This is a genomic window from Streptomyces sp. NPDC058579 (assembly GCF_042718575.1).
GTDB lineage: Bacteria > Actinomycetota > Actinomycetes > Streptomycetales > Streptomycetaceae > Streptomyces.
The window spans coordinates 1-48,471 of record NZ_JBHXPI010000046.1; the positions used below are offsets into that span (position 1 = coordinate 1).

Here is a 48,471-nt window from a genome sequence, read left to right on the forward strand (position 1 = left end):
CACCGAGAAGGAGCAGTCCGGGCCGCCGCGCCGTGCCGCCCTGGCCCGGCTCACCGACGACTGGCTGACCGGCCTCTTCACCGCCGCCAGGCCGCCACGAGGGGTGGCGCTCGTCGCCGTCGGCGGCTACGGGCGCGGCGAACTCTCCCCGCGCAGCGACCTCGACCTGCTCCTGCTGCACGACGGCAGCGCCGACGCGGGCGCCGTCGCCACGCTCGCCGACCGGATCTGGTACCCGGTCTGGGACCTGGGCCTCTCCCTGGACCACTCCGTCCGCACCCCCGCCGAGGCCCTGAAGACGGCCGGGGACGACCTCAAGGTCCACCTCGGCCTCCTCGACGCCCGGCCCGTCGCCGGCGACCTCGGACTCGTCGCCGCGCTGCGGACCGCTGTCCTCGCCGACTGGCGCAACCAGGCCCCCAAGCGCCTCCCCGAACTCGACGCCCTCTGCCGCGAGCGCGCCGAGCGGATGGGGGAGCTCCAGTTCCTCCTCGAACCCGACCTGAAGGAGGCCAGGGGAGGGCTCCGTGACGCCCAGGTGCTGCGCGCCGTGGCCGCCTCCTGGATCGCCGACGCGCCCCGCGAGGGCCTGGACGGCGCCCGCCGCCGCCTCCTCGACACCCGCGACGCGCTGCACCTCGCCACCGGCCGGGCAACCGACCGGCTCGCCCTCCAGGAGCAGGACGCCGTCGCCGAGGAGCTGGGCCTCCTCGACGCCGACACCCTGCTGCGCGAGGTCTACGAAGCGGCGCGGATCATCGCGTACGCCGGTGACGTCACCTGGCGCGAGGTCAACCGGGTCCTGAAGGCCCGCTCCGCCCGCCCCCGCTTCCGCGGCCTCCTCGGCGGCCGCTCCGGCCGTACGGGCGGAGCGAAGCCGCCGATCGAGCGCACCCCGCTCGCCGAGGGCGTCGTGGAGATGGACGGCGAGGCCGTCCTCGCCCTCAGCGCCAAACCCGACCGCGACCCGGTGCTCCCGCTGCGCGCCGCCGCCGCGGCCGCCCAGTCCGGCCTTCCGCTCTCCCTGCACGCCGTACGCCGCCTGGCCGCCGGCGCCGCCCCGCTCCCCGTGCCCTGGCCCGCCGAGGCGCGCGAGGAGCTGGTCACCCTGCTCGGCGCGGGGGAGTCCACCGTGCCCGTCTGGGAGGCCCTGGAGGCCGAAGGCCTCGTCTCCCGGCTGCTGCCCGACTGGGAGCGGGTCCGCTGCCGGCCCCAGCGCAACCCCGTCCACACCTGGACCGTCGACCGGCACCTCGTGGAGACCGCCGTCCGCGCCTCCTCGCTGACCCGCCGGGTCGGCCGGCCCGACCTGCTGCTCGTCGCCGCCCTGCTGCACGACATCGGCAAGGGCTGGCCCGGCGACCACTCCGTGGCCGGGGAGACCATCGCCCGCGACGTCGCCGCCCGGATCGGCTTCGACCCCGCCGACGTGACCGTCCTCGCCACCGTCGTACGCCACCACCTGCTGCTCGTCGAGACCGCCACCCGGCGCGACCTGGACGACCCCGCGACCGTACGGTCCGTGGCCGCCGCCGTCCGGACACCGGGCGCGCTCGAACTGCTCCACGCCCTCACCGAGGCCGACGCGCTCGCCACCGGACCCGCCGCCTGGTCCACCTGGCGCGCCTCCCTCGTCGCCGACCTCGTCAAACGCGTCGGGGCCGTCCTCGCGGGCGAGCCCGCCCCTGAGCCCGAACCGGCCGCGCCCAGCGCCGAACAGGAACGCCTCGCCATCGAGGCGCTGCGCACCGGGGAGCCGGTCCTCGCCCTGCACACCCAGCCGGAGGCCGCCCCCGAGGACGGCGCGCCGGAGCCGGTCGGTGTCGAGCTACTCATGGCCCTGCCCGACCAGCCCGGCGTCCTGCCCGCCGCGGCCGGCGTCCTCGCCCTGCACCGCCTGACCGTGCGCGCCGCCGACCTGCGCGCCGTCGAGCTCCCCACCGAGCTCGGCCCCGGCGCCGTCCTGGTCCTGAACTGGCGGGTCGCCGCCGCGTACGGCTCCCTGCCGCAGGCCACCCGGCTCCGCGCCGACCTCGTCCGCGCCCTCGACGGCAGCCTCGACATCCCCGCCCGCCTCGCCGAACGTGACGCCGCACACCCGAGGCGGCGCGGGGTCACGGCCCCGCCGCCCCGGGTCACCGTCGCGGCGGCCGGCTCCCGGCTCGCGACCGTCATCGAGGTCCGCGCCCAGGACGCCCCAGGCCTGCTGCACCGGATCGGCCGGGCCCTGGAGGGCGCCGACGTCCGGGTCAGGAGCGCGCACGTCTCGACGCTGGGCGCGAACGCCGTGGACACGCTGTACGTGACCCGTCCCGACGGCTCCCTCCTCTCCGACGAGGAGGCCGCCGACCTGGCGAAGGCCCTGGAGGGGGCGCTGCGGTGATCCGTGACGCAAGGGCGCCCCGGTCGTTGAGCACTGTGTGCTCCCCGCGCGAGCGGGGGTGACCCACAGGTCAGGGACCGGGCCGCCGGTGCCGATGCCTTCTCCCCGTACGCGCGGGGGTGTGCCCCCGCCCGCCGGATCTGAAGGGCGGGGGCACTTACTTCGGCCGGGCAGATACCCTTGAGGGCAATCCGTCCGCCTGCCCCCGACACCGAGGATCCGCGACCGCCGTGTTCGATACCCTCTCCGACCGCCTCGCAGCGACATTCAAGAACCTCCGGGGCAAGGGCCGCCTGTCCGAGGCGGACATCGACGCCACCGCGCGCGAGATCCGTATCGCCCTGCTCGAGGCGGACGTCGCCCTGCCCGTCGTCCGGGCGTTCATCCGACAGGTCAAGGAGCGGGCCACCGGCGCCGAGGTCTCCCAGGCGCTGAACCCCGCCCAGCAGGTCATCAAGATCGTCAACGAGGAGCTCATCGGCATCCTCGGCGGCGAGACCCGGCGGCTGCGCTTCGCCAAGACCGCGCCGACCGTGATCATGCTCGCCGGTCTCCAGGGTGCCGGTAAGACCACCCTCGCCGGAAAGCTCGGTCTCTGGCTCAAGAGCCAGGGTCACTCCCCGCTGCTCGTCGCCTGTGACCTCCAGCGCCCCAACGCCGTCACCCAGCTCGGCGTCGTCGCCGAGCGCGCGGGCGTGGCGTTCTACGGCCCGCAGCCGGGCAACGGCGTCGGCGACCCGGTCCAGGTCGCGAAGGACTCGATCGAGTACGCGCGGACCAAGATGTACGACGTCGTGATCGTCGACACCGCCGGCCGCCTCGGCATCGACCAGGAGCTGATGCAGCAGGCCGCGGACATCCGCGACGCCGTCAGCCCCGACGAGGTCCTCTTCGTCGTCGACGCCATGATCGGTCAGGACGCGGTCAACACCGCCGAGGCCTTCCGGGACGGCGTCGGCTTCGACGGCGTCGTGCTCTCCAAGCTCGACGGCGACGCCCGAGGCGGTGCCGCGCTCTCCATCGCGCACGTCACCGGCCGCCAGATCATGTTCGCCTCCAACGGCGAGAAGCTGGACGAGTTCGACGCGTTCCACCCGGACCGCATGGCGTCCCGCATCCTCGGCATGGGCGACATGCTCTCCCTGATCGAGAAGGCCGAGCAGACCTTCAGCCAGGAAGAGGCCGCCAAGATGGCCTCCAAGCTGGCGTCCAAGAAGGGCCAGGACTTCACGCTCGACGACTTCCTGGCCCAGATGGAACAGGTCCGCAAGATGGGCTCCATCTCCAAGCTGCTCGGGATGCTCCCCGGCATGGCGCAGATGAAGGAGCAGATCAACAACATCGACGAGCGGGACGTCGACCGCACGGCCGCGATCATCAAGTCGATGACCCCGGGCGAGCGCCAGGACCCGACCCTCATCAACGGCTCCCGCCGCGCCCGTATCGCCAAGGGCTCCGGCGTCGAGGTCAGCGCGGTGAAGGGGCTCGTCGAGCGGTTCTTCGAGGCCCGCAAGATGATGTCCCGCATGGCCCAGGGCGGCGGCATGCCGGGCATGCCCGGGATGCCTGGCATGGGCGGCGGCCCCGGTCGGCAGAAGAAGCAGGTCAAGCAGGCCAAGGGCAAGCGCAAGAGCGGCAACCCGATGAAGCGCAAGGCCGAGGAGGAGGCCGCCCAGGCCCGCCGCGACGAGGCGCAGCAGGGCGGCGCGTTCGGCCTCCCGGCGGCCGGCCAGGGCGCGGGCGACTTCGAGCTGCCGGACGAGTTCAAGAAGTTCATGGGCTGACGCTCTTCGAGCCGATGCTTTTCGACTCGTATGTGATTCGAGTCGTACGTGAAGGGGCCCGGGCGGTGCGAAACCGCCCCGGGCCCCTTTTCACTCCTCCACGCCGCCCGAAATGCCGGGATTGGCGGCCCTCTCGATACTGAAGGCCGGGCCTGACGTCGGTATGAGGAGAGCAGCGTGCCCAACTCCGTACCCCCGCGCGACCGGACCGACCAGCCCTGGCGCTCGGAAGGGGCGCCGCCACCCCCGCCGGCGAAGAAGAAGATGCCCGGCGGCTGGGGCGGCCTCATCCTCACCGCCCTCGTCGTCTATCTGCTCGCCAACCTCGTGCTGTCGTTCTTCAACCGGGGCGACGAGCCGACGATCTCGTACACCGAGTTCAGCAAGCAGGTGAACGCCGGCAACGTCACCAAGATCTACTCCAAGGGCGACGCCATCCAGGGCGAGCTGAAGAACAAACAGGCGCTGCCCAACGGGGACAAGGGTGACTACAGCAAGTTCGTCACCCAGCGGCCCGCGTTCGCCGACGACAACCTCTGGGGCGAACTGACTTCGAAGGGCGTCACCGTCACCGCCGAGCCGGTCGTCCAGGAGCGCAGCTTCCTCGCCAACCTGCTGATCTCGCTCGCGCCGATGCTGCTCCTCGTCGTCCTGTGGATCTTCATCGCCCGCCGGATGAGTTCCGGGATGGGCGGCGCGGGCGGCATGCTCGGCCGCAAGGCGCCGCCCAAGCCGGTGGAGCTGGTGGCGGGGGAGCAGCGCACCACCTTCGAGGACGTGGCCGGCATCGACGAGGTCGAGGGCGAGCTCAACGATGTCGTCGACTTTCTGAAGAACCCCTCCGCCTACCGCGACATGGGCGCCAGGATGCCGCGCGGCGTGCTCCTCGCCGGTCCGCCCGGCACCGGCAAGACCCTGCTCGCGCGGGCGGTCGCGGGCGAGGCGGGGGTGCCGTTCTTCTCCGCCTCGGCATCGGAGTTCATCGAGATGATCGTCGGCGTCGGCGCCTCGCGGGTACGGGAACTCTTCGCCGAGGCCCGCAAGGTGGCCCCGGCGATCATCTTCATCGACGAGATCGACACCATCGGCCGGGCGCGCGGCGGCGGCTCGGGCATGGGCGGCCACGACGAGCGCGAGCAGACGCTCAACCAGATCCTGACCGAGATGGACGGCTTCACCGGCTCCGAGGGCGTCATCGTGCTCGCCGCCACCAACCGCGCCGACGTCCTCGACCCGGCGCTGACCCGGCCAGGCCGCTTCGACCGGATCGTGCACGTCAACCCGCCCGACCGCGGGGGCCGCGAGGCGATCCTCCGGATCCACACCCGGGACATCCCGCTCTCCCCGGACGTCGACCTGGTCCAGGTCGCCCGGACGACCCCGGGGATGACCGGCGCCGAACTGGCCAACCTCGCCAACGAGGCCGCCCTCCTCGCCGTCAAGCGGCGCCAGAAGGAGGTGACCCGGTCCGACCTGTCCGACGCCCTGGAGAAGGTCCAGCTCGGCGCTGAACGGCCGCTGGTGATGCCGGAGGAGGAGCGGCGCCGGACCGCGTACCACGAGAGCGGCCACGCCCTGCTCGGCATGCTCCAGCCGGGCGCCGACCCGGTCCGCAAGATCACCATCGTCCCGCGCGGCCGGGCCCTCGGCGTCACGCTCTCGACGCCGGACGCCGACAAGTACGCGTACACGGAGGAGTACCTGCGGGGCCGGATCATCGGCGCGCTCGGCGGGATGGCCGCCGAACAGGTCGTCTACGGGGTCGTGACCACCGGCTCCGAGAGCGACCTGGAGCAGGTCACCAACATCGCGCGCGGCATGGCAGGCCGCTGGGGCATGAGCGAACGCGTCGGCCGCCTCACCGCCATCCCCGGCGACGTCCAGCAGGCGTACGGCCTCTCCGCGGCCCCCGCGACCCTCGACATGGTCGCGGAGGAGATGCGCCGCATCGTCGACGAGTGCTACGAGAGCGCGATCCGCCAACTCCGCGAGAACCGCGACAAACTCGACGCCCTCGCGACCGCCCTCCTGGCCGAGGAGACCCTGGAGGAGGAAGCCGCGTACCGCGCGGCGGGCATCACGCGCCTGACGAAGGAGGGCTAGGGGGTGTCCCCCTAGGGCCTCTCGGCGCCTACGGCACCCTGGCGATCTGGTACCGGAAGACGTTCGGCATCCAGACCGTGCCGTCGCGGCGGACGTACGGGTGCAGGGCCTCCGCGATCTCCTTCTCGACCTGGGACGGGTCCGTCGCGCGGACCGCCGCGTCGAAGTCGCCCGTCGACATCAGGCCCCGTACCGCGCTGTCCTGGTCCGCGTAGCCGAACGGGCACGACACCCGCCCCGAGCCGTCGGGCTTCAGACCGGCGCGCGCCACCACGTCCTCCAGGTCCTCGCCGAAGCCCGGCCTGTTCCCCGCGAGCCGCGCGGCGACCCGCAGGACGGACGAGGTCGCGCACCGCTCCGGCGGCCCCCAGCCCGCCAGCACGACCGCCGCGCCGGGTTGGGCCAAAGGGGTGACGGCTGCGAGCGTCCGCCCCAGACCGGTCGAGGTGTGGAACGCCGTCACGAGGTCGTACGGAGTACGGGACGGGTCGCCCGCGTCCGCCGGCTCGCCCTCCACCAGAGCGTGCCCCGCACCCTCCGGCATCCGCTCCCGGGCCAGCTCCACGCGCGCGTGGTCCCGGTCCACGCCGGTCACCCGCGCCCCGCGCGAGGCGGCCATCAGCAGCGCGAGTCCCGAGCCGCAGCCGAGCCCCAGGACCCGGCAGCCGGGGCCCACGTCGAGCCGGTCGTACACCGCCTCGTAGAGCGGTACGAGCATGCGTTCCTGGATCTCGGCCCAGTCACGCGCGGGGTGGTGCGGGACGAGCGTAGGTGTCATGGAAAGCGCCCCAATCAGTTGCCTGGTCGACAGCCCCCGTGTACGTGCGCCCGCATCCCCCCGTATGTCAGGGAACTGCCGATCCGTGCCCGCGTCCAGTGCTCGCGCCGGACCACTTCCGCCGTCCGGGTGGGGCCGGTGCGCCGACTTGACCCACGACCCGGTACTGTCCCTGCGTCGACCCCAGGGGCGCGCAGGAGGTCTCTCCGCGCGCCGGGGCGTATGCGCCGCTACGCACCAGCTTGCAGCGGGCTGTCGCGACTTCTCCGCAGATCTGCGCACTGACCCTCGTCCGGACGCATCAATGCCAACTGACGGGTACGTGCAAAATATTTGGGATGCCCCGGAATGGAACCCGGGGGCGAGTCGGCTCGTTGTACGCGACGTGAGCACGACACCACCTGTTCTCGCCGCAGAGCTGGCACAGGCGTGGGCCGACATTCAGCGGCACCACCCCGAACTGCCGGATCTTGCCGCGCCCGAGTCCCTGATCGGAGAGTCCTCGTCCGCCTGCGGCGCCGAACTCTCCTTCGAACGACTGCTCCACGAGGCAGTCCACGGCATCGCCGCCGCCCGAGGAGTCCGCGACACCTCACGCGCCGGCCGCTACCACAACCGCAGATTCCTCGCGATCGCCGAGGAGATGGGCCTGGACCACCCCGAGGAACCGCACGCCAGCAGCGGCTTCTCACTGGTCACGCTCAACCCCGAGGCGAAGCGGCGGTACCGGCCCACGATCGAGCGGCTCCAGCGCGCCCTCAAGGCCCACACCGTCGCGACGGCCGCGGACACCAAGCGCTCCTTCCGCGGCCCCGCCGCCCGTCACGGCTCCTCCGGCGGCGGCGTGCGCGTGAAGGCCGTCTGCGACTGCGGACGGAACGTGCGCGTGGTCCCCTCGGTGCTCGCCCAGGCGCCCATCGTCTGCGGCGGCTGCGGCAAGCCCTTCCGCATCCCGGAAACAGCGGGCGTGGCGGGCTGACCCCCGACCCGGCCGGGTCGGGGGCGCCACGGTCGTGTGGCACAATGGCTAGCTGTACTCGACAGTCGCATAGGACCCCTCTCTCCTCCGGCTGACGCGTCCATCGGGCACCCGAGTACCGCAACCCCACGTGGCATCTCATGTGCCCAACCACGTCAAGACCAGGAGACACCACTCCAGTGGCAGTCAAGATCAAGCTCAAGCGCCTCGGCAAGATTCGCCAGCCGCACTACCGCATCGTCGTCGCCGACTCCCGCACCCGCCGGGACGGTCGTGCGATCGAGGAGATCGGTCTGTACCACCCGACGTACAACCCGTCGAAGATCGAGGTTGACGCGGACCGCGCGCAGTACTGGCTGTCCGTCGGCGCCCAGCCGACCGAGGCCGTCCTCGCCATCCTGAAGCTCACCGGCGACTGGCAGAAGCACAAGGGCCTGCCGGCCCCGGCGCCGCTGCTGCAGCCGGCGACCAAGGAGGACAAGCGCGCGTCCTTCGACGTGTTCGCCAAGACCCTCGAGGGTGACGACGCCAAGGGTGAGGCCATCACCCCGAAGGCGAAGAAGGCCGACAAGAAGGCGGACGAGGCCGACGCGGCCGCGTCCACCGAGTCGACCGAGGCCTGAGCATGCTCGAGGAGGCTCTCGAGCACCTCGTGAAGGGCATCGTCGACAACCCCGACGACGTGCAGGTCGCCTCGCGCAACCTGCGTCGCGGGCGCGTGCTGGAGGTCCGGGTGCACCCCGACGACCTCGGCAAGGTGATCGGCCGTAACGGCCGCACCGCGCGTGCCCTGCGTACCGTCGTGGGCGCGATCGGCGGCCGTGGCATCCGGGTCGACCTCGTCGACGTGGACCAGGTCCGCTGAGCAAGTTGGACACACCGGCACGGGCCGGGGAGGGCCTTCGGGTCCGCCCCGGCCCGTCGTCGTCGGATCAGGAGAGAATGAAGACGTGCAGCTGGTAGTCGCGCGGGTCGGCCGCGCCCACGGCATCAAGGGCGAGGTCACCGTCGAGGTACGGACCGACGAGCCCGAGCTGAGGCTCAGTCCCGGAGCGGTCCTGTTCACCGATCCGGCCACCGCGGGCCCCCTGACCATCGAGACCGGGCGCGTGCACAGCGGTCGCCTGCTGCTCCGCTTCGAGGGCGTACGCGACCGCACCGGGGCCGAGGCGCTCCGTAACACCCTGCTCATCGCCGAGGTCGACCCCGACGAGCTCCCGGCGGAGGAGGACGAGTACTACGACCACCAGCTCATGGACCTGGACGTCGTGCTCACCGACGGCACCGAGATCGGCCGGATCACGGAGATCTCGCACCTGCCGTCCCAGGACCTCTTCATCGTCGAGCGGCCCGACGGCACCGAGCTGATGATCCCGTTCGTCGAGAACATCGTCACCGAGATCGACCTGGAGCAGCAGCGCGCCGTCATCGACCCGCCGCCCGGGCTCATCGACGACCGCGCCGAGATCGTCTCCTCCCGCGAGGACGAGGACGAGGACGCGTCCTGATGCGGCTCGACGTCGTCACGATCTTCCCCGAGTACCTGGAGCCGCTGAACGTCTCCCTGGTCGGCAAGGCACGCGCGCGTGGACAGCTCGACGTCCACGTCCACGACCTGCGGGAGTGGACCTACGACCGGCACAACACGGTCGACGACACCCCCTACGGCGGCGGCCCCGGCATGGTCATGAAGACCGAGCCCTGGGGCGAGGCCCTCGACCAGACCCTCGCCGACGGCTTCGAGGCGGGCGCCCACGGCCCCGTCCTCGTCGTCCCCACCCCCAGCGGACGCCCCTTCACCCAGGAACTCGCCGTCGAGCTCTCCGAGCGTCCATGGCTGATTTTCACGCCCGCCCGCTACGAGGGCATCGACCGCCGGGTCATGGACGAGTACGCCACCCGGATGCCGGTCTACGAGGTCTCCATCGGCGACTACGTGCTGGCCGGCGGGGAGGCCGCCGTCCTGGTGGTCACCGAGGCCGTGGCGCGGCTGCTGCCCGGCGTCCTCGGCAACGCCGAGTCCCACCGCGACGACTCCTTCGCCCCCGGCGCCATGGCCAACCTCCTCGAGGGCCCCGTCTACACCAAGCCCCCCGAGTGGCGCGGCCGCGGCATCCCCGACGTGCTCGTCAGCGGGCACCACGGGAAGATCGCGCGCTGGCGCCGCGACGAGGCCTTCCGGCGTACGGCGCTCAACCGGCCCGACCTGATCGAGCGCTGCGACCCCGCCGCCTTCGACAAGAAGGACCGCGAGATCCTCTCCATGATGGGCTGGGCCCCCGAGCCCGGCGGCCGATTTTGGCGCAGGCCCGAGGCCGTGGAAGAATAGGCCGCTGTTGTGTGCCCGACGAGCGCCCCTGCCACAGGGGGACGACGCCCGCCCGGTGCGCACGACGCTCCATCTCCTCTTCGAACGTTCCGCTGATGACCTGTGGCATCAGCGAGGAAAGAGACCACCATGGCCTCCCTGCTCGACTCGGTCAACGCGGCTTCGCTCCGCACCGACCTCCCCGCCTTCCGCCCCGGCGACACCGTGAACGTCCACGTGCGCGTCATCGAAGGCAACCGCTCGCGTATCCAGCAGTTCAAGGGTGTCGTCATCCGCCGTCAGGGCTCTGGCGTCAGCGAGTCCTTCACGGTCCGCAAGGTCTCGTTCTCCGTCGGCGTCGAGCGCACCTTCCCGGTGAACAGCCCGATCTTCGAGAAGATCGAGCTCGTCTCCCGCGGTGACGTCCGTCGCGCCAAGCTCTACTACCTGCGTGAGCTGCGCGGCAAGGCTGCCAAGATCAAGGAGAAGCGCGACCGCTGAGCTCCGGCTCACCGATCGCGCGGGGCTTCGGAACACTGACTCTCAGGGCGGCCGGATAGGCTCTGCCCCCGATGGACACCGAAGCACAGCACACGGAGCGCGACCGCTCCTCCGGCATGGAGGAGCGGTCGCGCTCCGCGCGTATGTCCGGGCCGGACGGGCAACCGGTGGAGCCCGTGGCGCCTGTCGACGGGCCCGCCGAGCCTGACGAGCGGCCTGGGGTCGCCGAGCGTTTCGGCGTGTCCTGGCGGCGCACAGGGGTCATCGGCGCCCTCTGCGTCGTCTTCGTGCTGCTCCTGAGCCACTTCGTGCTGCAGCCCTTCCTGATCCCCAGCCGCTCGATGGAGCCGACGCTCCAGGTCGGGGACCGGATCCTGGTGAACAAGCTGGCGTACCGTTTCGGCGACCAGCCCCGCCGGGGCGACGTGGTCGTCTTCGACGGCACCGGCTCCTTCGTCCAGCAGGCCCCCGAGGAGAACCCGGTCACCGGGCTCCTGCGCGGCGCGGCGGCGGCCCTCGGGCTCGCCGAACCCGCCGAGACGGACTTCGTGAAGCGGGTCGTGGGCGTTGGCGGCGACCGCGTCGTCTGCTGCGACAAGAACGGCCGGCTGACCGTCAACGGCGTGCCCGTCGAGGAGTGGTACGTCCAGCTGGGTGACGCGCCCTCCAAGGTTCCTTTCGACATCGTGGTGCCACAGGGCACCCTGTGGGTGATGGGCGACCACCGCAGCCAGTCGAGCGACTCCCGCGACCACCTCGGTCAGCCGGGCGGCGGCATGGTGCCCGTCGAGCGGGTGATCGGGCGCGCGGACTGGATCGGCTGGCCCTTCGGCCGCTGGTCTGGGGTGCCCGAGACCGGTGCCTTCGACTCCGTACCGGCCCCCGCGGCGGGCGGCCATGGGTAACCGCGGCAGGGCGGCCGGCGGGCACCGCGCCGACACACGGCTGCCCACCGGCACACGGCCCACGGAAGGCGGCCGTCCGATGCCCGGGCGCGCGGAGCGGCGCAGGCTCGCCCGCAAGGTCAAGCGGCGGCGGCAGCGTTCGGCGATCAAGGAGATCCCGCTCCTGATCACTGTCGCCGTGCTGATCGCGCTCGTCCTGAAGACCTTCCTCGTCCAGGCCTTCGTCATCCCGTCCGGCTCGATGGAACAGACGATCCGGATCGACGACCGGGTCGTGGTCGACAAGCTCACGCCCTGGTTCGGCGCCACGCCCGCGCGCGGCGACGTCGTCGTCTTCAAGGACCCCGGCAACTGGCTCCAGGACGCCCCGCCGCCCGCCGACGACCCCGTCGGCGTCAAGCAGGTCAAGCAGGCCCTGACGTTCATCGGGCTGCTGCCGTCGGCCGACGACCAGGACCTGATCAAGCGGGTGGTGGCGGTCGGCGGCGACACCGTCGCCTGCTGTGGCGCGGACGGGAAGGTCACGGTCAACGGCGTGCCGTTGGAGGAACCGTATCTGCATCCGGGGAACGCGCCTTCGAAGATCAAGTTCCAGGTGAAGGTGCCCGAGGGCCGGATCTTCGTCCTGGGCGACCACCGCTCGGACTCCGCCGACTCGCGCTACCACCTGGACGAGAAGGACCGGGGGACGATCTCCGTGGACGACGTCGTCGGCCGGGCGGTCGGCATCGTCTGGCCGGTGGGCCACTGGCGCCGCCTGGAGGAGCCGGACACGTTCGCGGCCGTACCGGACGGTCGTTCGGGCGCTGTGTCCGCGAGCGGCGTGTCGCATAGTGTGTCCTCGCGGAATCTGAACGGATTGCCCTGGCTCCCGACTCCTGCGGAACTCCCGCTCGTTATGGGAGTGGTGGGCCTGTCCCTGTTCTGGGGCAGGCATATGCACGGACTGAGGAGTGGATGTGGGGGATGTGGCCGTCGGCGCACGATCCGGACACGACGAGCCCGAGGAGAGGCCCGAGCAGCTCGCCGAGTCGTCGGTGGCCATGAGGGATGACTCCAGCGGCGGGCGCGACGCCGACCCCGCCGACCGCTCCGGCGACTCGGACGGTACGGGTGACGGCGGGCAGGACGACGAGGGAGCCGTCGCTCAACGGAAGCCGCGATCCTTCTGGAAGGAACTGCCGCTGCTGATCGGCATCGCCCTGGTGCTCGCCCTGCTGATCAAGACGTTCCTGGTGCAGGCGTTCTCGATCCCCTCCGACTCGATGATGAACACGCTGCAGCGCGGCGACCGGGTCCTGGTCGACAAGCTGACCCCGTGGTTCGGCTCGGAGCCGGAGCGCGGCGAGGTCGTCGTCTTCCACGACCCGGGCGGCTGGCTCGAGGGCGAGCCCACGCCGGACCCGAACGTGCTCCAGGAGTTCCTCTCCTTCATCGGCCTGATGCCCTCGGCCGAGGAGAAGGACCTGATCAAGCGGGTCATCGCGGTGGGTGGCGACACGGTCTCCTGCAAGGAGGGCGGCAAGGTCATCCTCAACGGCAAGACCCTGGACGAGACCTCGTACATCTACCCCGGTTCCTCGCCCTGCGGCGACAAGCCCTTCGGGCCGCTCACCGTCCCCAAGGGCAGCATCTGGGTCATGGGCGACAACCGGCAGAACTCGCTGGACTCCCGCTACCACCAGAACCTGGCGGGCGGCGGCACCGTCCCGAACGACCAGGTCGTCGGCCGCGCGGTCTTCGTGGCCTGGCCGGTCACCCGCTGGGCGACGCTGCCCGTGCCGGAGACCTTCGACCAGCCGGGGCTCAACAAGGCGCTGGCGGTGGCCCCGGGTGCGGCCGGTCTGGCGGGCGTCGGCCTGGTGGGCGCGCTGCCGCTGGTCCTGTGGCGAAGGAAGAGGCTCGCCACTCGGCATACCGCCGAGTAGTGACGCGCGGGTAGGGTGCCGTCCCGGATCGTCGTACCGACCTTCGAGGCGGGGAGCGCTGGGATGAGCGGAACCATACGTACGGAAGGCGGCCGCGGCCGCCTCGGCAGTGTTCTGTCGGGGCTGGTCGTGGCCGTCGGCTGTGTGCTCTTCCTCGGTGGGTTCGTCTGGGGGGCCGTGCTCTACCAGCCGTACAGCGTGCCCACCGACTCGATGACCCCGGCGCTCGCCGTCGGCTCCAAGGTCCTCGCCGAGCGGATCGACGGGGACGAGGTACGGCGCGGCGACATCGTGATCTTCGACGACCCGCTCTGGGGCGGCTCGACCATGGTGAAGCGGGTCGTCGGCGTCGGCGGTGACACGGTCGCCTGCTGCGACAAGGACGGCCGGCTCACGATCGACGGCAAGCCGGTCGTGGAGCCGTACACGCGGCCCGGCGCCCCCGCCTCGGGGCAGGAGTTCTCGGCGACCGTGCCCGAGGGGAAGCTCTTCCTCCTCGGCGACGAGCGGCACAACTCCCTGGACTCCCGGACGCACCTGGAGGAGGCCGGCCAGGGCTCCGTACCGCGCTCGGCGGTCACCGCCCGGGTCGACGCCGTCGCCTGGCCCGACGCGGCCCTCGTGGAGCGCCCCGCGGGCTTCGCGGCGCTGCCGGGCGGGGTCTCCGTCCCCGGGCCCGTGGAGCCGCTCTTCTACGCGATCGTCGGCGGGTGTGTACTGATCCTGGGCGGGGCGGCGTACGGGCCGGTCGCGCGGCTCGCGGGCCGCCGCCAGGGTGGCCGGGCGAAGGGCAGAGAGACGGTGGACGCGTGACGGGTGCGACGGGCGGCGGGGGCGCGGTGGGCTCGGCGGGCTCGGGCGCGGGCGCGGGCGAGGCCGTCGGGCCGGAGCTGCGGCGGGTGGCTCGGGTGGTGCTGCTCGATCCCGACGACCGCATCCTCCTCCTGCACGGCTACGAGCCCGACGAACCGGACCTGACCTGGTGGTTCACGCCCGGTGGCGGCCTGGAGGGCGACGAGACCCGCGAGCAGGCGGCCCTGCGCGAGCTGGCCGAGGAGACCGGGATCACGGACGTCGAACTCGGACCGGTCCTGTGGCAGCGGATCTGCTCCTTCCCGTTCGACGGGCGGCGCTGGGACCAGGACGAGTGGTACTACCTGGCGCGAACGAGCCAGACCGTGACCGCCCCCGGCGGCCTCACCGAGCTGGAGGAACGCAGTGTCGCGGGGCTGAGGTGGTGGACCTCCGCCGAACTGTCGGCGGCGCGTGAGACGGTGTACCCGACCAGACTCGCCGAGCTACTGAACCGGCTGCTCGACGAGGGACCGCCGAGTGCGCCGCTGGTGCTCGCCACGGAAATCGCTTAACGGTGCGAGCGGCTGGCGCACAATAGGTGGACGCACGGCTGAAGGGGAACATGCCATGAGCGCCGAGGACCTCGAGAAGTACGAGACCGAGATGGAGCTGAAGCTCTACCGGGAGTACCGCGATGTCGTCGGGCTGTTCAAATACGTGATCGAGACCGAGCGTCGGTTCTACCTCACCAATGACTACGAGATGCAGGTGCACTCGGTCCAGGGCGAGGTGTTCTTCGAGGTGTCCATGGCCGATGCCTGGGTCTGGGACATGTATCGGCCGGCCAGGTTCGTCAAGCAGGTCCGGGTGCTCACGTTCAAGGACGTGAACATCGAGGAGCTCAACAAGAGCGACCTGGAGCTTCCCGGCAGCTGAAACCACCCGCAGGGGTGACGGGGTTCTCCACAGGCCGGTGGTTGTCCACCGGCCCGCACACGGAACGTCGCGAAGCGTCACAGTCGGTGCCGGAGGTGGTACCGAATGAACGCAACGAGCGCTCTTGGCCAGTACGGAGAACAGCTGGCGGTCCGCAGGCTCACGGCGGCCGGGATGGTCATCCTCGCGCGGAACTGGCGCTGCGGACGGACCGGAGAGATCGACATCGTCGCCCGCGACGGGGACGCCGTCGTCGTGTGCGAGGTGAAGACCCGGCGGGCCGGTGCCTTCGAGCACCCCATGGCCGCCGTCACGCCGGTCAAGGCCGACCGGCTCAAACGGCTCGCTGCCTGCTGGCTCGACCGCCACGGCGGATCACCGCCCGACGGCGGCATCCGCATCGACCTCGTCGGCGTCGTCCTGCCCCGCAGGGGCGCCCCGGTCGTCACCCACGCCCAGGGGGTGGCCTGAGATGGGATTCGCCCGCACCTGCTCCGTCGCCCTCGTCGGCGTCGAGGGCGTCGTCGTCGAGGTCCAGGCCGACCTGGAGGCCGGCGTCGCCGCCTTCACCCTGGTCGGACTCCCGGACAAGAGCCTCACCGAGAGCCGCGACCGCGTCCGCGCCGCCATCGTCAATTCGGGCGCCGAGTGGCCCCAGAAGAAACTGACCGTCGGCCTCAGCCCCGCGTCCGTCCCCAAGGGCGGCTCGGGCTTCGACTTGGCCGTCGCTGCTGCCGTGCTCGGTGCCGCCGAGCGGATCGATCCCCGGGGGATCGCCGACCTCGTCCTGATCGGCGAACTCGGGCTCGACGGGCGCGTCCGGCCCGTGCGGGGCGTCCTGCCCGCCGTCCTCGCCGCCGCCGAAGCCGGCTACAGCCAGGTCGTCGTCCCCGAGCAGACGGCGGGCGAGGCCTCCCTCGTCCCCGGGGTCTCCGTCCTCGGCGTCCGTAGCCTGCGCCAGCTCATCGCCGTGCTCTCCGACGAACCGGTCCCCGAGGAGGAGCCCGCCGAGGCGGGCCGCCCGGACGCCATGCTCGCCGGGCTCCTCGTCCCCGGCGCGGGCGTCGGCACCGGCCTCACCGCCGACCTCCTCGACGGACCGGACCTCGCCGACGTCGCCGGTCAGCACGGGGCGCGCCGCGCCCTGGAGGTCGCCGCCGCCGGCAGCCACCACCTGCTGCTCTCCGGGCCACCCGGAGCCGGAAAAACCATGCTTGCCGAAAGGCTCCCCGGCATCCTGCCCCCGCTCACCCGTCAGGAGTCCCTCGAAGTCACCGCCATCCACTCTGTGGCCGGCATCCTCCCGCCCGGCGAACCCCTCGTCCGCCGCGCCCCCTACTGCGCGCCCCACCACTCCGCGACCATGCAGTCCCTCGTCGGCGGCGGCAACGGACTCCCGCGCCCGGGTGCCGTGTCCCTGGCTCATCGAGGCATTCTCTTTCTGGACGAAGCGCCCGAATTCTCCGGAAAGGCGCTCGATGCCCTGCGTCAGCCGCTGGAGTCCGGGCACGTGGTCATCGCCCGGGCCGCCGGGGTCGTCCGGCTCCCCGCGCGGTTCCTCCTGGCGCTCGCCGCCAACCCCTGCCCGTGCGGGCGGCACACCCTGCACGGCGCGGGGTGCGAGTGTCCCGCCTCGCTCATCCGCCGCTACCAGGCGCGGCTCTCCGGCCCGCTCCTCGACCGCGTCGACCTGCGCGTCGAGGTCGAGCCCGTCACCCGCTCCGACCTCCTCGGGCAGGGCGGGCGCGGGGAGTCCACGGCGGCCGTCGCCGACCGCGTCCGTGAGGCACGGGCCCGCGCGGCCGCCCGCCTGACCGGCACCCCCTGGACCGTCAACAGCGAAGTCCCCGGCCATGAACTGCGGACGCGCTTCGCCGTCGCCCCTGGGGCCCTTGCCGCGGCGGAGCGGGACATCGAGCGCGGCATGCTGACCGCGCGCGGCCTCGACCGGGTTCTCCGCGTCGCCTGGACCGTCGCCGATCTCGCGGGCCACGACCGCCCGGACGCCCAGGACGTCGACCTCGCCCTCGAACTGCGGACCGGCATCGCCCGGGGCGTACCGGTGGGAGCGGGGGAGCGCGCATGATCACGTACGAGGAACGGCTGGCCCGGGCCGCGCTCACCCAGGTCGTCGAGCCCGGTGACGTCCACGCCGGCCGGTGGCTCCGGCAGTACGGAGCCGAGGGCTTCCTCCAGCGGCTGAGGGACCAGGCCGACGACCCGGACGCGTTCGCCGGCACCGGGGCGAAACGGGTCGCAGGGTGGCGGCGGAGGGCCGCGAGCGCCGAGCCGCAGCGGGATCTCGACACCATCGGCCGGCAGGGCGGCCGGCTCGTCGTCCCCGGCGACATCGAATGGCCCCGGCAGCTCGACGACCTCGGCGACACCCGTCCCGTCGGCCTCTGGGCCCGGGGCCCCGCCGACCTGCGGACCTGGGCGCTGCGCTCCGTCGCCGTCGTCGGCGCCCGGGCCTGCACCCCGTACGGCGCGCACATGGCCACCACGCTCGCCTCCGGGCTCGCCGAGGAGGGCTGGGTCGTCGTTTCGGGCGCCGCGTTCGGGATCGACGGCGCCGCTCACAGAGGTGCCCTCGCCGCCCGTGGCGCCACCGTCGCCGTGCTGGCCTGCGGCGTCGACATCCCCTATCCGCGCGGCCACGCCGAACTCATCGGGCGCGTCGCGGAACAGGGGCTCGTCATCGGGGAGTTGCCGCCCGGCAGCCACCCGACGCCCAGCAGGTTCATCCTCCGGAACCGTGTCATCGCCGCCCTGACCCGAGGCACGGTCGTCGTGGAGGCCGAGTACCGCAGCGGCTCCCTCGTCACCGCCCGCGCCGCCGCCCGCCTAGGCCGGCACACCATGGGCGTGCCCGGCCCCGTCACCAGCGGGCTCTCCGCCGGTGTCCACGAACTCCTGCGCGGCGAGGCGACCCTCGTCACCGAGGCCGCCGAAGTGATCGAACTCGTCGGAGACATGGGCCAACTCGCCCCCGCCCGGCGGGGCCCGGTCCTGGCGAGAGACCTCCTGGCCCAGGACGCCTCCCGCGTCCTCGAAGCGATGCCCGCGGGCCGCGCCACCTGTGTGAGTGAGATCGCGGACCGGTCAGGCGCCACCCCCGACGACACCCTCGTCAGACTGTACGAACTGCACTCCCTGGGGTTCGTCGAACGGCAAGGCGACGACTGGCGGTTGACGAACACCCCCACGGAAGGGGCGAATGCGCGGCGAGGCGGTACTTGACCTGGAGCATTCGGGTGAAATGGTGAGGGTGATGAACAACCCAGCTGTCTCGGCCGCACCCGAGGGGCCGACACGCGCCACGGCCCGGGTTCGAAGATGTGGCCGAGGACGTCCACCCGGAGCGGTGCGATCCGCAGAGGTTCGCAGACCGCGACCGTCCAGTCACGCTACGCTCGCAAGGGTTCCCCGACGGACATCCGTCCCGACAAACCCGCCAGCAGAACGGCTCAAGGCAACGCATGCCCCAGCACACCTCCGGGTCTGACCGCGCTGCGGTGCCCCCAGCAGCCCGGGGCACCGTGCGACCGCCCGCGCCGACATCGCTCGACGAACTGTGGCGGTCCTACAAGGACACGGGCGACGAGCGACTGCGCGAGCAGCTGATCCTGCACTACTCCCCGCTCGTGAAGTACGTCGCCGGCCGCGTCAGCGTGGGCCTGCCGTCCAATGTGGAACAGGCCGACTTCGTCTCCTCCGGCGTCTTCGGGCTGATCGACGCCATCGAGAAGTTCGACGTCGAGCGGTCGATCAAGTTCGAGACCTACGCGATCACCCGGATCCGGGGCGCGATGATCGACGAACTCCGCGCCCTCGACTGGATCCCCCGCTCGGTGCGGCAGAAGGCGCGCAATGTCGAGCGCGCGTACGCCACGCTGGAGGCCAAGTTCCGGCGCACCCCGAGCGAGGGTGAGGTCGCGGCGGAGATGGGCATCGGCCTGGAGGAACTGCACGCGGTTTTCAGCCAGTTGTCCCTGGCGAACGTGGTCGCCCTCGAGGAGCTGCTGCACGTCGGCGGCGAGGGCGGCGACCGGCTGTCGCTGATGGACACCCTGGAGGACACCGCCGCCGACAACCCGGTCGAGGTCGCCGAGGACCGCGAGCTGCGGAGGCTGCTCGCCCGCGCCATCAACACCCTCCCCGAGCGGGAGAAGACCGTCGTCACGCTCTACTACTACGAGGGCCTCACCCTCGCCGAGATCGGCAATGTCCTCGGGGTCACCGAGAGCCGCGTCAGCCAGATCCACACCAAGTCGGTCCTGCAGCTGCGCGCCAAGCTGGCCGATGTGGGGCGCTGACCGAGAGCGCCCAGTCGTATGGTGGAGCCGTGCCAAGGATTCGAGCGGCCTCGGTGGCCGAGCACCGGACGATGCAGCGCGGCGCCCTGCTGGACGCCGCGCGTTCCCTGCTGTCCGAGGGCGGTACGGAGGCGCTGACCTTCCCCGCCCTCGCCGAGCGCACGGGCCTGGCCCGTTCCTCGGTGTACGAGTACTTCCGGTCGCGCGCGGCCGTGGTCGAGGAGCTGTGCGCCGTCGACTTCCCCGTCTGGGCGGCCGAGGTCGAGACGGCGATGGCCCGCGCCGACACGCCTGAGGGCAAGGTCGAGGCGTATGTGCGCAAGCAGCTGGAGCTCGTGGGGGACCGGCGCCACCGGGCGGTCGTCGCGATCTCCGCGAGCGAGCTCGACCAGGGCGCCCGCGAGAAGATCCGCGCGGCCCACGGCGGCCTCGTCACCATGATCGTCGAGGCCCTCGACGACCTGGGTCAGCCCCAGCCCCGCCTCGGCGCCATGCTCCTCCAGGGCGTCGTGGACGCCGCCGTCCGCCGTATCGAACTGGGCGCGGCCGAAGACCCGGACACCGTCGCCGAGGCCGCCGTCTCCATGGCCCTGCGCGGCGTCAGCGGCTGACCCCCGCCACCGGCAGCAGCCTCGACGGACCCTGGCGCAGCAGGAGCAAGGGGTTCAGGTACGTGTCGCCCCGCAGCAGGCCCCAGTGCAGGCAGGACTCCGGGCAGTGGGCCGCCCCGGCCGCCCCTGCCGCTCCGGGGGACCCGGCCCCGCCGGCCGGTCGGGGCGCGAGGGTGGCCACCGGGTCACCCCGGGTGACCGTCGTGCCCGCCGTGACCAGGGGCTCAACCGGTTCGTAGGTGGTGCGCAGGGGCGGGTCTCCGGTGCCCGGCAGCGTGATGGTGAGGACGCCCCGGCCGGCCACGCGGCCCGCGAACGTGACCACGCCCGACGCCGCCGCGCGGACCGGGGCGCCCACCGGGGCCGCCAGGTCGAGACCGCGGTGACCGGCCGCGTACGGACCGGCCGGAGGCTCCCAGCCGCGCACGACCTCCGGGCGCGGCGGGCCGAGCGGCCAGGTCAGGGCCACGGGCGGCACGCTCGGGGACCCCATCGGCACGTTCGGGGGCCACAGCAGGGCCAGAGCGAGAAGCAGTGTCGTCAGATGCATGGCGACACCGTCCCGCACCCGCCCCATTTCCTGCCGATCATGGTCGGTAGCTGTGGACAACCGGCTGGTTGTGGACAGCGCCGTCACCCGGCACCCCCGAGGTCCCGTACACTTCCTATGGCGATCCGGGTCACCGGGTCGACTTCGCACGCCCCGCCACACAGCCCTCACCGGCCGTGGCAGCGCCTTTTCGGTCCCTCGTGGCACGGCGCGTCGGGGCGTCAGGACATAACCGAGAAACACAAGGAGATACGGCCATGGCCGTCGTCACGATGCGGGAGCTGCTGGAAAGCGGCGTCCACTTCGGTCACCAGACCCGTCGTTGGAACCCGAAGATGAAGCGCTTCATCTTCACGGAGCGCAACGGCATCTACATCATCGACCTGCTCCAGTCGCTGTCGTACATCGACCGCGCCTACGAGTTCGTCAAGGAGACCGTCGCCCACGGCGGCTCCATCATGTTCGTCGGTACGAAGAAGCAGGCCCAGGAGGCCATCGCCGAGCAGGCGACGCGCGTCGGCATGCCGTACGTCAACCAGCGTTGGCTCGGTGGCATGCTCACCAACTTCTCCACCGTCTACAAGCGTCTGCAGCGCCTCAAGGAGCTCGAGCAGATCGACTTCGAGGATGTGGCCGCGTCCGGCCTCACCAAGAAGGAGCTCCTGGTCCTCTCCCGCGAGAAGGCCAAGCTGGAGAAGACCCTCGGTGGTATCCGCGAGATGTCCAAGGTGCCCAGCGCCGTCTGGATCGTGGACACCAAGAAGGAGCACATCGCCGTCGGTGAGGCGCGCAAGCTCCGCATCCCGGTCGTCGCGATCCTCGACACCAACTGCGACCCCGACGAGGTCGACTACAAGATCCCGGGCAACGACGACGCGATCCGCTCCGTCACCCTGCTCACCCGCGTGATCGCCGACGCCGTCGCCGAGGGCCTCATCGCCCGCTCCGGCGCTGCGACCGGCGACTCGAAGCCGGGCGAGAAGGCCGCTGCCGAGCCGCTCGCCGAGTGGGAGCGCGACCTGCTCGAGGGTGAGAAGAAGGCTGACGAGGCCGAGGTCCAGACCTCCGCCGAGACCGAGAAGGTCGCCGACGCCGAGGCCACCGAGGTTGTCGAGGCCGTCGAGGCCGCTGAGACCCCGGCCGCCGAGGCCCCGGCCGCCGAGGCCGAGCAGGCCTGACCCACGGCCTGACCGCACAGGTCAGGTCCGGTTGGTTGTTTCGGATGTCGACGGCGGGGGCCCACAAAGCCCCCGCCGTCCACCCGTAGATCTTTCAGACTTCGAGAGAGAACTCAGACTCATGGCGAACTACACCGCCGCTGACGTCAAGAAGCTCCGTGAGCTCACCGGCGCCGGCATGATGGACTGCAAGAAGGCCCTGGACGAGGCCGACGGCAACGTCGACAAGGCCGTCGAGGCCCTGCGCATCAAGGGCCAGAAGGGCGTCGCCAAGCGCGAGGGCCGCTCTGCCGAGAACGGCGCCGTCGTCTCCCTCATCGCCGACGACAACACCTCCGGTGTCCTCGTCGAGCTGAAGTGCGAGACGGACTTCGTCGCCAAGGGTGAGAAGTTCCAGGCCGTCGCCGCCCAGCTGGCCGCGCACGTCGCCGCCTCCTCCCCGGCCGACCTGGAGGCGCTGCTCGCCTCCGAGATCGAGGCCGGCAAGACCGTCCAGGCGTTCGTGGACGAGGCCAACGCCAACCTCGGCGAGAAGATCGTCCTCGACCGCTTCGCGCAGTACGCCGACGGCTCCGTCTACGCGTACATGCACCGCACGATGCCCGACCTGCCCCCGCAGATCGGTGTCCTCGTCGAGCTCGACAAGCCGAACGCCGAGATCGCCAAGGGCGTCGCGCAGCACATCGCCGCCTTCGCGCCGAAGTACCTCACCCGTGAGGACGTCCCGGCCGAGGTCGTCGAGACCGAGCGTCGCGTCGCCGAGCAGACCACCCGCGAGGAGGGCAAGCCCGAGGCTGCCATCCCGAAGATCGTCGAGGGTCGCGTCAACGGCTTCTTCAAGGACGCCACGCTGCTCGGCCAGGCGTACGCGCTCGACAACAAGAAGTCCGTCGAGCAGATCCTGAAGGAAGCCGGCGTCACCCTGAAGCGCTTCACGCGCATCAAGGTCGGCATCTGAGTCCGTACGCGACGGACACCGGACCCCGGTAGGGTCTGAAGCAGTCGTCCGCGCTCGCGCAGGACGACCGCAGATCTGACGAGGAGGCCATTGCCGTACGGGAAACCGCAAGGACCCACCGGCAATGGCCTTCGTCGTATGTGCACGAGGAGATCTCCATGAACCAGTCCGCCGCACAGGGCGACGACATCCACGGCAAAAAGGCCGGCCGCTTCATGCTGAAGCTGTCCGGCGAGGCATTCGCCGGAGGCGGCGCGCTCGGCGTCGACCCCGACGTCGTGCACAAAATCGCACGCGAGATCGCCGCAGTCGTCCGCGACGGAGCGGAGATCGCGATCGTGATCGGCGGCGGCAACTTCTTCCGCGGCGCCGAACTGCAGGTACGCGGCATGGACCGGGCCCGCTCCGACTACATGGGCATGCTCGGCACCGTCATGAACTGCCTCGCCCTCCAGGACTTCCTGGAGAAGGAGGGCATCGACTCCCGCGTCCAGACCGCCATCACCATGGGTCAGGTCGCGGAGCCGTACATCCCGCTGCGGGCCGTGCGCCACCTGGAGAAGGGCCGCGTGGTCATCTTCGGCGCCGGCATGGGCATGCCGTACTTCTCCACCGACACCACGGCCGCCCAGCGCGCCCTGGAGATCGACGCCGAGGCCCTGCTCATGGGCAAGAACGGCGTGGACGGGGTCTACGACTCCGACCCGAAGACCAACCCCGACGCGGTCAAGTTCGACGCGCTGGAGTACGGCGAGGTGCTCTCCCGCGACCTCAAGGTCGCCGACGCCACCGCCATCACCCTGTGCCGGGACAACAATCTCCCCATCCTCGTCTTCGAACTGCTCGCCGAGGGCAATATCGCGCGCGCGGTGAAGGGTGAGAAGATCGGCACTCTCGTGAGCGACCAGGGCACCCGGGCCTGAGCCTCGGCTCGAACCGGGTACCTCCCCGCGAGGGGATGGACAGAGCCCTGCCGGTCGCAAACCGTGCAGGACAAGACGCGACGACACGCAGGAGCAAGTGGTGATCGAAGAGACCCTCCTCGAGGCCGAGGAGAAGATGGAGAAGGCCGTCGTGGTCGCCAAGGAGGACTTCGCCGCGATCCGCACCGGGCGTGCGCACCCGGCGATGTTCAACAAGATCGTGGCCGACTACTACGGTGCGATCACGCCGATCAATCAGCTGGCGTCGTTCTCGGTTCCCGAGCCGCGCATGGCTGTCGTGACCCCGTTCGACAAGAGCGCGCTGCGCAACATCGAGCAGGCGATCCGCGACTCCGACCTCGGCGTCAACCCGAGCAACGACGGCAACATCATCCGTGTGGTGTTCCCCGAGCTGACGGAGGAGCGCCGCCGCGAGTACATCAAGGTGGCCAAGGGCAAGGCCGAGGACTCCAAGATCTCCATCCGCGCCGTCCGCCGCAAGGCCAAGGAGACCATCGACAAGCTGGTCAAGGACGGCGAGGTCGGCGAGGACGAGGGCCGGCGCGCGGAGAAGGAGCTCGACGACACCACGGCGAAGTACGTTTCGCAGGTGGACGAGCTGCTGAAGCACAAGGAAGCCGAGCTGCTCGAGGTCTGATGAACGACTCTTCCTGGGGGGCCCCGGCCGGTTCCGGCTACTGGGGGCCCGACCAGGGGCCTGCCCCGGCGGGTCCCGCATACGATGGGCTGCGGGCGGCGCAGACTCGGCCCATGCCCATCGTGCCCGACGTCCCCGCCGGCGATCACCAGGACGACCACGACCGGGGGGCCGCTCAGCCGAGTGGTCCCCTGTTCCGTGACGAGACGCCGAACGAGCACCCGCAGGAGCCCATGTCCAGCCCGAATCGGCCCGCTTCCCCGCAGAAGAAGAGCGCGGGGCGCGACCTGGGCGCGGCCATAGGAGTCGGGGTCGGGCTCGGCGCCGTCATCGTCGCGTCCCTTTTCATCTGGAAGGCCGCGTTCGTCGGCGTCATAGCGGTCGCCGTCGTCGTCGGTCTGTGGGAGCTCACCTCCCGACTCCAGGAGCGCAAGGGCATCAAGGCTCCGCTCGTCCCGCTGGCGGTCGGTGGCGCGGCGATGGTCGTGGCCGGCTATGTCCGCGGGGCGGAGGGGGCCTGGGTCGCCATGGCCCTGACCGCCCTCGCGGTCCTCGTGTGGCGCATGACGGAGCCGCCCGAGGGCTATCTGAAGGACGTCACGGCGGGCGTCTTCGCCGCGTTCTACGTGCCGTTCCTGGCGACGTTCGTGGCGCTGATGCTCACGGCCGACGACGGTGCGGAGCGGGTCCTCACGTTCCTGCTGCTCACGGTCGTCAGCGACACCGGCGCGTACGCGATCGGCTGGCGCTTCGGCAAGCACAAGCTGGCACCGCGGATCAGCCCCGGCAAGACCCGCGAGGGCCTGCTCGGGGCGGTGACGTTCGCGATGGCGGCGGGCGCGCTGTGCATGGAGTTCCTGATCGACGACGGCTCGTGGTGGCAGGGCCTGGTGCTCGGCCTCGCGGTGGCGGCGAGCGCGACGCTCGGCGACCTCGGCGAGTCGATGATCAAGCGCGACCTCGGCATCAAGGACATGGGCACGCTGCTGCCGGGCCATGGCGGCATCATGGACCGGCTGGACTCCTTGCTGCCTACGGCTCCGGTGGTCTGGCTGCTGCTCGTCGTCTTCGTCGGCACCACCTGACCTGCGAATCTGTGGGTGAAGGGCCCGTTGTCCACAGACTGCGGGCCCTTCCCCGTTCCTCTGCGACACTGGTAGGACCATGCCGAAGCCCGGAGAACTCACTTTCGTCGCGCCCCGCGGAGCCAAGAAGCCGCCGCGGCACCTCGCCGACCTCACGCCCGCCGAGCGCAAGGAAGCCGTCGCCGCGATCGGCGAGAAGCCGTTCCGCGCCAAGCAGCTGTCCACGCACTACTTCGCGCGGTACGCCCACGACCCCGCCGAGTGGACCGACATCCCCGCCGGCTCCCGCGAGAAGCTGCAGGGGGAGCTGCTGCCCGACCTGATGTCGGTGGTCCGGCACATCTCGTGCGACGACGACACCACCCGTAAGACCCTGTGGAAGCTGCACGACGGCACGCTCGTCGAGTCCGTGCTCATGCGGTACCCGGACCGGGTCACCATGTGCATCTCCTCGCAGGCCGGCTGCGGGATGAACTGTCCGTTCTGCGCCACCGGTCAGGCCGGGCTCGACCGGAACCTGTCGACCGCAGAGATCGTGCACCAGATCGTCGACGGGATGCGCGCCCTGCGTGACGGTGAAGTGCCCGGTGGGCCCGCGCGGCTCAGCAACATCGTGTTCATGGGCATGGGCGAGCCGCTCGCCAACTACAAGCGGGTCGTCGGTGCCGTCCGGCGGCTGACCGACCCCGAGCCGGACGGGCTCGGGCTTTCGCAGCGCGGGATCACCGTCTCCACCGTGGGCCTCGTGCCCGCGATGCTGCGCTTCGCCGACGAGGGCTTCAAGTGCCGGCTGGCCGTATCGCTGCACGCCCCCGACGACGAGCTGCGCGACACCCTCGTGCCCGTCAACACCCGCTGGAAGGTCCGCGAGGTCCTCGACGCCGCGTGGGAGTACGCCGAGAAGTCCGGCCGCCGGATCTCCATCGAGTACGCCCTGATCCGCGACATCAACGACCAGGCCTGGCGGGGCGACCTGCTCGGGCGGCTGCTCAAGGGCAAGCGGGTACATGTCAATCTCATTCCGCTGAACCCGACGCCCGGGTCTAAGTGGACCGCGTCCCGGCCCGAGGACGAGAAGGCCTTCGTCGAGGCCATCGCCGCCCACGGCGTTCCCGTCACCGTCCGTGACACCCGCGGGCAGGAGATCGACGGTGCCTGTGGACAGCTGGCGGCCTCGGAGCGCTGACCTTGTAGTCTGTGCTCGAACACATCTCCATATTCCGACAGGGGAGCGCCACAGCGCTGAGAGTGCGGTCATCGGACCGCAGACCCTCTGAACCTCGCCCAGGTCATTCTGGGTAGGAAGTTCGGTCGCAACTCAAGCTGTTGCGCCCTGCCCATCTCCCGGTGGGCAGGGCCGCGTCTCTTCCTGGTCACACCCAGGAGGAATTTCAGTGAGCACCAAGAAGATGGTCGCCACGGCGATCGCCGCAGCGCTGGGCGTCACCACGCTCGCCGCGTGCGGCACCGAGGACATCAGGGACGCGGCGGGCAAGAGCGGTGAGCCCAGGCCGAAGACCGTGACCCTCGTGAGTCACGACTCCTTCAACGCCTCCAAGGAGGTCCTGGCGGAGTTCACCAAGCAGACCGGCTTCACCGTCAAGGTCCTCAAGAGCGGTGACGCGGGCGTCGCCGTCAACAAGGAGATCCTGACCAAGGGCTCCCCGCAGGGAGACGTCTTCTTCGGCGTCGACAACACCCTGCTCTCCCGCGCGCTCGACAACGGGATCTTCGTCCCGTACGAGGCGAAGGGTCTCGACCTGGTGCTGCCCGAGACGAAGCTCGACAAGGAGCACCGGGTCACCCCGGTCGACACGGGCGACATCTGCGTCAACTACGACAAGAAGTACTTCGCCGACAAGAAGCTCGCGCCCCCGCAGACCTTCGACGACCTGGCCAAGCCGGAGTACAAGAACCTGCTCGTGGTCGAGAACCCCGAGAAGTCCTCCCCGGGCCTCGGCTTCCTGCTCGGCACCGCCGCGCGGTACGGCGACGACGGCTGGCAGGACTACTGGACGAAGCTCAAGGCCAACGGCGTGAAGACCGTCGACAGCTGGGAGCTCGCCTACAACCAGGAGTTCTCCGGCTCTGCCGGCGGCAAGCAGGCCAAGGGAGACCGCCCGCTGGTCGTCTCGTACGCCTCCAGCCCGCCGGTCGAGGTCCTCTACTCCGAGCCGCAGCCGAAGGACGCCCCGACCGGGGTCTCCACCGGCACCTGCTTCCGGCAGGTCGAGTTCGCCGGTCTGCTGAACGGGGCGAAGAACCCCGAGGGCGGCAAGGCGCTGATCGACTTCCTGATCTCCAAGAAGTTCCAGGACGACATGCCGCTGCAGATGTTCGTCAACCCGGTGACCGAGGGCGCGCAGCTGCCCGAGCTGTTCACCAAGCACGGTGTGGTGATCGACAAGCCGCAGACCATGGCGCCGGAGAAGATCGCCGAGAAGCGTGACCAGTGGATCCAGTCGTGGTCCTCGACCGTTCTGAAGTAGTTCCCGACCGCCGGGGAAGCGCGGCGCGGCTCGGCCTGATGGTCGTGCCCGTCGCGTTCTTCGCGCTCTTCTTCGCGTGGCCCGTCGCCTCGATCGTCGAGCGCGGGCTGCGGGTCGACGGGGCGTGGGAGTTCGGCCGGTTCGGCGAGACGCTGACCCGGCCGGAGATCCTCGACGTCCTCTGGTTCACCCTCTGGCAGGCGCTCGCCTCCACCGCGCTGACCCTGCTGATCGCGCTGCCCGGCGCGTACGTCTTCGCGCGCTTCGAGTTCCCCGGCAAGGGACTGCTGCGCGCCGTCGTCACCGTGCCCTTCGTGATGCCGACCGTCATGGTCGGCACGGCGTTCCTCGCGCTCGTCGGCCGCGGCGGGCTCCTCGACGAGCTGTGGGGCGTCCGCCTGGACACCACCGTCTGGGCCATCCTCCTCGCGCACGTCTTCTTCAACTACGCCGTCGTCGTCCGGACCGTCGGCGGCCTGTGGGCGCAGCTCGACCCCCGCCAGGAGGAGGCCGCCCGCGTGCTCGGCGCCTCCCGGTTCCGTGCGTGGCGGACGGTGACGCTCCCCGCGCTCGCCCCCGCCGTCGCCGCGGCCGCGCTGATGGTCTTCCTCTTCACCGCCGGCTCCTTCGCCGTCGTCCAGATCCTCGGCGGGCCGGCGTACTCCACCCTGGAGACGGAGATCTACCGGCAGACGGTCGACCGCTTCGACCTGACGACGGCCGCCGTCCTCACCATCGTCCAGTTCGTGGCCGTCGGCGTCGTCCTCGCCGTGCACGCCCGGACGGTACGGCGGCGGGAGACGGCCCTGAAGCTCGTACCGCCCGAGCAGACCGCGCACCGGCCCCGAGGGATCGGCGCGTGGGCGCTCTTCGCGGGCGTCCTCGTCTCGATCGTGCTGCTGCTCGTGCTGCCGCTCGCCGTGCTGATCGAGCGGTCCTTCGCCACCCCCGACGGGTACGGGCTCGACTACTACCGGGCCCTCCAGTCCGTCGACCCCTCCGGCACCTTCCTCGTGCCCATGGTCGACACGATCGGGAACTCGCTGCGGTACGCCGTCGTCGCCACCGCCCTCGCCCTGCTCATCGGCGGACTCGCGGCCGCCGCCCTGACCCGCCGGGCGGGACGGCTGGTGCGCGGCTTCGACGCGCTGCTGATGCTGCCCCTCGGGGTGTCGGCGGTCACGGTCGGCTTCGGCTTCCTGATCACCCTGGACGAGCCGCCGTTCGACCTGCGGGCCAGCTGGATCCTCGTCCCGCTCGCGCAGGCCCTGGTCGGCGTCCCCTTCGTCGTACGGACGATGCTGCCCGTGCTGCGCGCGGTGGACGAGCGGCTGCGGGAGGCCGCGGCCGTGCTCGGGGCCTCGCCGCTGCGGGCCTGGCGCGAGGTCGACCTGCCGCTGGTGCGGCGGGCGGTGCTCATCGCGGCCGGGTTCGCCTTCGCCGTCTCGCTGGGCGAGTTCGGCGCGACCGTCTTCATCGCCCGGCCCGACAACCCGACGCTGCCCGTCGCCGTCGCCCGGCTGCTCGGCCGGCCAGGTGAGCTCAACTACGGCCAGGCCATGGCCCTTTCGACGATTCTGATGGTGGTGTGCGCGGTGTCCCTGCTCCTCCTGGAACGGCTCCGAGCCGACCGGACCACCTCCGGCTCCGGGGAGTTCTGATGCTGCGCTTCGAGGACGTGACCGTACGGTTCGGGGAACGGGCCGTGCTCGACTCCGTGGACCTGGCGGTGGCCGACCACGAGATCGTGTGCGTGCTCGGCCCGAGCGGCAGCGGCAAGTCCACGCTGCTGCGGGCCGTCGCAGGACTCCAGGCGCTCGACGGCGGGCGGGTCCGGCTCGACGGCGCGGACCAGGCGGGCGTGCCCGTGCACCGGCGCGGGGTCGGCCTGATGTTCCAGGACCACCAGCTCTTCCCGCAGCGGGATGTCGGCTCCAACGTCGCCTTCGGGCTGCGGATGCGGGGCGTGTCCAAGGCCGAACAGGACGAACGCGTACGGGAGTTGCTGGAGCTCGTCGGGCTGCCAGGGGCCGCGCGCCGGGCCGTCGCCGCGCTCTCCGGCGGCGAGCAGCAGCGCGTGGCGCTCGCCCGCGCGCTCGCGCCCCGGCCCCGGCTGCTGATGCTGGACGAGCCGCTCGGCCAGCTCGACCGCGGCCTGCGGGAACGGCTCGTCGTCGAACTGCGCGCCCTCTTCCGGCAGTTGGGTACGACGGTGCTCGCCGTCACGCACGACCAGGGTGAGGCCTTCGCGCTCGCCGACCGGGTCGTGGTGATGCGCGACGGCCGGATCGCCCAGTCCGGGACGCCCCTGGACGTCTGGCGGCACCCCGCCTCCGCGTTCGTGGCCCGGTTCCTCGGCTTCGACAACATCGTGCCCGGCACGGTGAGCGGCGCCGCCGCCGAGACCGCGTGGGGCAAGATCCCGGTTCCGGACGGCTCGCCCCAGGGCGCGCGGGAGGTCCTGGTCCGCCCGGCGGGCGTCCGGCTCGTGGCCCCGGCGGACGGCCTGACCTGCGCCGTGGAGTCCCGTACGTTCCGGGGCACCCACGTCGCCGTCCTCCTCCGCCCGGCCGAAGGCCCGCCGCTGGAGGCCGAGTGCGCGCTGCGGGATGCCCCGGAGGTGGGGGCTGAGGTGGGGGTGACGTTCGCGGCGGACGAGGTCGTGGTCCTCGCGGGGGACTAGCGGTGGGCTAGCGGGGAGCGCCTGAGCCGGCGGTCTCCCGTGGGGTGGGTGCCGGCTCGTCGTCCGGTTCCGCGCCGTGGGCCTCCGGGGCGCCGAACCAGGCCACCGCGACCGCGCCCGCGACCGCCAGGACGAAGCCGAGGACGGCCAGCCAGGCGAAGCCCGGGCGGGAGGTGTCGCCGAGCCACCACACCCCGATCATCCCGGGGAGCACCGTCTCGCCGACCACGAGCGCCGCCGTCGCCCCGTTGACCGAGCCGATCTGCAGCGCGACGGTGTGCAGGTACATGCCGCCGATGCCGGCGACGAGGATCGCGTACAGCGCCGGGTCGGTGAGGAGCGCGCCGAGGTCGAAGGGGTCGATGCCGTTGAGGATCCGGACGCCCACGCCGAGCGCGCCGAAGCCGAGCCCCGAGAGCAGACCGGCCAGGATCGCCGCCCGCGTGCCGAGGAGGCGTACGAGTACGGTGCCGCCGGCCATCAGGAGCAGCGAGATCGCGAGCAGCCACCAGTGCGTGGCGATCGGGGTGTGCCCGCTGCCCTCGGGGCCCGCGGAGCTCGCCAGCAGCACCAGGGCGGAGCAGACCACGCCGATCGAGGTCCACTCCGCGCGGGTCAGCCGGATGCCGAGCAGCCGGACGCTCAGTACCGCCGTGATGACCAGATTCGCGCTGATCACGGTCTGGGACAGGAAGAGCGGCAGCATCCGGGCGGCGAGCGCGCCGAGGCCGAAGCCGATGAAGTCCAGGACCGTACCGACGACGAACTCCCAGGTCGTCGCCGCCTTCGCGGTCGACGCGAGACTCGGCCCGCCCCGGCCGGTGAACTGTCCGGCGGCGGCCGCCTCGCGCCGCGCGGACTTGCGCGAACCGACGGCCTGGAGGACGGAGCCCGTGCCGTAACAGATCGAGGCGGCGACGGCGGTCAGCAGTCCTATGAGCACGGAGTGGCTCCGTTCCGGGAGGCAGGAGGCGGTACGGACTGCCAGACGTGGGATCGGGCGTCGAAGTTGCTTCCTGCGGCCCGGTGCTTCAGCCCAGGTGGCTCCGGCCCCCGGCGCCCAGGCGGCGGAGTGCCTCCGGGGCCTCGTCGATGGAGTCGACCAGGGCGATCCTCGCCGCCATCGGCCGCTCGGCGGCCAGGGCCTGGAGCAGGGGCCAGGCGGGGAGGCGGTCCGTCCAGTGGGCGCGGTTCACCAGGACCATGGGGGTGGGCTCGCCCCGCGACTCGTAGTAGTTCGGAGTCGAGTTGTCGAAGATCTCCTGCACCGTGCCGGCCGCGCCCGGCAGGAAGATCACTCCCGCGTCGCAGCGGGCGAGCAGGCCGTCCTCGCGGGTGGCGTTGGCGAAGTACTTGGCGATGTGGCCCGCGAAGGGGTTCGGCGGCTCGTGGCCGTAGAACCAGGTGGGGATGCCGACCGAGTCGCCGCCCTTCGGCCAGCGGGAGCGCACCTCGAAGGCGGCGCGTGCCCAGTCGGTGACCGACGGGGTGAAGGAGGGCGCCTTGGCGAGGAGTTCGAGCGCCTCGTCCAGGACGTCGTCGGCGAGCGGGGCGGTGTACGCGCCGAGGTTCGCCGCCTCCATCGCGCCGGGGCCGCCGCCGGTCGCCACGGTCAGCCCGTCGCGGGCCAGCGCGCGGCCGAGCCGGGCCGCACCGGCGTACGCGTCGGTGCCGCGGCCCATCGCGTGGCCGCCCATGACGCCGACGACCGGGGCGCCGACGAGGAGTTCGTCGAGGGCGTCGGAGATCGCGTCGTCGTGGATGGAGCGGAGCATCGACGCGAAGATGTCGCCGTCGGACTTGGTCCGCTGGAACCAGTCGTACGCGAGGAAGTCGGGCGTCGCCTCGTACCCCTCGTCCTCGACGCGGTCGAACAGCTCGTCGGGGGAGTAGAGGTGGGCGCGGTACGGATCGAAGGGCAGATCCGGTACGGGTGGGAAGACGAGGGCCCCGTCCGCGCGGACCTTGGCGGCGGCCTCGGGCTGGAGCTCGCAGCCGAGGAAGACGGCGCCGGTGGTGGAGGTGGCGAGCAGGGCGAACGTGCGGTCGGTGAGGTCCACCGACTGGATGCGGTGGCCTTGGAGGGAGCCGCGGGCGGTGACCTCGTCGAACTCGGCGGGGGTGTGGATTTCGCGTTCCTCGCGGTGGGGCATGGGGCCAGGGTAGGGGTCCCGGGGTGCGGGGTCCTGTCCGGGGCGCCGCGCCCGGGGTGCGGCCGGTTGTGCGGGGCGCCGCGCTCGTGGTGCGGGGCCGGTCGGGGCGGACGCGCCCGCCAGGGCGCCCTCGTCCCGTGTGCCCACCCTCCCCCTAGGGCTTCGCCCTGGGGGGACCCCCACCGCCCTGCGGGACGATTGCCCACACGGGAGGGTGGACGGGGGTGGGTGGGCATCGGGTGGGTGGGGGAATCCCGCGGCGGGGGAGCAACGGGGGGATCCGGCGGGATGGAAGCGAAGGGGCGTGGGGGAACCCCGCAGTCGGGAGACCCGCGGGGCGAGGGGGTGTCCAGAGGGTGCCCGCGTGCCTCAAGCGCTCAGCGGGACCGCTGCCAGGGTGCCTACCAGCCAGGTCAGGGGTAGGAAGATCGTCAGTAGTGCGCCCGCGCGCATCAGGGCTGCTGTGCGGAGGACCGTGGGTGGGGCGCCCAGGCGGACCAGGGCTTCCGTCGTGTGGGCGCGGCACTGCTTGGACTCCAGGGCCGCCGTCAGGAGCGTCGCCGTCGTGCAGGCCATCACCAGCGCCGCGCCCAGGCCGGTCAGCGGGCCGAAGTCGCCCGTCCCGGCGTCGTACAGCGTGGCCGCCGCGACCGCGCCCGAGGCCACCGCGCACACCACGCCGAGCGGGCGCCCGATGCGGCGGGACTCGTCCATCAGGACGCGGCCGGCGAGCAGGCGGGTCGCGCCGGGGCGGACGGCCTGGAGCAGCCGGCCGCACCAGTGGGTGATGCCGGGGCCCGCCATCGCGAGCCCGATCGCGGTGAGAATCCAGCCCGCGAGCACCCCCGCCGGGCTGCCCTCGAAGCGGCCCGGGAGCGGCAGCCCGCCGCCCGCGCCGCCCTGGCCCGCGTACGTCTCGACCGCGAGGCCGACCGCGAGGAGCGCCACGCCCCAGGGGAGGCCCGAGGGGGCCGTCCGCTCCGCGCCCGGGGGAGCCGTCGGGGTCGTGCGGGGGCGCAGGGCGAGGCCGGCGGCCGTGGAGGCGGCCACCGGGAGGATCGCGAGGAGGGTCAGCGCGCCCGCCAACGGGATCGGCTGACCCGCCGCGAGCAGTTCCGCCGCCGCTCCGTCGAACGGCAGGCCCGTGATGTCACCGCGCAGGTGCAGGTAGAACAGCAGCGCGACCATCGAGCCGAGCGTGCACTCTACGGCCGTCGAGGCCGCGGCGATCGCCGTGAGCCGCGCCGGGCCGAGCCCGATCGCCGAGAGCCCCGGGCGCGGCCGGGTGCTGGGATCCGTACGGGCCACGGCCACCGCGAAGTGCACGGTTGCGGCCATCGGGATCAGGCACCACAGCAGCCGCAGGGTCGCTGCGGAGGACCGCTCCGGGTGACCCACGGCGTACCCCAGCGTGCACAGCAGCAGAAAGCCGACCCCCGCGGCCGCCGCGGCGACCAGGAGGCGCCGCAGCAGGACGAGGGGGTGGGTCCCGCGGACTAGACGGAGAGCGAGCACGCGGCGACGCCCTCCGCCCCGGTGGTCGGCGACGCGGTGCCCACCCGGCGCCCGTCGAGCAGGGCGACCGAGCGGTCGGCGAGGGCGGCCACCTCCGGGTCGTGCGTGGCGAGCAGCACGGTGATCCGGTGCGAGCGGGCCGCGGCCGTCAGCGTACGCAGGACCTGGGCGCCGTCGGCGCGGTGCAGGGAGGCGGTCGGCTCGTCGGCGAAGAGCACGGACGGTGTGGTGACCAGGGCCCGGGCGATGGCGATCCGCTGCCGCTGCGACTGGGGCAGCGCGTGCGGGCGCTTGCGGGAGCAGCCCCCGATGTCGAGGCGCTCCAGCCACTCCAGGGCGGAGGCCTTCGCGGCCCGGTGCGAGACCCCGCGCAGCAGGAGCGGCAGGGCCGCGTTCTCCCAGGCGGTCAGCTCCGGTACGAGTCCGGGCTCGGGGTCGATCCAGCCGAACCGGTCCCGGCGCAGCCGTTCGCGCTGCACGGGGCCCATCGTGTGGACGGGGCTGCTGTTGAACCAGACCTCGCCCTGCTGGGCGACGATCTGGCCGGAGAGGCAGCGCATCAGCGTGGTCTTGCCGCTGCCGCGCGGGCCGACCAGGGCGAGGATCTCGCCCTCGCGCACGCCGAGGGAGACGCCGGTCAGGACGTCCGAACCCTCCAGGGTGCAGTGCAGGGAACGCGCCCAGAGCACGTCGTTGTCCGGTGGGGCCATCGCGTACACCTCGATGTCGGATCCGATACTTGCGTTCCCCCGTCCGAGGGAACGAAAGGACGGGCCTGTCGGTCACTGGGCACCGTAAGGATTCAGATCCGTTTGTACGGACAGCACACGGCCCGGGCGGCCGCCATCCACTCGGATGGCCGCACACCCGGGCCGGGGTCACGCCGTGAGGGCGGCGTGAGGTCCTGTGCCTGGAAGGGCTCGGACGGTCGGAGCCGTCAGAGCTTCGTCCACGCCTCGGTGAGCACCGAGCGCAGGATGCCTTCGATCTCGTCGAAGGTGCCCTGGTCGGCGATGAGCGGCGGGGCCAGCTGGATGACCGGGTCGCCACGGTCGTCGGCGCGGCAGTACAGGCCGTTCTCGAAGAGCGCCTTGGAGAGGAAGCCGTAGAGCACGCGCTCGGTCTCCTCGTCCGTGAAGGACTCCTTGGTGACCTTGTCCTTGACGAGCTCGATGCCGTAGAAGAAGCCGTTGCCGCGGACATCGCCGACGATCGGGAGGTCGTGCAGCTTCTTCAGGGTGTCGAAGAAGTTGCCCTCCTGGTCGAGGACGTGCTGGTTCAGGCCTTCCTTGTCGAAGATGTCGAGGTTGGCGAGGGCGACCGCCGACGACACCGGGTGGCCACCGAAGGTGTAGCCGTGCAGGAAGGTGTTGTCGCCCTTGTAGAACGGCTCGGCGATGCGGTCCGAGACGATGCAGGCACCGATCGGGGAGTAGCCCGAGGTCATGCCCTTGGCGCAGGTGATCATGTCCGGCACGTAGCCGAACTTGTCACAGGCGAACATCGTGCCGAGGCGGCCGAAGGCGCAGATCGTCTCGTCGGAGACGAGCAGCACGTCGTACTGGTCGCAGATCTCGCGTACCCGCTGGAAGTACCCGGGCGGCGGCGGGAAGCAGCCGCCGGCGTTCTGCACCGGCTCCAGGAAGACGGCCGCGACGGTGTCGGCGCCCTCGAAGAGGATCTCCTGCTCGATCTGGTCGGCGCACCAGCGGCCGAAGGCCTCGGGGTCGTCGCCGTAGATCGGGGCGCGGTAGATGTTGGTGTTCGGCACCTTGTGCGCGCCGGGGACCAGCGGCTCGAAGGGGGCCTTCAGGGCCGGCAGGCCGGTGATGGAGAGGGCGCCCTGCGGGGTGCCGTGGTAGGCGACCGCACGCGAGATGACCTTGTACTTGGTGTGCTTGCCCTGCAGCTTGAAGTACTGCTTGGCGAGCTTCCAGGCGGTCTCGACGGCCTCGCCGCCACCGGTGGTGAAGAAGACCTTGTTCAGGTCGCCCGGGGCGTAGTCGGCCAGGCGCTCGGCGAGCTCGACGGCCTTGGGGTGGGCGTACGACCAGATGGGGAAGAACGCGAGTTCCTGGGCCTGCTTGTACGCGACCTCGGCCAGTTCCTTGCGGCCGTGTCCGGCGTTGACCACGAAGAGACCCGCGAGACCGTCGAGGTAGCGCTTGCCCTTGTCGTCGAAGATGTAGGTGCCCTCACCACGCACGATGGTGGGCACGGGGTTGTTCTCATACGACGACATGCGGGTGAAGTGCATCCACAGGTGGTCGTACGCGGTCTTGGACAGGTCCTGGGTCACGATTATCGAGTTCCCCACATGTAGGTCTGCTTCTTGAGCTTGAGGTAGACGAAGCTCTCCGTGGAGCGCACGCCGGGGAGGGTGCGGATGCGCTTGTTGATCACATCCAGCAGGTGGTCGTCGTCCTCACAGACGACCTCCACCATCAGGTCGAACGAGCCCGCGGTCATCACCACGTACTCACATTCCGACATGGCAGTCAGTGCTTCCGCCACCGGATCGAGGTCACCCTCGACGTTGATGCCGACCATCGCCTGTCGCCGGAGTCCCACGGTGAGCGGGTCGGTGACGGCGACGATCTGCATGACGCCCTGGTCGAGCAGCTTCTGGACGCGCTGCCGTACGGCTGCCTCGGACAGGCCCACGGCCTTGCCGATGGCGGCGTACGGGCGGCGGCCGTCCTCCTGGAGCTGTTCGATGATCGCCAGGGAGACGGCATCGATCGTCGGGGACGAACCGGAACCGGTTCTGGAGTTCGTGCTTTGACTGGCCACGCACTCACTCTGCACTGGGACTCGTCGGTCTGGCAACCCCAGAGCGATGAAATTCGTTGTTTGAGGGACCGAATCTCACTGAATCCGAAGTTGGCGCATGCCGGACCTGTCGAAAGCGTCAGGGAAGCGATTAGGCTTGGGGTGTCTCGGCAAACGGGACGCCGCACGACGACGTGCGACCAAACGTGACAGGAGGGGTGGCAAAGTGACCACCGAGCTGCGCCGGCTGCGTAACTACATCAACGGGGAGTTCCGGGACGCCACCGACGGACGGACCATCGATGTGGTCAACCCGGCCACGGGCGAGGTCTTCGCCACGTCTCCGCTCTCCGGCCAGGCGGACGTCGACGCCGCCATGGTCGCGGCGGCGGCCGCCTTCCCGGCCTGGCGCGACACCACGCCGTCCGAGCGCCAGAAGGTCCTGCTGAAGATCGCGGACGCCTTCGAGGAGCGCGCCGAGGACCTGATCGCCGCCGAGGTCGAGAACACCGGCAAGCCGGTCGCCCTCACCGCGAGCGAAGAGATTCCGCCCATGGTGGACCAGATCCGCTTCTTCGCGGGTGCCGCCCGGCTGCTCGAGGGCCGCTCGGCCGGCGAGTACATGGAGGGCATGACCTCCATCGTCCGCCGCGAGCCCGTGGGTGTCTGCGCCCAGGTCGCGCCGTGGAACTACCCGATGATGATGGCCGTGTGGAAGTTCGCCCCGGCGCTCGCCGCGGGCAACACGGTCGTCCTCAAGCCCTCGGACACGACCCCCGCGTCGACCGTCCTGATGGCGGAGATCATCGGCTCCATCGTGCCCAAGGGCGTCTTCAACGTCATCTGCGGCGACCGCGAGACCGGCCGCGCCATGGTCGAGCACCCGACGCCGGCGATGGCCTCCATCACCGGTTCGGTCCGCGCGGGCATGCAGGTCGCCGAGTCGGCGGCCAAGGACGTCAAGCGCGTCCACCTGGAGCTGGGCGGCAAGGCCCCGGTCGTCGTCTTCGAGGACACCGACATCGCCAAGGCCGTCGAGGACATCTCCGTGGCGGGCTTCTTCAACGCCGGCCAGGACTGTACGGCCGCGACCCGTGTCCTCGTGCACGAGTCGATCCACGACGAGTTCGTGACGCAGCTGGCCAAGGCTGCCGCCGACACGAAGACCGGTCAGCCGGACGACGAGGACGTCCTCTACGGCCCGCTGAACAACGCCAACCAGCTGAAGCAGGTCTCCGGCTTCATCGAGCGCCTCCCGGCCCACGCCAAGGTCGAGTCGGGCGGCCACCAGGTCGGCGACAAGGGCTACTTCTACGCCCCGACCGTCGTCTCCGGCCTCAAGCAGGACGACGAGATCATCCAGAACGAGGTCTTCGGCCCGGTCATCACGGTCCAGTCGTTCCGTGACGAGGACCAGGCCCTGGAGTACGCCAACGGCGTCGAGTTCGCGCTCGCCTCCTCGGTCTGGACGAAGGACCACGCCCGCGCGATGCGCATGTCGAAGTCGCTCGACTTCGGCTGCGTGTGGATCAACACCCACATCCCGCTGGTCGCGGAGATGCCGCACGGCGGCTTCAAGAAGTCCGGCTACGGCAAGGACCTCTCGGCGTACGGCTTCGACGACTACACGCGCATCAAGCACGTCATGACGTCGCTCGGCTAGGACCCTCGCTCCACCGCGTCGACGATCGCGGTCCTGTCGCCCTCGGGCGGCGGGGCCGCGATCGTCGTATGTGGGGCGGGGCGCAGCCCTGTGCCTCAGCCCGTGCCTCAGCCCCGCGTCTCCGCCTCCACCGGCAGCCACAGCTCGGCGTCCGCCTCGGTGCCGTCCGCCGAGAGCCGGATCCGGGCGATCTCGGGGCCGGGACGGCCGCGGTACGGGTTCGAGGGGAACCACTGCGTGTAGACGTCCCGCCACAGCTCCTGGATCGCCTGCGGGGCCGGTCCCGAGGTGGTGAAGACCGCCCAGCTGCCGGCGGGGACGGCCAGGACCGAAGCGCCCTCCGGCGCCGCGGCGGACGTGATCACCCCGTGGTAGTAGTCGAGTTCCGTGCCCTCGGCGCGGCTGGGGTCCAGGTCGTCGCAGACCGCGACGATGCCCTGCGGCTCCTGGTCCGACAGCGCCTCCAGGCGCTCCAGGGTCGGCTTGTCGACACCCCGGACGAAGTCCATGATCGCCTGGTTCGGTCCCAGGTGCACCAGCGGGACCCGGGCCTTGGGGCCGACGACCGTGAACGCCGGTTTCTCCTTGATGCGGTGACGCATCGTGCTGTTCCCTTCGACGGCGAGACGGAAGGCCATCCGGGGCTGGGAGCTGAGCGTGGCGCCGGTCCGCCGGGCCTCGCCGGGACCGACACCGTGCATGGCGCGGAACGCCCGGGCGAACGCCTCGCCCGAGCCGTACCCGTACCGCACGGCGATGTCGAGCAGCGTCTCCCGCGCCGCGAGCACCTCCGCGCCCGCGAGGGTGAGCCGCCGGCGCCGTACGTACTCCGACAGCGGCATGCCCGCGAGCGCCGAGAACATCCGGCGCAGGTGGTACTCCGACGTGCCCGCGATCCGGGCCAGCTCCGTCACGTCGACGGGCCGGTCGTCGTCGGCCAGGTGGAGCTCGATGTGCTCCATCGCCCGGTTGAGCCTCTCCAGCACGCCCCGGTTCCTTCCTCTTGACGACCACCACGCTAGGCAGCACCCAGGGTGCCGGACCCGACATCCTGTGCCCGATCCTGTCGGGTGATCGACAGGGTGTCGGGGGCGTGGTCGTTCCGGCGCACGGACCGTCCATTGCCCCGTCGTGGCCGGGCCGGGATGCTGCTCGGATGAGAGCGACAGCGAGGAAGAACATGTCCCGCCGGTCCCTGCTGCGCGGGATCGGGGGCGCCGGGGCGGTGGCGCTGCTCGCCGGCTGCGGCGTACCGGCCGCCTACGTGGAGCCGGGGCGGCGGGCGGGCCGGGACCTGTCCGCGCGGGACCGTACGCTCGACTTCGCCAACTGGCCGCTCTACATCGACACCGATGACGACGACACCTCGAAGCGGCCGACGCTGGACGCGTTCTCGGAGCGCTCCGGGATCTCCGTGCGGTACACCGAGGAGATCAACGACAACGACGAGTTCTTCGGCAAGATCAGCCCGGCGCTGATGAACCACCAGGAGACCGGCCGGGACCTCATCGTCATGAGCGACTGGATGGCCGCCCGGTTCGTCCGGCTCGGCTGGGTGCAGGAGATGGACCGGGCCGCGCAGCCGAACATCAGCCGGTACCTCGACCCGCAGCTGCGCTCGCCCGCCTTCGACGAGGGCCGGCTGCACACCGTGCCCTGGCAGTCCGGGATCACGGGCATCGCCTACAACCGCAAGAAGCTCGGCCGGGAGATCCGCTCGGTCAAGGACCTGTGGGACGCCGAACTGCGCGGGAAGGTCACCCTGCTCTCCGGGCTCGACGAGTCGTTCGCGCTGCTCATGCAGGGCAACGGGGTCGACGTGACGAAGTGGACCGCCGAAGACTTCCACGCGGTGTGCGAGCAGATCGAGGATCTGGTCGGCAAGCGGCACATCCGCCGCTTCACCGGCAACGACTACATCAAGGACCTGTCGACCGGCGACGTCCTGGCCTGTCAGGCGTACTCGGGCGACGTCATCCAGCTCCAGGCCGACAACCCCGACATCGAGTTCGTCGTCCCCGAGGAGGGCGCCGAGCTGTGGGCGGAGTCGCTGATGATCCCCAACCTGGCGCAGCACAAGACGAACGCCGAGAAGCTGGTCGATCACTACTACGACCCCGAGGTGGCCGCCGAGCTGGCCGCCTGGGTCAACTACGTCTGCCCGGTCCCGGCCGCCCGCGACGTCCTCGCCGACTCCGACGACGAGGAGCTGGCCGCGCTCGCCGAGGACCCGCTGATCTTCCCCGACGACGAGATGCGGGGGCGGCTCGCGATCGCCCGCGACATCACGTCGGAGGAGCGGACGGAGTTCGCGAAGAGGTGGAACTCGATCGTCGGACTCTGACGGACCGCTGAACCCCCTTTTTTGAACGCGTTCATGATGGGCGTAGGGTGTTGTCATGAGCGAGGCGAGCGGGCCTGTGGCCCTTCTTCGGCGTATCCGTGTGTGGCTGGTCCTCTTCGTCGTCTGTCTGGTGCTCAGCGGGGTCACCGCCTTCCCGCTGGTCACCGAAGTCCGCTTCATCGAAGGCGCGTTGACGTCCTGGGCGGCGCCGGTCGGGGAGGTGTTCCCGGGCCTCGTGGAGTGGATCGCGCGGGTGCGCGTCGGCCTCGACCTCGCCGACGCGCAGCACCCGTTCCTGCTGTACGGCAACGACTGGCTGGCCTTCGCGCACCTCGTCATCGCCGTCGCCTTCTACGGCCCCTACCGCGACCCCGTCCGCAACATCTGGGTCGTCGAGTTCGGGATGATCGCCTGCGTCGGGATCATTCCCCTCGCCCTGATCTGCGGGCCGATCCGCGACATCCCCATCTGGTGGTCGGTCATCGACATGTCGTTCGGGGTCTTCGGGATCGTCCCGCTGCTCGTCGTACGGCGGATGATCAAGCGCCTCGAAGCGGCGCAGGGGGTGCGGGCCGTGACCCATGCGCCCCAGCCTCAGGCCGTCGGCGGTCCGTAGGCCGCGACCATCAGGGCCAGGGCGACGCTGTTCATGTCCTGGCCCTTCGCGTCCGTGGAGTTGACGCTGTACACCAGCGTGCGCGAGCCGTCCCGGGTCGAGGCGATCGCCGCGTTGTAGCCCCAGCGGCCGCCCGTCTTCCCCCACACCTCCCGCCCGCCGAGCTTCTTCATCGAGAGCCCCGCGGAGTACGCGGCATCGGCGCCGCTCTTGAAGTCCGGCACCTTCGGCAGCGTGAACATCTCCTCCAGGAGCGGCCCGCGCACCACCCGGCCCTGGAACAGCGCCCGCGTGAACCGCTCCAGATCGGCCGTCGTGGAGATCAGGTCGCCCGCCGCCCAGCCGTCCGACGCGCCCCACACCGACACGTCCCGCAGCCCGGTCGTGCCGTCCGCGAGCCGCATCGACTGGTAGCCGTGGTTGTGCGGGCCCTTGATGCGCGGGCCGGCACCCGGCAGGTACGTGCCGCGCAGCCCGAGCGGGCCGAGGACGCGCGCCCGGACCTGGTGCTCGTACGAGTCGCCCGTGACCCGCTCGATCAGCAGACCCGCGACCGTGTAGCCGATGTTCAGGTAGTGCTGCCGGGTCCCGGGGACGAACTCCGGCTTCTTCGCGGTCGCCGAGCGGACCATCGCGCGCGGGTCGTGGACCTCGAAGCGGTTCGCGTACCACTCCTCGACCGTCGAACCGGGGAAGTCGGGCGCCGGGATCCCGTGCGTGTGGTTCAGCAGCTGGCGGACCGTCACCGTCCCGTACCGGGCCGGGATCAGCTCCGGCAGGTACGAGCGCGCCGAGCGGTCCAGGTCGAGCCGCCCCTCGCCAGCGAGCTGGAGGGCGACCGCCGCCGTGAACACCTTGGTCACCGAACCGGCGCGGAAGCGGGCGTCCGGATCGGCCGGGCGCATCGACTCCAGGTCGTGCACGCCGGAGGTTCCTCGCCAGGTGCCTTCCCGGCCCCCGATCCGTACCAGGGCGGCTGTCGCGTCCTTCGAGGGGAGGCCCTCGATCGCCGCTTCGAGGGCGGGGTCCGAGGCCGGCGCGACGGACGTGACCTGGGCGGCCGTCGCGGGCAGAGCCCCGGTGCCGGCCGCGACACCCAGGACGAGGGTCGCGGCGAGCAGGGCGCGGGTGCGTGCGTTCATGGTCAACTCCGTTGGTGTGAGCCACTGTTCTCCTACGACTCACACCCTGCCGACCTGCGACGATCCACGGATCGCCGGAGCGGGGGATCTTCCCCCGCCCCGCTCATCCCCCGAGCGGGGGAGAGCCCGCCGTGACCAGGCCGCTCTCGTACGCGCAGATGACCGCCTGGATCCGGTCCCGCAGCCCGAGCTTCGCCAGCACGTTGCCCACGTGCGTCTTCACCGTGTGGTCGCTGACGACCAGCTCCGCCGCGATCTCCGCGTTCGAAAGCCCCCGCGCGAGCAGCAGCAATGTCTCGCGCTCGCGGGCCGTCAGCGCGTCGAGCCGGGGATCGGGGCGCGGCGCGGTCTCTCGGCGCGCCGGGCGGGTGTACTCCTCGACTAGGCGGCGCGCCACGGACGGGGCAAGCAGCGAGTCGCCTCGCGCCACCACCCGTACCGCGTGCACCAGATCGTCCCTGCGGACGTCCTTCAGCAGGAACCCGCTCGCGCCCGCGTGCAGCGCCTCGTAGACGTACGCGTCCGAGTCGAAGGTCGTCAGCATCACGCTCCGGCACCCGCTCTCCGCGCTGATCGCCCGGCACGCCTCGATGCCGTCCAGGCGCGGCATCCGGATGTCGAGCAGCGCCACGTCGGGGGAGTGGCGGCGCACCGCCTCCACCGCCTCCGCGCCGTCGCCGGCCTCCGCGACCACCTCGATGTCCGGCTGGACGTCGAGGATCATCGAGAAGCCGCTCCGGACCAGCTCCTGGTCGTCGGCCACCACCACCCGGATCGTCACGTCGCCGCCTCCGCCGTGGACGGTACGAGGGGTACGGGGAGTTCCACCCGTACCTCGAAGCCCCGGCCGTCCGGACCCGGGCCGGTCACCGCCGTACCGCCGTGCGCGCCGGCCCGCTCGCGGATCCCGACGAGCCCGTGCCCCTCGCCGCCCGCAGAGCGCCCACCGCGCCGGGGGCCCCGCCCGTCGTCCGTCACCACGACCTCCAACACCCCGTCCTCGTACGCGAGTCGCACGGCTGCCGTCCGCGCGCCCGCGTGCTTCACCACGTTCGTCAGCGCCTCCTGCACGATCCGGTGGACCGTCGCCCCGACCGCCACCGGAAGGGCCCGGACCCCGCCCGTCGTCCGGTACGTGACGTCGAGCCCGCTCGCCCGCACCCGCTCCACCAGGGCGGGCAGCCCGCCGAGGTCCGGCTGCGGCTCCCGGGGCGGCGGGGCGCCCTCCGTACCGTCCCGCAGCACCCCGAGCATCCGGCGCAGCTGCTCCATCGCGTCCCGGCCCGTCGCGGAGATCGCGTCGAACGCCGCCTCCGCCCGCTCCGGAGCCGCCCGCACCGCCACCGGTCCCGCCTCCGCCTGTACGACCATCAGGCTCACCGCGTGGGAGAGGATGTCGTGCATCTCCCGCGCGATCCGGGCCCGTTCGCGTGCCGCAGCCTGCTCGGCCTCGACGCGGTGGGCCCGTTGCCGGGCGTCGGTCAGCCGGCCGAAGACGTACGCCGCCCCGAACACGAAGAGGGAGAAGGTCAGTTCGCGCGCCGAGCCGGTGTTGAGCCACACCGACACCGGCACCGCGACCACGATCAGCACCACGGTCGCCCGCCGCTGCCAGGGCGGCGCGAGCGCGGCGATCGTGTGGACGATGACGAGCCCGGTGTACGGGAGGGGCTGGCCGGGTCCATCGACCGCGAGCTCGTAGAGCGTGCTGGTCGCCAGGATCGCGAGGAGGACGGCCAGTGGGGCGCGCCGCCGCCAGACCAGCGGGAGCACGGTGAGCGTCGTCAGGCCGTACGCCGTCCAGGTCGCCGGCGGCAGCTCGGGGGCGCGCGGCACGACGAACGGCATCGTCATCGCGGCCTGCACGAGCAGCGCGATCCCGACGTCCACGGCGAGCGGATGCGAGCCCCCGAACCGCCGGGCGCGCTCACCCCATCCCCGTACGGTCTCCTGCGCGTCCCCCCGTATGCCCACTACGGCTTCCGGCCCACCGCGCCGAACTGCGCCACCTCGCTCGCCGGGGCGAACCGCCAGCTCGCGCAGGAGACGATCCCCGGCTCCAGGACGTCGAGACCGTCCAGGAAGGAGGCGAACTCGGCGCGGGTGCGGGCCGTGATCGGCGGGGTCGCGTTCTCGTTCCAGAACGCCATCGCCGCCACGTTCCCCTCGCCGCCGAGCTCAGGCTCCAGCGTCGGGTGGGTCAGTACGAGGTACGAACCGGAGGGGACGGCGGCCATCAGCGTCCGGACGATCTCCCGGGCCTCGGCGGTGTCCAGGACGAAGTTGAGGATGCCGAGCATTATGACCGCGACCGGCCGCGACAGGTCGAGCGTGCGGCTCGCCGCCGCCACGATCCGCTTCGGGTCCCGCGCGTCCGCGTCGACGTAGTCGGTGACCCCCTCCGGGGCGCTGGTCAGCAGCGCGCGGGCGTGGGTCAGGACGATCGGGTCGTTGTCGACGTAGACGATCCGCGACTCCGGGGCGATGCGCTGGGCGACCTCGTGGGTGTTGTCGGCGGTCGGCAGGCCCGTACCGATGTCCAGGAACTGCCGCACCCCGGCCTCGGCCGCCAGGTGCGTGACCGCCCGGCCGAGGAACGCCCGGTCCGCGCGGGCGACTTCGCCGATGCTCGGGTAGAAGCCGGTGACCTGGTCGCCGACCTCCCGGTCCACCGGGTAGTTGTCCTTGCCGCCCAACCAGTAGTTCCACACACGGGCGTTGTGGGCGATGTCGGTCCGGATCCTCTCGATCCCTGTCACCTCGGCGTACCCCTTCGCAATTCGGCGGCGAGCGCGTCCACCCGGTTGGTGGTGATCGCGTCCACTCCGTGGGAGAGGAGCTTACGCATGGTGCGCCGGGTGTCCGCGGTCCAGGCCGAGACGAGGTAGCCGTCCCGGTGCACCCGCTCCACGAGGTCCCGACTCAGCACCCCGAAGCGGTAGTTGAGCCAGCGCGGCCGTACCGCGTCGAGCAGGACGGCCCGGGGCGGGGCGAGCGAGTTCCAGGTCAGCGCGATCTCGGCGGCCGGGTCGGCGGCCCGCACCTGGAGCATCGCGACGCCGCCCGCGCAGTAGTAGACGCGATCGGCGGCCCCGCACTCGCGGACCGTGCCGACGATGGTGCGGACCGAGTCCTCGTTCCCGCCGGGCAGATCGAGCATCAGCCGGTAAGGACCGGCCGCGATCAGCGCCTCGCGCAGGGTGGGGACGCCGTCGTACGTCAGCTCCCGCACCTGCGCGAGGGTGAGCGCGGAGAGCGGCCGGTCGTGGCCCCACAGCCGCTTGAGCGTGTCGTCGTGGAGGAGGACGGGAACGCCGTCGCGGGTGAGCCGTACATCGATCTCGACGGCGTCCGCGCCGCCCTCGATCGCCGAGACGATCGAGGGCACGGTGTTCTCCCGGACGCGGTACGGGTCGCCGCGGTGGCCTACGACAGTGACGTGGTCCATGGGGCCATTGTCGCGGCTGGGGGCTGTCCGGGGCTTACCGCCCCGCCAGCCACTTCTCCGTGTAGGTGTCGATCTCGGCGGCGATGCGGGCCTTGCCGGCCGGGTCGAGGAAGGATGCCTCGACCGCGTTCTTGGCGAGGGCCGCGATGCCGCGCTCGTCGAGCTCCAGGAGACGGGCGGCGACGGCGTACTCGTTGTTGAGGTCCGTACCGAACATCGGCGGGTCGTCGCTGTTGATCGTCACCAGGACGCCGGCCGCGACCATCTCCTTGATGGGGTGCTGGTCCAGGTCGGCGACCGCGCGGGTGGCGATGTTGGACGTCGGGCAGACCTCCAGGGCGATCCGGTGCTCGGCCAGGTACGCGAGGAGCTCCGGGTCCTGTACGGAGCTGGTGCCGTGGCCGATGCGCTGGGCGCGCAGGTCCTTCAGGGCGTCCCAGATCGTCTCCGGTCCCGTCGTCTCGCCCGCGTGCGGGACGGAGTGCAGACCGGCCTCGATGGCCCGGTCGAAGTACGGCTTGAACTGCGGGCGCGGCACACCGATCTCCGGGCCGCCGAGCCCGAACGACACCAGGCCCTCCGGGCGCAGCTCGACGGCGAGCCGGGCGGTCTCCTCGGCGGCCTCCAGACCGGCCTCGCCGGGGATGTCGAAGCACCAGCGCAGGATGACGCCGAGCTCGTCCTCGGCGGCCTTGCGGGCGTCCTCGATCGCGGCCATGAAGGCGCGCTCGTCGATGCCGCGGCGGGTCGAGCTGTAGGGGGTGATGGTCAGCTCGGCGTACCGGATGTTCTGCCGGGCCATGTCCCGGGCGACCTCGAAGGTCAGCAGCCGGACGTCCTCCGGGGTGCGGACGAGGTCCACGACCGAGAGGTAGACCTCGATGAAGTGGGCGAAGTCGGTGAAGGTGAAGTACGCGGCGAGGGCTTCGGGGTCGGTGGGGACCTTGGAGTCCGGGTGCCGGGCCGCCAGCTCGGCGACGATCCGGGGGGAGGCGGAGCCCACGTGGTGGACGTGCAGCTCGGCCTTGGGCAGCCCCGCGATGAAGGTGTGCAGATCGGTCATCGGATCATCGTAGGCCGGGCGGGACCCGGGGAGGGGCGAGGTCGTAGCATGGCGTGACCACGATGGGGGAGGCCCATGTCTGAGAACAGCGACCAGCCGCGGGGCGGGTACGACCCGGCGGACCCGTGGGCTCCGCCGAACCGCGACGGGGTGGAACTGAGCAAGCCGGCGACGCCCGCGCCCACGCCGCAGGACCGTCCGCCGGTCCACGACCAGCCCACGATGACCGCGATGCCGACGGGCGAGGTACCGCCGCCGCCGGTGGCCCCGGGCGGGCCCGCGCCGACGGGCTCGTACGGCTACGGCTACCCGACCGCGCCGCCGGTCACGCCGGTGGCGCCGGTCGCGTCGTCGGGGTACGGCTACCCCGGCTACCCGGGCTACGGGACGGGCGGGGCGGTCGGCGGCTACGGCCAGCCGGGCTGGCAGCAGTCCCCGTCCAACGGCATGGGCACGGCGGCGATGGTGCTCGGCATCATCGCGGTGGCCGGTTTCTGCATGTACGGACTCGGGATCGTCCTCGGCATCCTGGCGCTGGTCTTCGGCGTCATCGGCCGCAAGAAGGTCACCCGGGGCGAGGCGAGCAACGGCGGCATGGCGACGGCGGGCATCGTGCTCGGCGCGATCGGCATCGTGGTCAGCTCGGTCTTCCTGGGCTTCATCATCTGGGCGATCGCCCAGGGCGAGGACTACGGCAGCGACGCGGACGACCCGTTCGCGACGAGCCTGATCATCGAGAACCGCTAGCCGCTACCCGCTACCCGGTACCGGTACGGAGAAGGGCCCCGCGCTTCGCATTCGCGGGGGCCGTCTACGTGTACGCGCGGCTCGGTGATGCGCCCCGCCACCTCTCCCCGGCCTCCATGAGGGGGTATCCCCCGTGGTTGGTGGCGAGGCCGCGGGC

Annotated in this window: 48 protein-coding genes and 1 riboswitch; of the genes, 33 read left to right on the top strand and 15 right to left on the bottom strand. The window is 71.5% G+C overall.

The window, feature by feature from the left end:
* From ACFWRO_RS31915 to ftsH, 3 genes are all read left to right on the top strand, one after another.
* The coding region (locus ACFWRO_RS31915) for a [protein-PII] uridylyltransferase (protein WP_384516478.1) at positions 1 to 2,383 on the top strand (2,383 nt) is incomplete at its 5' end.
* A gap of 230 nt (positions 2,384 to 2,613) precedes the next feature.
* Positions 2,614 to 4,167, top strand: a complete 1,554-nt coding sequence (gene ffh, locus ACFWRO_RS31920) for a signal recognition particle protein (RefSeq protein ID WP_384516481.1) — start codon at positions 2,614 to 2,616, stop codon at positions 4,165 to 4,167.
* A gap of 177 nt (positions 4,168 to 4,344) precedes the next feature.
* Positions 4,345 to 6,270, top strand: coding sequence for an ATP-dependent zinc metalloprotease FtsH (ftsH, locus tag ACFWRO_RS31925; RefSeq protein ID WP_384516484.1), 1,926 nt, complete (start codon positions 4,345 to 4,347; stop codon positions 6,268 to 6,270).
* Between the two features lie 28 nt (positions 6,271 to 6,298).
* On the opposite strand, the gene ACFWRO_RS31930 is transcribed toward ftsH, so the two are convergent.
* A complete protein-coding gene (locus tag ACFWRO_RS31930; RefSeq protein WP_384516487.1) occupies positions 6,299 to 7,048 on the bottom strand; it encodes a class I SAM-dependent methyltransferase in 750 nt (249 codons plus the stop codon).
* A gap of 385 nt (positions 7,049 to 7,433) precedes the next feature.
* Here ACFWRO_RS31930 and ACFWRO_RS31935 point away from each other — a divergent pair, with 385 nt between their 5' ends.
* From ACFWRO_RS31935 to ACFWRO_RS32015, 17 genes are all read left to right on the top strand, one after another.
* Positions 7,434 to 8,027 (top strand): hypothetical protein, encoded by a 594-nt coding sequence (locus ACFWRO_RS31935; protein ID WP_362003401.1) that lies wholly within the window; start codon positions 7,434 to 7,436, stop codon positions 8,025 to 8,027.
* A 179-nt stretch (positions 8,028 to 8,206) separates the two neighbouring features.
* Positions 8,207 to 8,650, top strand: coding sequence for a 30S ribosomal protein S16 (rpsP, locus tag ACFWRO_RS31940; protein WP_384516490.1), 444 nt, complete (start codon positions 8,207 to 8,209; stop codon positions 8,648 to 8,650).
* Positions 8,651 to 8,652: 2 nt separating this feature from the next.
* On the top strand, positions 8,653 to 8,892 hold the full coding sequence (locus ACFWRO_RS31945; protein WP_005311361.1) for an RNA-binding protein: 240 nt from the start codon (positions 8,653 to 8,655) through the stop codon (positions 8,890 to 8,892).
* An 85-nt stretch (positions 8,893 to 8,977) separates the two neighbouring features.
* A complete protein-coding gene (gene rimM, locus ACFWRO_RS31950; RefSeq protein ID WP_384516493.1) occupies positions 8,978 to 9,535 on the top strand; it encodes a ribosome maturation factor RimM in 558 nt (185 codons plus the stop codon).
* Complete coding sequence (trmD, locus tag ACFWRO_RS31955; protein ID WP_384516496.1) at positions 9,535 to 10,356, top strand: tRNA (guanosine(37)-N1)-methyltransferase TrmD; 822 nt, start codon at positions 9,535 to 9,537, stop codon at positions 10,354 to 10,356. Before rimM ends, trmD begins: the two co-directional genes overlap by 1 nt.
* A gap of 129 nt (positions 10,357 to 10,485) precedes the next feature.
* Complete coding sequence (gene rplS / locus ACFWRO_RS31960; protein WP_384516498.1) at positions 10,486 to 10,836, top strand: 50S ribosomal protein L19; 351 nt, start codon at positions 10,486 to 10,488, stop codon at positions 10,834 to 10,836.
* A 71-nt stretch (positions 10,837 to 10,907) separates the two neighbouring features.
* Positions 10,908 to 11,741: a signal peptidase I gene (gene lepB / locus ACFWRO_RS31965; RefSeq protein WP_384516500.1), complete on the top strand. Its 834-nt coding sequence runs from the start codon at positions 10,908 to 10,910 to the stop codon at positions 11,739 to 11,741.
* Entirely contained in the window at positions 11,734 to 12,795 is a 1,062-nt protein-coding gene (gene lepB, locus ACFWRO_RS31970) for a signal peptidase I (protein WP_384516503.1), read from the top strand. The genes lepB (ACFWRO_RS31965) and lepB (ACFWRO_RS31970) overlap by 8 nt, the downstream gene beginning before the upstream one ends.
* Entirely contained in the window at positions 12,710 to 13,669 is a 960-nt protein-coding gene (gene lepB, locus ACFWRO_RS31975; RefSeq protein WP_384516582.1) for a signal peptidase I, read from the top strand. Before lepB (ACFWRO_RS31970) ends, lepB (ACFWRO_RS31975) begins: the two co-directional genes overlap by 86 nt.
* A 63-nt stretch (positions 13,670 to 13,732) precedes the next feature.
* Positions 13,733 to 14,482 carry a signal peptidase I gene (gene lepB / locus ACFWRO_RS31980; protein ID WP_384516505.1) on the top strand — a complete coding sequence of 250 codons (750 nt, stop codon included), beginning with the start codon at positions 13,733 to 13,735 and terminating at the stop codon, positions 14,480 to 14,482.
* Positions 14,483 to 14,508: 26 nt separating this feature from the next.
* Positions 14,509 to 15,036 carry an NUDIX hydrolase gene (locus ACFWRO_RS31985; RefSeq protein ID WP_384516585.1) on the top strand — a complete coding sequence of 176 codons (528 nt, stop codon included), beginning with the start codon at positions 14,509 to 14,511 and terminating at the stop codon, positions 15,034 to 15,036.
* A gap of 55 nt (positions 15,037 to 15,091) precedes the next feature.
* Positions 15,092 to 15,400 carry a DUF2469 domain-containing protein gene (locus tag ACFWRO_RS31990; RefSeq protein ID WP_005311352.1) on the top strand — a complete coding sequence of 103 codons (309 nt, stop codon included), beginning with the start codon at positions 15,092 to 15,094 and terminating at the stop codon, positions 15,398 to 15,400.
* Between the two features lie 105 nt (positions 15,401 to 15,505).
* A complete protein-coding gene (locus tag ACFWRO_RS31995) occupies positions 15,506 to 15,871 on the top strand; it encodes a YraN family protein (protein WP_384516508.1) in 366 nt (121 codons plus the stop codon).
* A gap of 1 nt (position 15,872) precedes the next feature.
* Entirely contained in the window at positions 15,873 to 17,486 is a 1,614-nt protein-coding gene (locus ACFWRO_RS32000; RefSeq protein ID WP_384516510.1) for a YifB family Mg chelatase-like AAA ATPase, read from the top strand.
* Entirely contained in the window at positions 17,483 to 18,640 is a 1,158-nt protein-coding gene (dprA, locus tag ACFWRO_RS32005) for a DNA-processing protein DprA (RefSeq protein WP_384516512.1), read from the top strand. Before ACFWRO_RS32000 ends, dprA begins: the two co-directional genes overlap by 4 nt.
* 239 nt (positions 18,641 to 18,879) lie before the next feature.
* On the top strand, positions 18,880 to 19,716 hold the full coding sequence (gene whiG / locus ACFWRO_RS32010; protein ID WP_384516514.1) for an RNA polymerase sigma factor WhiG: 837 nt from the start codon (positions 18,880 to 18,882) through the stop codon (positions 19,714 to 19,716).
* Positions 19,717 to 19,769: 53 nt separating this feature from the next.
* Complete coding sequence (locus tag ACFWRO_RS32015; RefSeq protein ID WP_384516588.1) at positions 19,770 to 20,327, top strand: TetR/AcrR family transcriptional regulator; 558 nt, start codon at positions 19,770 to 19,772, stop codon at positions 20,325 to 20,327.
* On the opposite strand, the gene ACFWRO_RS32020 is transcribed toward ACFWRO_RS32015, so the two are convergent.
* On the bottom strand, positions 20,317 to 20,877 hold the full coding sequence (locus tag ACFWRO_RS32020) for a M23 family metallopeptidase (RefSeq protein WP_384516517.1): 561 nt from the start codon (positions 20,875 to 20,877) through the stop codon (positions 20,317 to 20,319). The two genes, ACFWRO_RS32015 and ACFWRO_RS32020, sit on opposite strands and share 11 nt — an antisense overlap.
* Positions 20,878 to 21,134: 257 nt before the next feature.
* Here ACFWRO_RS32020 and rpsB point away from each other — a divergent pair, with 257 nt between their 5' ends.
* From rpsB to ACFWRO_RS32065, 9 genes are all read left to right on the top strand, one after another.
* Positions 21,135 to 22,055 (top strand): 30S ribosomal protein S2, encoded by a 921-nt coding sequence (rpsB, locus tag ACFWRO_RS32025; RefSeq protein WP_384516520.1) that lies wholly within the window; start codon positions 21,135 to 21,137, stop codon positions 22,053 to 22,055.
* Positions 22,056 to 22,176: 121 nt separating this feature from the next.
* Complete coding sequence (gene tsf, locus ACFWRO_RS32030; protein ID WP_384516523.1) at positions 22,177 to 23,013, top strand: translation elongation factor Ts; 837 nt, start codon at positions 22,177 to 22,179, stop codon at positions 23,011 to 23,013.
* A 158-nt stretch (positions 23,014 to 23,171) separates the two neighbouring features.
* On the top strand, positions 23,172 to 23,936 hold the full coding sequence (gene pyrH, locus ACFWRO_RS32035; protein WP_384516525.1) for a UMP kinase: 765 nt from the start codon (positions 23,172 to 23,174) through the stop codon (positions 23,934 to 23,936).
* A gap of 100 nt (positions 23,937 to 24,036) precedes the next feature.
* Positions 24,037 to 24,594, top strand: a complete 558-nt coding sequence (gene frr / locus ACFWRO_RS32040; RefSeq protein WP_384516528.1) for a ribosome recycling factor — start codon at positions 24,037 to 24,039, stop codon at positions 24,592 to 24,594.
* Positions 24,594 to 25,679 carry a phosphatidate cytidylyltransferase gene (locus tag ACFWRO_RS32045; protein ID WP_384516531.1) on the top strand — a complete coding sequence of 362 codons (1,086 nt, stop codon included), beginning with the start codon at positions 24,594 to 24,596 and terminating at the stop codon, positions 25,677 to 25,679. The genes frr and ACFWRO_RS32045 overlap by 1 nt, the downstream gene beginning before the upstream one ends.
* A 79-nt stretch (positions 25,680 to 25,758) precedes the next feature.
* Positions 25,759 to 26,865 carry a 23S rRNA (adenine(2503)-C(2))-methyltransferase RlmN gene (gene rlmN, locus ACFWRO_RS32050; RefSeq protein WP_384516534.1) on the top strand — a complete coding sequence of 369 codons (1,107 nt, stop codon included), beginning with the start codon at positions 25,759 to 25,761 and terminating at the stop codon, positions 26,863 to 26,865.
* A 29-nt stretch (positions 26,866 to 26,894) separates the two neighbouring features.
* Positions 26,895 to 27,002, top strand: a riboswitch (TPP riboswitch).
* Positions 27,003 to 27,088: 86 nt separating this feature from the next.
* Positions 27,089 to 28,168, top strand: a complete 1,080-nt coding sequence (locus ACFWRO_RS32055) for a thiamine ABC transporter substrate binding subunit (protein WP_384516591.1) — start codon at positions 27,089 to 27,091, stop codon at positions 28,166 to 28,168.
* Positions 28,169 to 28,206: 38 nt separating this feature from the next.
* Entirely contained in the window at positions 28,207 to 29,829 is a 1,623-nt protein-coding gene (locus ACFWRO_RS32060) for an ABC transporter permease (protein ID WP_384516537.1), read from the top strand.
* A complete protein-coding gene (locus tag ACFWRO_RS32065; protein WP_384516539.1) occupies positions 29,829 to 30,851 on the top strand; it encodes an ABC transporter ATP-binding protein in 1,023 nt (340 codons plus the stop codon). Before ACFWRO_RS32060 ends, ACFWRO_RS32065 begins: the two co-directional genes overlap by 1 nt.
* A gap of 7 nt (positions 30,852 to 30,858) precedes the next feature.
* On the opposite strand, the gene ACFWRO_RS32070 is transcribed toward ACFWRO_RS32065, so the two are convergent.
* The 6 genes from ACFWRO_RS32070 to ACFWRO_RS32095 form a co-directional block, all read right to left on the bottom strand.
* The gene (locus tag ACFWRO_RS32070; protein WP_384516542.1) at positions 30,859 to 31,794 is read right to left on the bottom strand and encodes a hypothetical protein; all 936 of its coding nucleotides are present in this window, start codon (positions 31,792 to 31,794) and stop codon (positions 30,859 to 30,861) included.
* Between the two features lie 88 nt (positions 31,795 to 31,882).
* Positions 31,883 to 33,004 (bottom strand): LOG family protein, encoded by a 1,122-nt coding sequence (locus ACFWRO_RS32075; protein ID WP_384516544.1) that lies wholly within the window; start codon positions 33,002 to 33,004, stop codon positions 31,883 to 31,885.
* A 369-nt stretch (positions 33,005 to 33,373) separates the two neighbouring features.
* Entirely contained in the window at positions 33,374 to 34,519 is a 1,146-nt protein-coding gene (locus tag ACFWRO_RS32080) for a hypothetical protein (RefSeq protein WP_384516546.1), read from the bottom strand.
* Complete coding sequence (locus ACFWRO_RS32085) at positions 34,501 to 35,229, bottom strand: ABC transporter ATP-binding protein (RefSeq protein WP_384516549.1); 729 nt, start codon at positions 35,227 to 35,229, stop codon at positions 34,501 to 34,503. The genes ACFWRO_RS32080 and ACFWRO_RS32085 overlap by 19 nt, the downstream gene beginning before the upstream one ends.
* Positions 35,230 to 35,456: 227 nt before the next feature.
* Positions 35,457 to 36,836 carry an aspartate aminotransferase family protein gene (locus tag ACFWRO_RS32090; RefSeq protein ID WP_384516551.1) on the bottom strand — a complete coding sequence of 460 codons (1,380 nt, stop codon included), beginning with the start codon at positions 36,834 to 36,836 and terminating at the stop codon, positions 35,457 to 35,459.
* Entirely contained in the window at positions 36,821 to 37,312 is a 492-nt protein-coding gene (locus ACFWRO_RS32095; RefSeq protein ID WP_352191863.1) for an Lrp/AsnC family transcriptional regulator, read from the bottom strand. Before ACFWRO_RS32095 ends, ACFWRO_RS32090 begins: the two co-directional genes overlap by 16 nt.
* 205 nt (positions 37,313 to 37,517) lie before the next feature.
* Here ACFWRO_RS32095 and ACFWRO_RS32100 point away from each other — a divergent pair, with 205 nt between their 5' ends.
* Positions 37,518 to 38,954 (top strand): gamma-aminobutyraldehyde dehydrogenase, encoded by a 1,437-nt coding sequence (locus ACFWRO_RS32100; protein WP_384516554.1) that lies wholly within the window; start codon positions 37,518 to 37,520, stop codon positions 38,952 to 38,954.
* Between the two features lie 107 nt (positions 38,955 to 39,061).
* Here ACFWRO_RS32100 and ACFWRO_RS32105 read toward each other — a convergent pair whose 3' ends face one another.
* Positions 39,062 to 39,940, bottom strand: a complete 879-nt coding sequence (locus ACFWRO_RS32105; RefSeq protein WP_384516557.1) for an effector binding domain-containing protein — start codon at positions 39,938 to 39,940, stop codon at positions 39,062 to 39,064.
* A gap of 194 nt (positions 39,941 to 40,134) precedes the next feature.
* On the opposite strand from ACFWRO_RS32105, the gene ACFWRO_RS32110 reads away from it, so the two are divergent.
* Entirely contained in the window at positions 40,135 to 41,298 is a 1,164-nt protein-coding gene (locus ACFWRO_RS32110; RefSeq protein ID WP_384516594.1) for a PotD/PotF family extracellular solute-binding protein, read from the top strand.
* Between the two features lie 55 nt (positions 41,299 to 41,353).
* Complete coding sequence (locus ACFWRO_RS32115) at positions 41,354 to 41,914, top strand: hypothetical protein (RefSeq protein ID WP_384516560.1); 561 nt, start codon at positions 41,354 to 41,356, stop codon at positions 41,912 to 41,914.
* Here ACFWRO_RS32115 and ACFWRO_RS32120 read toward each other — a convergent pair.
* The 6 genes from ACFWRO_RS32120 to ACFWRO_RS32145 all read right to left on the bottom strand — a co-directional run bounded on the left by ACFWRO_RS32120 (position 41,893) and on the right by ACFWRO_RS32145 (position 47,567).
* Positions 41,893 to 43,056, bottom strand: a complete 1,164-nt coding sequence (locus tag ACFWRO_RS32120) for a serine hydrolase domain-containing protein (protein WP_384516563.1) — start codon at positions 43,054 to 43,056, stop codon at positions 41,893 to 41,895. The genes ACFWRO_RS32115 and ACFWRO_RS32120 overlap by 22 nt on opposite strands.
* A gap of 103 nt (positions 43,057 to 43,159) precedes the next feature.
* The gene (locus tag ACFWRO_RS32125; RefSeq protein ID WP_384516565.1) at positions 43,160 to 43,837 is read right to left on the bottom strand and encodes a response regulator; all 678 of its coding nucleotides are present in this window, start codon (positions 43,835 to 43,837) and stop codon (positions 43,160 to 43,162) included.
* Complete coding sequence (locus ACFWRO_RS32130; protein ID WP_384516568.1) at positions 43,834 to 45,030, bottom strand: sensor histidine kinase; 1,197 nt, start codon at positions 45,028 to 45,030, stop codon at positions 43,834 to 43,836. Before ACFWRO_RS32130 ends, ACFWRO_RS32125 begins: the two co-directional genes overlap by 4 nt.
* Complete coding sequence (locus ACFWRO_RS32135; RefSeq protein ID WP_384516571.1) at positions 45,030 to 45,815, bottom strand: SAM-dependent methyltransferase; 786 nt, start codon at positions 45,813 to 45,815, stop codon at positions 45,030 to 45,032. The genes ACFWRO_RS32130 and ACFWRO_RS32135 overlap by 1 nt, the downstream gene beginning before the upstream one ends.
* Complete coding sequence (locus ACFWRO_RS32140) at positions 45,812 to 46,504, bottom strand: glycerophosphodiester phosphodiesterase (protein ID WP_384516573.1); 693 nt, start codon at positions 46,502 to 46,504, stop codon at positions 45,812 to 45,814. The genes ACFWRO_RS32135 and ACFWRO_RS32140 overlap by 4 nt, the downstream gene beginning before the upstream one ends.
* 34 nt (positions 46,505 to 46,538) lie before the next feature.
* The gene (locus tag ACFWRO_RS32145; RefSeq protein ID WP_384516576.1) at positions 46,539 to 47,567 is read right to left on the bottom strand and encodes an adenosine deaminase; all 1,029 of its coding nucleotides are present in this window, start codon (positions 47,565 to 47,567) and stop codon (positions 46,539 to 46,541) included.
* Positions 47,568 to 47,642: 75 nt separating this feature from the next.
* On the opposite strand from ACFWRO_RS32145, the gene ACFWRO_RS32150 reads away from it, so the two are divergent.
* Entirely contained in the window at positions 47,643 to 48,314 is a 672-nt protein-coding gene (locus ACFWRO_RS32150) for a DUF4190 domain-containing protein (RefSeq protein ID WP_384516579.1), read from the top strand.
* The last annotated feature ends 157 nt before the right edge of the window (positions 48,315 to 48,471 follow it).

Excerpts from the sequence above, each read along its gene's own strand:
- rlmN (WP_384516534.1), top strand. The coding sequence starts at position 25,759 with ATGCCGAAGCCCGGAGAACTCACTTTCGTCGCGCCCCGCGGAGCCAAG.
- ACFWRO_RS32150 (WP_384516579.1), top strand. The coding sequence starts at position 47,643 with ATGTCTGAGAACAGCGACCAGCCGCGGGGCGGGTACGACCCGGCGGAC.
- trmD (WP_384516496.1), top strand. The coding sequence starts at position 9,535 with ATGCGGCTCGACGTCGTCACGATCTTCCCCGAGTACCTGGAGCCGCTG.
- ACFWRO_RS31945 (WP_005311361.1), top strand. The coding sequence starts at position 8,653 with ATGCTCGAGGAGGCTCTCGAGCACCTCGTGAAGGGCATCGTCGACAAC.
- ACFWRO_RS31930 (WP_384516487.1), bottom strand. The coding sequence starts at position 7,048 with ATGACACCTACGCTCGTCCCGCACCACCCCGCGCGTGACTGGGCCGAG.
- ACFWRO_RS31995 (WP_384516508.1), top strand. The coding sequence starts at position 15,506 with ATGAACGCAACGAGCGCTCTTGGCCAGTACGGAGAACAGCTGGCGGTC.
- rplS (WP_384516498.1), top strand. The coding sequence starts at position 10,486 with ATGGCCTCCCTGCTCGACTCGGTCAACGCGGCTTCGCTCCGCACCGAC.
- ACFWRO_RS32110 (WP_384516594.1), top strand. The coding sequence starts at position 40,135 with ATGTCCCGCCGGTCCCTGCTGCGCGGGATCGGGGGCGCCGGGGCGGTG.
- tsf (WP_384516523.1), top strand. The coding sequence starts at position 22,177 with ATGGCGAACTACACCGCCGCTGACGTCAAGAAGCTCCGTGAGCTCACC.
- lepB (WP_384516503.1), top strand. The coding sequence starts at position 11,734 with ATGGGTAACCGCGGCAGGGCGGCCGGCGGGCACCGCGCCGACACACGG.
- ACFWRO_RS32140 (WP_384516573.1), bottom strand. The coding sequence starts at position 46,504 with ATGGACCACGTCACTGTCGTAGGCCACCGCGGCGACCCGTACCGCGTC.
- ACFWRO_RS31990 (WP_005311352.1), top strand. The coding sequence starts at position 15,092 with ATGAGCGCCGAGGACCTCGAGAAGTACGAGACCGAGATGGAGCTGAAG.
- lepB (WP_384516505.1), top strand. The coding sequence starts at position 13,733 with ATGAGCGGAACCATACGTACGGAAGGCGGCCGCGGCCGCCTCGGCAGT.
- ACFWRO_RS32055 (WP_384516591.1), top strand. The coding sequence starts at position 27,089 with ATGGTCGCCACGGCGATCGCCGCAGCGCTGGGCGTCACCACGCTCGCC.
- ACFWRO_RS32120 (WP_384516563.1), bottom strand. The coding sequence starts at position 43,056 with ATGAACGCACGCACCCGCGCCCTGCTCGCCGCGACCCTCGTCCTGGGT.
- dprA (WP_384516512.1), top strand. The coding sequence starts at position 17,483 with ATGATCACGTACGAGGAACGGCTGGCCCGGGCCGCGCTCACCCAGGTC.
- pyrH (WP_384516525.1), top strand. The coding sequence starts at position 23,172 with ATGAACCAGTCCGCCGCACAGGGCGACGACATCCACGGCAAAAAGGCC.
- lepB (WP_384516500.1), top strand. The coding sequence starts at position 10,908 with ATGGACACCGAAGCACAGCACACGGAGCGCGACCGCTCCTCCGGCATG.
- ACFWRO_RS32115 (WP_384516560.1), top strand. The coding sequence starts at position 41,354 with ATGAGCGAGGCGAGCGGGCCTGTGGCCCTTCTTCGGCGTATCCGTGTG.
- ACFWRO_RS32045 (WP_384516531.1), top strand. The coding sequence starts at position 24,594 with ATGAACGACTCTTCCTGGGGGGCCCCGGCCGGTTCCGGCTACTGGGGG.
- ACFWRO_RS32085 (WP_384516549.1), bottom strand. The coding sequence starts at position 35,229 with ATGGCCCCACCGGACAACGACGTGCTCTGGGCGCGTTCCCTGCACTGC.
- whiG (WP_384516514.1), top strand. The coding sequence starts at position 18,880 with ATGCCCCAGCACACCTCCGGGTCTGACCGCGCTGCGGTGCCCCCAGCA.
- ACFWRO_RS32075 (WP_384516544.1), bottom strand. The coding sequence starts at position 33,004 with ATGCCCCACCGCGAGGAACGCGAAATCCACACCCCCGCCGAGTTCGAC.
- ACFWRO_RS32020 (WP_384516517.1), bottom strand. The coding sequence starts at position 20,877 with ATGCATCTGACGACACTGCTTCTCGCTCTGGCCCTGCTGTGGCCCCCG.
- ACFWRO_RS32065 (WP_384516539.1), top strand. The coding sequence starts at position 29,829 with ATGCTGCGCTTCGAGGACGTGACCGTACGGTTCGGGGAACGGGCCGTG.
- ACFWRO_RS32060 (WP_384516537.1), top strand. The coding sequence starts at position 28,207 with ATGGTCGTGCCCGTCGCGTTCTTCGCGCTCTTCTTCGCGTGGCCCGTC.
- ACFWRO_RS32145 (WP_384516576.1), bottom strand. The coding sequence starts at position 47,567 with ATGACCGATCTGCACACCTTCATCGCGGGGCTGCCCAAGGCCGAGCTG.
- rpsB (WP_384516520.1), top strand. The coding sequence starts at position 21,135 with ATGGCCGTCGTCACGATGCGGGAGCTGCTGGAAAGCGGCGTCCACTTC.
- ACFWRO_RS32000 (WP_384516510.1), top strand. The coding sequence starts at position 15,873 with ATGGGATTCGCCCGCACCTGCTCCGTCGCCCTCGTCGGCGTCGAGGGC.